Origin of the sequence: Achromobacter sp. RW408 (assembly GCF_003184165.1) — a bacterium.
Lineage (GTDB): Bacteria > Pseudomonadota > Gammaproteobacteria > Burkholderiales > Burkholderiaceae_B > Achromobacter > Achromobacter xylosoxidans.
The window spans coordinates 1,116,115-1,170,799 of the sequence record NZ_QHHO01000049.1; the positions used below are offsets into that span (position 1 = coordinate 1,116,115).

The following is a 54,685-nucleotide window of genomic DNA, read 5'->3' on the forward strand; positions in this document are numbered from 1 at the left end:
CAGGGTCGGCGGGCAGGCGACCGGACAGGGGTGGTGTAATGGCCAGATCGGAACAGAAGGAGTCAGCACGCCATGCCGCAATCGTCCTCCCTCAACCGCCGCATCGTCCTGGCCTCGCGGCCACGCGGCGAACCCGCCGACAGCGATTTCCGCCTGGAAACCGGCGCGGTGCCCGAACCCGGCCCGGGCCAGCTGTTGCTGCGCACGGTCTATCTTTCCCTCGATCCCTATATGCGCGGACGCATGAGCGACGCGCCCTCGTACGCCGAGCCGGTGCAGGTCGGCCAGCCCATGGTGGGCGGCACCGTGGCCCGGGTGGTGGCCTCGCGCCACGCCGACTATCCGGTGGGCGAGTGGGTGCTGTCCCAGTCCGGCTGGCAGGACTACGCCGTGTCCGACGGCAGCGGCCTGCTCAAGCTGGGGCCGGCGCCCGAACACCCGTCGTATTCGCTGGGCGTGCTGGGCATGCCGGGCTTCACCGGCTACATGGGCCTGCTGGACATCGGCCAGCCCAAGGCCGGCGAGACCGTGGTGGTGGCCGCCGCCAGCGGCGCGGTGGGTGCGGTGGTGGGCCAGTTGGCCAAGATCCACGGCTGCAAGGCGGTCGGCATCGCCGGCGGCCCCGACAAGTGCCGCTACGTGGTCGAGGAACTGGGCTTTGACGCCTGCATCGACCACAAGGATCCGGCCATGGCCAATCTGCTGGCCAAGGCCGTGCCGCAAGGCATCGACGTGTATTTCGAGAACGTTGGCGGCGCGGTGTTCGACGCGGTGCTGCCGCTGCTCAATCCGCGCGCGCGGGTGCCGGTCTGCGGCCTGATCTCGGCCTACAACGCCACCAGCCTGCCCGAGGGCCCCGATCGCCTGCCGCTGTTGATGCGCACCATCCTGACCAAGCGCATCAAGATGCAGGGCTTCATCATCTTCAACGAATACGCGCCGCGCTTCGGTGAATTCCGCGGGGCCATGCAGGAGCTGCTGCGCGACGGGCGCATCAAGTATCGCGAAGACGTGGTCGATGGCCTGGAAAACGCGCCGCGGGGCCTGATGGGGCTGCTCAAGGGCGAGAATGCCGGCAAGCGCATCGTGCGCGTCGGCCCGGATGAATAGGAACGCAACATGAGGAGCGCAACATGAATATCCTGATCGTGCTGACTTCCCACGACACGCTGGGCGACACCGGCCGCAAGACCGGCTTCTGGCTGGAGGAATTCGCGGCCCCGTACTACGCTTTCCTGGACGCGGGGGCCACGCTGACGCTGGCCTCGCCGCAGGGCGGCCAGCCGCCGCTCGATCCCAAGAGCGACGACCCGGACGCCCAGACCGACGACACGCGCCGCTTCCGCCAGGACGCCGAGGCGCAGCGCCGCCTGGCGAACACGCGCCGCCTGGCCGAGGTGCAGGCGGCCGACTACGACGCCGTGTTCTATCCCGGCGGCCACGGTCCGCTGTGGGACCTGGCCGAAGACGCCCGGTCCGTGTCGCTGATCGAAACCATGCTCGCGGCCGGCAAGCCGGTGGCGGCGGTGTGCCACGCGCCGGGCGTGCTGCGCCATGCCAAGACCGCCGATGGCAAGCCGTTGGTGCAGGGCCGCCAGGTCACGGGTTTTTCCAACACGGAAGAGGCGGCGGTGCAATTGACCGCCGTGGTGCCTTTCCTGGTCGAGGATGAACTGGCGATGTTGGGCGGTCTGTACAGCAAGGGGGCGGATTGGCAGCCGCACATCGTCTCGGATGGGCTGCTCATCACCGGGCAGAATCCGGCTTCGTCGGTCGGCGTCGCGCAGGCGCTGCTGGAACGCCTGAAGGCCTGAGCCCAAGGCGCGGGGCGACGGCGGGGGTGAATCCGCGGATGAATCCGCGGGTCGATACGTGGGCAGGGCGCGCAGCGCCGGAACGGTACGTGCTTGTGTCAGAATCGATACTTTCTGACACAGACGCGCGGTTCCGCTGCAACCGCGCGCGCCAAGACCGATGCCTCCAGATGTACCCCCCAGCGCGGCGGCCACGCGTGCCGCAGGCTCCTGCGAAGCCGCGCTGTTTGCCGCGATGCAGGCCCGAGACGCCGCCACAGGCCGCCATTGCCACCGCGTCGTCGCCCTGAGCGTGGCGCTGGCCCGCGCCTGCGACCTGAACCAAGATGAACAAGACATGGTGGCCGTGGCCGCGCGGCTGCACGACGTCGGCAAGATCGGCACGCCGGACCGCGTGCTGTTCTCGCCCCGGCGGCTCGAAAAGGAAGATTGGGAAATCATGAAGGCCCATGCGGCCGTGGGGGCCGACATCATCCTGCATAGCGACATGCCGCAACGCGAGCGGATCGCGCAGGCGGTGCGCCACCACCACGAACACTTCGATGGGTCGGGCTATCCCGACGGACTGGCCGGGCACGCCATCCCGCTGTCCGCGCGCATCATTTCGCTGGCCGACTCCTACGATGCGCTCGGCGACGCGCGGCCCTACCATCCCGCGCGCACCCACGCCGAGATCATGCGCATCCTCAACCTGGAGGCCGGAGCCAAGTGCGATCCCGACCTGCTGCGCGTGTTCGAAAACATGATCCAGCACAGCCCGCTGCGCGTGCCGTAGCGCAATGCGGCAACGCCGCGCATTGCGGCGCGGCGTTGTCGGGTTGGCGGACCTGGATGCAAGCAGCGCCCGGGCGGGCCGCGCGGCGCCAGCGCGTCATTTCAGCCGTGTCATTTCAGCCGATAGTGCGCCGCCACGCCGGCCAGTTCCTGCAGCGTGCGCTGCTGCCAGGCGGCGTCGTGGCCCAGTTCCTCGGCCAGGATGCGCGCCACTTCGGGCGCGGCCAGCATGGCCGCCTCGGCGTCCAGGAACAGCGCGCGGTTGCGGCGCGCCAGCACGTCCTCGGCGCTGCGCGCCAGTTCGAAGCGCGCGGCGAAACGCACATGCGCTTCCGACAGGCCGCTGCTCCTGACCAGCATGCGTTCGGCGCCGGGCAGGGCCTTGAGCGTGGCCAGGTCGCTGCCGTAGTAACTGTCCGGCGTGCCGGCGTGTTCCTGCGACGGCGCCAGGCCGTTGGCGCCATGCAGCGCCAGCGACTCGGTGCGGCAGCTGGCCTGCGTCAGCAACTGGTGCTGGATGGCGGTGTCGACCACGTCCTGCGCCATGCGGCGATAGGTGGTCCACTTGCCGCCCGTGACCGTCACCAACCCCGCCTGCGACACCAGGATGGTGTGCTCGCGCGACAGCGACTTGGTGGAGGCGTCGCCGGTGGCCTTGACCAGCGGCCGCAGGCCCGCCCAGACGCTGGTGACGTCGTCGCGGGTCGGCTTGCGGCTGAGATAGCGCGCGGCGGTGTTCAGGATGAAGTCGACGTCCTCGGCGCCGGCTTCCGGGTCCAGCGGCAGGTCGTTGCGCGGCGAATCGGTGGTGCCGACGATGGTGTGGCCGTTCCACGGCACCACGAACAGCACGCGGCCGTCGTCGGTCTTGGGGATCAGGATGGCGCGCTTGCCGGGCAGGAAGTCGTGCGGCAGCGTCAGGTGCACGCCCTGGCTGGGCGCCACCATGGTGGGCGCGTTCTTGTCTTCCATGCGGCGCACGCTGTCGACCCAGACGCCGGTGGCGTTGATCACGCAGCGCGCGCGCAGCGTGAAGCTGGCGCCGCCCAGCGCGTCCTCGGCGGTGACGCCGTCGACCTTGCCGCCGGTGGTGGTCAGGCCGGTGGCGCGCACGTAGTTGACCGCCGTGCCGCCCAGGTCGAACAGGGTGCGCATCAGGCTCAGCGCCAGGCGCGCGTCGTCGAACTGGCCGTCGTAGTACAGCACGCCGCCCTTCAGGCCGCGGCCGTTGACGTTTTCGGCCAGCGTCGGCGCGTTGGCCAGCGTCTCGCGGCGCGACAGCCAGCGGCTGGGCGACAGGTTGAGCTTGCCGGCCAGCATGTCGTACATCTTCAGGCCCACGCCGTAGAACGGCTGGTCCAGCAGGTTGTAGGCCGGCACCACGAAGCCCAGCGGCCACACCAGGTGCGGCGCGTTGCGGTTGAGCAGGCCGCGTTCGTGCAGCGCCTCGCGCACCAGGCTGATGTTGCCTTGCGCCAGGTAGCGCACGCCGCCGTGCACCAGCTTGGTGGCCTTGCTGGAGGTGCCCTTGGCGAAGTCGGCGGCCTCGATCAGCAGCGTGCGGTAGCCGCGGCTGGCGGCGTCGACGGCGGTGCCCAGGCCGGTCGCGCCGCCGCCGATGACGATCACGTCCCAGGCAGGCGTGTTGTCCAGTTGCGCCAGCAGGCGGTTGCGGTCGGGCGGGGTGACGGTGGCGAGCGGTTGGTTCATATGCTTGGGCGGCGGGGCCGCTAGGGTTCGGTGCGTTGTTCGTTTCTGTTGGTGCCGGCCGGGCGCGGCGCCAGCGCCGTGCCGCCGGGCCGGGTCAAGCCGGTCAGGCGGGTACCTTGGCCGCGTTCGGCGCGGCGGCCACCTCGCAGCGCACGCCGGCGTCCAGCAGCACTTGCGCCAGCGGTTCCTGCGGATGCGCGTCGGTGAAAAAGCGGTCGATCTGCGAGATGTGCGCCAGTTCCACCATGGCCTGGCGCTTGAATTTGCTGCTGTCGGCGGCCAGCCACACTTCGCGCGACTGTTCGATGATGGTGCGGGCCACGCGCACTTCGCGGAAGTCGTAGTCGCGCAGGGTGCCGTCGGCCTCGATGCCGGAAATGCCGATCAGGCCGATGTCGACCTTGAACTGGCGGATGAAATCCATGGTGGCCTCGCCGACGATGCCGCGGTCGCGCGAGCGCACCACGCCGCCGGCGACGATGACCTCGCAATCCGGGTTGTCGGAAAGAATGTCGGCCACGTGCAGGTTGTTGGTGATGACGCGCAGGCCGCGATGGCGCAGCAGGGCGCGGGCGATGGCCTCGGTGGTGGTGCCGATGTTCAGGATCAGCGAGCAGCCGTCGGGCACGGCGCGCGCCACGGCCTCGGCGATGCGTTGCTTGCCGGCCGCGTGCAGTCCCTGGCGCTTGCGGTAGGCGATGTTCTCGATGGTCGAGGCCTCGATGCGCACGCCGCCATGGAAGCGCGACAGCAGGCCGGCTTCGGACAGGATGTTGACGTCGCGCCGCACGGTCTGCAGCGTGACGTCGAAACGTTTGGCCAGTTCCTCGATGGTGGCCGAGCCCTGGGCCCGCACCATTTCGATCAAGGCGCTTTGTCGGGGATTGAGTGTCATGTTCGCATAGTGAGTGTCACGTTCGCATCATAAAACAACAAAAGCGAAAAATAATGACGCACTGCAAGATTGTTTTTTGTTCGCTTCTTCGGTAAAACGCACAAAAAACGAAAGCGATCTGAAAGAAGACCCCTGGCCGGCGCGTTCCCGCGCGCCGCGAGGGCCGCTGTACCGAGGTACCGAAGTCCGGTCTGAAAACCGGGGACGTATTAGAGGTGGAGGAGACCAGATGCAGCTGACCCTGGACAGGATAGGTTTGCGAGCCGGCTCGCAGACGCACCTGTATCCGATGAGCCTGGCCCCGGTGCCGGGCGCCATGACCGTATTGCTGGGGGTGACCCTGGCAGGCAAGACATCGCTGATGCGCATCATGGCCGGGCTCGACCGGCCCACCGAAGGCCGGGTGCTGGTGGACGGCGCCGACGTGACCGGCGTGCCGGTGCGCCAGCGCAACGTCGCCATGGTGTACCAGCAATTCATCAACTATCCGTCCATGACGGTGTTCGACAACATTGCCTCGCCGCTCAAGCTGCGCGGCGCCAGCGGCATCGCCGACAAGGTGCGCGCCATGGCCGCGCGCCTGCACATCGACCACCTGCTGGAACGCCTGCCCGCCGAACTGTCCGGCGGCCAGCAGCAGCGGGTGGCCCTGGCGCGCGCGCTGGTCAAGGACGCGCCGCTGATCCTGCTGGACGAGCCGCTGGTCAACCTGGACTACAAGCTGCGCGAGGAGTTGCGCGACGAGCTGTCGGCGCTGTTCGCCGAAGGCCGCTCGACCGTGGTCTACGCCACCACCGAACCCGGCGAAGCGCTGCTGCTGGGCGGCCACACCGCGGTGCTGGATGCAGGCGAACTGCTGCAATACGGCCCGACCGCCGAGGTCTTCCACCGGCCCAATTCGATCCGCGTGGCGCGCGCGTTCAGCGACCCGCCCATGAACCTGTTCAGCGCCCGGCGCGGGGCCAGCGGCTTCACGTTGCAGGGCGGCGTCACGGTCTCGCGGCAACTGCCCCCGGGCGACGGCGCCGGGCTCACCGCCGGCCTGCGCGCCGGGGCGCTGGACATCGCGCCGCGCCCCGGCCACATCGGCCTGGACGGCGTGGTCAAGCTGGCCGAAATCTCCGGGTCCGACACTTTCGTGCACGCCGAGACGGCGGCCGGCGACGTGGTCGCGCAATTGCCGGGCGTGCACCGCTACACGCTGGAGCAGCGCCTGACGCTGTACTTCGATCCGGCCCAGACCTACGCCTTCGGCGGCGACGGCGCCTTGCTGGCCGCGCCCGCGCGGCCTCACGCCAGCGGGGGGATCGCCTGATGGCGCAGATCGAGCTGGACCTGTCGCATTCCTACGTCGCCCATCCGCAGGCCGACGAGGACTACGCGCTGCTGCCGCTGCAGTTCACCTTCCGCGACGGCGGCGCCTACGCCTTGCTGGGGCCCTCGGGCTGCGGCAAGACCACCTTGCTCAATTGCGTTTCGGGCCTGTTGCGGCCTTCGCATGGGCGCATCCTGTTCGACGGCCGGGACGTCACCAAAAAGACGCCGCAGGCGCGCAACATCGCCCAGGTGTTCCAGTTCCCGGTGGTGTACGACACCATGACCGTGGCCGAGAACCTGGCGTTTCCGCTGCGCAACCGCGGCGTGCCGCCCAAGCAGATCCGCGAGCGCGTCGGCCGCATCGCCGAGATGCTGGAGATGTCGCAGGTGCTGGACCGCCGCGCCAGCGGCCTGACGGCCGACGCCAAGCAGAAGATCTCGCTGGGGCGCGGCCTGGTGCGCAACGACGTGTCGGCGGTGCTGTTCGACGAACCGCTGACCGTGATCGACCCGCAACTGAAGTGGGAGCTGCGCCGCAAGCTCAAGGAAATCCACCACGAGTTCAAGCTGACGCTGATCTACGTCACGCACGACCAGACCGAGGCGCTGACCTTCGCCGACCAGGTGATGGTGATGGCGCGCGGCCGCGCGGTGCAGGTGGGCAGCGCCGACGACCTGTTCGAGCGGCCGGCGCACACCTTCGTCGGCCATTTCATCGGCTCGCCCGGCATGAACTTCCTGCCGGCGCAATGGCGCGACGGCGGCCTGATGGTGGGGCAGCGCCGCGTCGACGGCGTGCCGGATGCGATGGCGGCCAGGCTGGCCGACGCCGGCCCGGTCAAGCTGGGCGTGCGCCCGGAATACCTGCGCCTGGCCGATGCCGGGGCGCCCGGCGCCATCCCGGCCACGGTCCAACGGGTGCAGGACGTGGGCACCTATACCTTGCTGCTGGCCGACTTCGAAGGCACGCCGCTGCGCGCCCGGCTGGGCACCGACGCCGCCGCGATCGCGCCCGGCGCCACGGTGTGGCTGTCGGTACTCAATACGCACACCTGCTTCTACCGCGACGAGGAGCTGATCCGATGAAACCGATCGATCACCGGGCCTGGTTCCTGGTGCTGCCCGTGGTGCTGTGCGTGGCGTTCTCGGCCATCCTGCCGCTGATGACCATCGTCAACTACTCGGTGCAGGACATCATCTCGCCCGAGCGCCGCGTGTTCGTCGGCACTGAATGGTTCGCCGCGGTGCTGCAGGACGAGGAACTGCACGGCGCGCTACTGCGCCAGATCGGCTTCTCGCTGGCGGTGCTGGCCATCGAGATCCCGCTGGGCATCCTGCTGGCGCTGTCGATGCCGGCCAGCGGATGGCGCGCCTCGGCGGTGCTGGTCATCATCGCGCTGTCGCTGCTGATCCCGTGGAACGTGGTGGGCACCATCTGGCAGGTGTTCGGGCGCACTGACATCGGCCTGCTGGGGGCGACGCTGTCGTGGCTGGGGGTGGACTACAACTACACCGGCAACGACCTGGACGCCTGGGTCACGGTGCTGGTGATGGACGTCTGGCACTGGACGCCGCTGGTGGCGCTGCTGTGCTATGCCGGCCTGCGCGCGATTCCCGACGCTTATTACCAGGCCGCGCGCATCGATGGCGCCTCGCGCCTGGCGGTGTTCCGCTACATCCAGCTGCCCAAGATGCGCGGCGTGCTGATGATCGCGGTGCTGCTGCGCTTCATGGACAGCTTCATGATTTACACCGAACCGTTCGTGCTGACCGGCGGCGGGCCCGGCAACGCCACCACCTTCCTGTCGCAGTACCTGACGCAGAAGGCCGTGGGCCAGTTCGACCTGGGCCCGGCGGCGGCGTTCTCGATCATCTACTTCCTGATCATCCTGCTGCTCTGCTTCATTCTGTACAACTGGATGCAGCGCGCCGGCACCACCGGCGGTTTCGACGAGGAGCGCGCCAATGCGTGAGCAATCGACCTGGTGGCGCGGCGCCTTCCTGGCGCTGTACCTGGTGTTCGCCATCCTGCCGCTGTACTGGATGCTGAACATGTCGTTCAAGACCAATACCGAGATCGTCAGCACCCTGACGCTGTGGCCGCGCGATTTCACGCTGGAGCACTACCGCACCATCTTCACCGATCCGGCCTGGTATTCGGGCTACATCAACTCGCTGATCTACGTGGTCATCAACACGGTCATCTCGCTGGCCGTGGCGCTGCCGGCGGCCTACGCGTTCTCGCGCTACCGCTTCATCGGCGACAAGCACGTGTTCTTCTGGCTGCTGACCAACCGCATGACGCCGCCGGCGGTGTTCCTGCTGCCGTTCTTCCAGTTGTACAGCTCGTTCGGGCTGATGGACACGCACCTGGCGGTGGCGCTGGCGCACCTGGTGTTCAACGTGCCGCTGGCGGTGTGGATCCTGGAGGGCTTCATGTCCGGCGTGCCGCGCGAGATCGACGAGACCGCCTACGTGGACGGCTATTCGTTCCCGCGCTTCTTCCTGACGATCTTCCTGCCGCTGATCAAGTCGGGCGTGGGCGTGGCGGCGTTCTTCTGCTTCATGTTCAGTTGGGTCGAGCTGCTGCTGGCGCGCACGCTGACTTCGGTGAACGCCAAGCCCATCGTCGCCACCATGACGCGCACGGTCTCGGCCTCGGGCATGGACTGGGGCGTGCTGGCGGCGGCCGGGGTGCTGACCATCGTGCCCGGCGGCATCGTCATCTGGTTCGTGCGGCACTACATCGCGAAGGGCTTCGCGATGGGCCGGGTCTGAGGGGGGAGGGGCTACATGTTCAGCTGGATGGTATGGACCACCCCCGTCGCCGTGTTCTTCTCCTGCATCGTGCTGATGCTGGTCGGCATGACGATCTGGGAACTGAAATCGCCCACGGTCGAGCGCAAGGGCTTCCTGCCGTTGCGCACGACCCGCGGCGACCGCCTCTTCATCGGCCTGATGGCCGCGGCCTGGCTCAACCTGGCGTTCCTGGGGCTCGGGCAGAAGGCGGTGGAATGGTTTTCGCTGGATGAGCCGCCATCGGTGTGGATCAGCTTCGTGCTGTCCATGCTGCTGCTGGCTTTCATCATGAGAAAAGGCTGAAGGGGCGTCAGACCCCGCGCGATATCAGCGGTTTGGAAGGACGATCGGCCAATGTCTTCCCCGGCCAGAAGTCCGCAGCACCACAGGGGAAGACCTATCGAGGAGACAGGTCATGAAATTGCGCATGCACGCCATGGCGGCCGCCATCGCCCTGATCGGGACGTCAGGAGCCTGGGCTGGCGAGCCGGAAGCGAAGAAGTGGGTCGATTCGGAATTCCAGCCGTCGACCCTGTCCAAGGACCAGCAGATGGCCGAGATGAAGTGGTTCATCGAGGCCGCCGCCAAGCTCAAGGCCAAGGGCGTCAATGAAATCAACGTGGTGTCGGAAACCATCACCACCCACGAGTACGAGTCCAAGGTGCTGGCCAAGGCCTTCACCGAGATCACCGGCATCAAGGTCAACCACGACCTGATCCAGGAAGGCGACGTGGTCGAGAAGCTGCAGACCTCGATGCAGTCGGGCAAGTCGATCTACGACGGCTGGATATCCGACTCCGACCTGATCGGCACCCACTACCGCTACGGCGCCATCCTGCCGCTGTCCGACTACATGGCCGGCGCCGGCAAGGAATGGACCAACCCGGGACTGGACCTGAAGGACTTCATCGGCACCAAGTTCACCACCGCGCCGGACGGCAAGCTCTACCAGTTGCCCGACCAGCAGTTCGCCAACGTCTACTGGTTCCGCGCCGACTGGTTCGCGCGCCAGGACCTGAAGGACAAGTTCAAGGCCAAGTACGGCTACGAGCTGGGCGTGCCGACCAACTGGTCCGCCTACGAGGACATCGCCGACTTCTTCTCCAACGACGTCAAGGAGATCGACGGCAAGAAGGTCTATGGCCACATGGACTACGGCAAGAAGGATCCGTCGCTGGGCTGGCGCTTCACCGACGCGTGGCTGTCGATGGCCGGCGCCGCCGACAAGGGCCTGCCCAACGGCATGCCGGTGGACGAGTGGGGCATCCGCGTGGCCGACGACAAGTGCACGCCGGTGGGCGCCTCGGTGGCGCGCGGCGGCGCCACCAACAGCCCGGCCGCGGTCTATGCGTTGACCAAGTACGTCGACTGGATGAAGAAGTACGCGCCGCAGCAGGCCATGGGCATGACCTTTTCGGAATCCGGCCCGGTGCCGGCGCAGGGCCAGATCGCGCAGCAGATCTTCTGGTACACGGCCTTCACCGCCGATATGACCAAGAAGGGCCTGCCGGTGGTCAACGAGGACGGCACGCCCAAGTGGCGCATGGCGCCGTCGCCGTACGGCCCGTACTGGAAGGATGGCATGCAGAACGGCTACCAGGACGTGGGCTCGTGGACCTTCTTCAAGTCCACCAACCCCGACAAGATGGCCGCCGCCTGGCTCTACGCCCAGTTCGTCACGGCCAAGTCGGTGTCGCTGAAGAAGTCGATCACCGGCCTGACCTTCATCCGCGACAGCGATATTCACAGCGACTACTTCAGCAAGAACGCGGCCAACTACGGCGGCCTGATCGAGTTCTACCGCAGCCCCGCGCGCGTGGCCTGGACGCCGACCGGCAACAACGTGCCTGATTACCCCAAGCTGGCGCAGTTGTGGTGGAAGAACGTCGCCACCGCCGTCACCGGCGAAAAGACGCCGCAGGCCGCGATGGACAACCTGGCCAACGAAATGGACCAGGTGATGGCGCGGCTGGAGCGGGCCGGCATGGCGCAATGCGCGCCCAAGCTGAACGCCAAGGGCGATCCGAACAAATGGCTGTCGGATCAGCACGCGCCGTGGAAGAAGCTGGCCAATGAAAAGCCCAAGGGCGAAACGGTGGCGTACGAGAAGCTGCTGGAAGCCTGGAAGGAAGGGAAGGTGCGGTAAGCACCGCGCGATATCTTCGCCATCTCGAAGCGCCACGGTTTCCGTGGCGCTTTTTCATTGCAAAAACGTAATCCCCTTATCCGCTTTCTGTCCGCATCGCCTTCCTAGAATGAATCCCGTGCAGTACCCCCCACGATTCATAGGAGTGAAGCATGCAGATTCTTCGTAAAACCGCACTGGTCCTGGTCCTGGCGGCCGGCGTTTCGGGCACGGCGCTGGCGCAGCAGGCGCCGTCCACGGCCCTGACCAGCCCCTATGGCGCGCCGCTCACGCGCGCCGAAGTGCTGGCCGACCTGGCGCTGTGGAAGCGCGCCGGCGTGGACCGGTTCTGGCGCGGCGAGGCCACGCCGGACATCTACAGCCCGGAGTACAAGGCGGCGTTCTCGGAATACGTGCGCCTGCGCTCGGGGCCTGACTACCAGGCCGAAGTGCAGCGCCAGACCGCGGCGCGCCGATAGCCGCGCCCGCGACGCAGGGGCCTGGCGCAATGGCTCACGTCCTGCTGACGTGTATCCCCGAGTCCGGCGACAGGCTGCAATTCGCGGACCTGGAGCTGGACCTGTTGCGTTTTCGCGCCTACCGCGATGGCCAGCCGCTGCTGTTGACGCCGAAGGAGTTCGGGCTGCTGGCCCTGTTGATGGGCAGCCCGGGCGCGGTGTTCACCAGTTGGCAGCTGGCGGAATCGGTCTGGAAGGCCAAGCCGCCGGCCGCCGGCGCGCGGCACGTCAAGTGCCAGGCGGTCGCGATCGCCATGCGACGCCTGCGCCGGAAAGTGGACGGCGGCAGCCGTCCTAGGTTGCTGCATGTGATCCGCGGCGGCAGTTTCATGCTGGCCGCGGGGCCGCTGTGAGGCCGTCGCGCCAATAGCGGTGCAGGCCCTTGATATCGCCCGAGCACAGCAATGGCATGGCGCCGGCCAGCCTGTCTTCGGGCCAGTCCCACCACTGCATTTCCAGCAGCAGGGCGATGTCGTCGTCGGCAAAGCGTTTCTTGAGCGGCTTGGCGGGGTTGCCGCCCACGATCGCGTAGGGCTCCACGTCCTTGGTGACGAGGGCGCGGCTGCCGATCACGGCGCCGTGCCCGATGGTGATGCCGGGCATGATCATGGCTTCGGAACCGATCCAGACGTCGTTGCCGATGACGGTGTCGCCGGCTTTCTGGAATGCGTCGCGCGATTGCGCGAACGCCGGCACTTCGCTCATGTAGAAGAACGGGAACGATGACGCCCAGTCGTACCGGTGGCCCTGGTTGCCCGCCATGATGAAGGCGGCGCCCGAGCCGATGGAGCAGAAGCTGCCGATGATCAGCTGGTCGACGTCGTCGCGGTCCGGCATGAGATAGCGCGCGCAGTCGTCGAACGAGTGGCCGTGGTAGTAGCCGGAATAGTAGCTGTAGCGGCCGACCTTGATGTTCCTGTTGGTGACGTCGTCGGAGAGCAGCTTGCCCTTGAAGGGGCTTTCGAAGTGATTGGTCATGAGGGCCTCGGTGGCCGGCCCCGGCCCGCGCGGTGTCGCGGTGGCTGGCGGAGCGGCTCGCAGCCGCCGATGATCGCACAATCGCGGGCCGGCGCGCGCATCGCCGCGCGGTCCCTCAGGCGGGCAGCGCACAGCGCTCCAGGCAATCCGCCTGCCAGGCGTGTTCGATGTCGAACGACGCCGGATCCGATACCGCGCCATGGCCTCCCTGGCCGTAGACGGCGGCATAGGCCGCGTATTCGGCCGCGCGCAGCGCCTTGCCGGCCAGCGCACTGGCCACGGCGTAGGTGGCGGACACGGCGGCATGGCCACAGCCGTCGATGGAGGTCGAACCCGGATGATGGTTGGCCAGCCGCGACGCCGTGGCGGCGGCCTGCGCCAGTTGTTGGGGGCCGCAAGCGCCCTCGAGATAGCGGCCCAGGATGGCCAGGCATTCCATCGCCTGGGGGTCTTCGAGCAGATGCTCGACGCGCCGGGCACAGGCGTGGCCGAAGGCCAGGCGCAGGGTTTCGTTGCGGGGCGCGTCCAGGTCGAGTTGCCGCGCCAGGCGTTCCAGTGCGATGTTCATGATCGGGTTCCTTGCTTTTGAGCGGATCGGCGTGGTGGCGGGAAGCGGCGTCCCCTCGCGCATGATCGCCTGGCCATTTTCCGTCAGCGCCGGCAACGCTGTGAAGTGCAATTAATTGCTGGGTTGATGCAAAAAAACCATGAAAGCACCGGCTTCGGCCGTGCCCGCCGGGGCTTGCGGTATGCTGGGCGCTTTCCAGCATCGGCCGCCCGCGTTGCGGCCCGTCAACGCGCATGTCCAGACGCACGAACACGGTGGCCGCAACGGTCGAAGGCCGCATCGACGCGATGCGGGTCGCGGTGCCTTTCGTCCGCGGCCAGGTGTGGTTACGGGTGAACGGCGTGGCGGTCAACGGCACCTTCGACGATCCGGCCGATATCCGCACGCTGCGGGGGTTGCAGCAACAGGCCACGCCGGTGCGCGTCGGCGTGCTCGAAGGCGGAGCGCCGGGATTGCGCCATTTTTCCTGGTTGAACGCGGGGCAGGGCCGGGGCATACCGCCGCGCTATTACGTCGACCAGCGCCGCCGGGGATGGCGCGGCATCGGCATCAGCCTGGCCGTGGCCGCAGTGGCCGGGGTCGGCGCCAGCCTGCTGGACTTGTCGTCGTTCGCGCAGGTGCTGCTGCTCGTGCTGGCGCTGACGGTGGCGCTGGTTGCCGTGCTGCTGGCGGGTTTCTCGCTGTACGGCCTGTGGGACAACCGCCGGCACCGGGCGGCGATCCTGCGCAGCGAAGCGCTCTACCGCGACCTGCGGGACACCCCCGTGCCGGACGCCGCGCCGCCGGCGCAAGCGTGCGCCGCGCAGCCGTTGGACGAGGGCGAGACGCTGCTCACCGACGCGGCGCCCGAGATCCTGTTGATACGCGGCGCGCTGGCATCCTTGACGCACGAGGCCAGGCCATCGGCCCGCACGACGCCAAGCTATGGCGTCTACCGTTTCCACGTCGGCACGCGCCGCTTCATCATGTACGTGGCCGAGAATTTCGGCGACGTGCTGCCGTTCCTGGCCGAGGGCGACCAGGTGGAGGTGGCCGCCTATGCCGGCCAGATCGCCGGCGCCGGGCCCGACCAGCTGGTTTACGGCCTGCGCAATCTGGAGGACGGCCGCGTCTATGTCTGCCATCACTATTTCCGCGCCGCTTTCACCGACATCGCGCCCGTGGGCGTGGGCCTGAGGCAGCGCGTGCCGATGCTGTCTTTGCTGGCCATCCTGCTCCTGGTGTGCTGGCTGGTGGTGGTGGCGGTGCTGGCTTCCTCCGACTCGCCGTCGGGCCGCGAGGCGGCGCCCGAACTGGCCGCGGTGACGTTCGTTTTCCTGTTGGTGGCCTGGCTGTGCGTCGCGTTGCCGCTGCTGTTCCTGGACACGCGCTGGCGCATGGGCCGGCCGACGCGGCGCCAGCGCATCCTGGAACGCATCTATCGCGCGCTGGGACTGGGCACGCCGTTCGCGCCCACGGCGGTGATCGAGGAGGTCTAGCATGCCGCGAGCGCGCGCGTCTTGTGCGGCCACCGCTGTCGAGGAACCATTGCTGGATCCCGTGCTGCTGCGCCGCCTGCTGCGCGCCCGGGACCGCATTGACGCCGCCTCGCACGAGGCCTGGCCGGTGGAGCGCCTGGCCGAGGTCAGCGGCGTGTCCGTTGCCTATTTCGCCCGCTGCTTCAAGCGCGCCTTCGGCCTGCCGCCGCATCGCTATCTGCTGACGCGGCGCGTCGAGCAGGCCATCGCCCTGTTGCGCGACACCGACCTGCCCATCACCGAGATCGCCTACGCCACCGGTTGGCAGAGCCTGGGCACCTTTGGCCGCATCTTTCGCGACATCACGGGGGCCAGCCCCGGCGCCATGCGCGTGCGCGCCCGGGCTGGCCAGGAGGGGCTGGGCCTCGTGCCAGCCTGCGTGGTCAAGGCCGCGCTGCGCCCCGATCTGAACATCGCAGTTTTGGAGAAGCGCCGCCGCCAGGCGAAGGATAAAGTGCGGTGATCGGCCCGCGTCGGGTCGCCCATCACCCGATCAACGTGTCCAGGGGAGCAACCATGAGTGCAGGAATCAATGTCGTCGGCGTCTACGTGGACGACCAGGACGAGGCGCTGCGGTTCTATGTCGACAAGCTCGGCTTTCGTGTCCATACGGACGTGGGCAACGGCCCGTATCGCTGGCTGACCGTGCAGCATCCGGACCAGCCATCGTTCCAGCTGGGCCTGTTCCGGCCCGGCCCGCCGGTCCATGACGAGGCCACCGCGCAGGCGCTGCGCGCCATGGTTGCCAAGGGCGCGATGCCGCCGCTGGTGCTGGCGGTGGCCGATTGCCGCGCCAGCCATGCCCGGCTGAAGGCGCTGGGCGTGGAGTTCACCCAGGAGCCGGTCGAGCGCTATGGCAGCATCGACGCGGGGTTTCGCGATCCGGCGGGCAATGGCTGGAAGATGATCCAGGGGCCCGCCGCCTGAGGCGCATCGCTGCTGCGCGGGTCGCTGTTCCCCAAGCGGGTGTTTTTGCCTTGGGGCTGTCCGGCGAAAAAAAAACGCGCGTTCCCGGACGGACCCGGAAACGCGCGGCGATAAACCGCCCATCCCTTCGCGGAGGCGGGCGTCATCAACGGGAACATGCGCAAGGCGGGAGCGATCCCGCGGCGATCAGAAGCGGTGGCGTATGCCCATGTTGACCTCGGTCGCCTTGGCGTTGTCCAGGAACGCCCAGTTGGTGGTGTAGGAGGCCGCGGCATACAGGTCCGTGCGCTTGGACAGGTTGTAGTTGTAGCCCAGGCTGTAGGTGTTGCTGGCCGAGTCGCCGCCGGTGAGCTGTTTGCTGTTGGCGTCGGTGCGCTGCCACGAGGCGAACACGCCGCTCGACTTGCCGATGGGCGCGGCCAGCGCCAGCATGTACGAATTCGACCGGAAGCCCTTGGAGAAAGCGTACGACGGCGTGCCGGTGAAGCTGCCGATGCTGCCGCCGCCGGGCAGGCTCTTGCCGGCGAACCAGCCGTCGGTGAGGCGGTTGTAGGCCAGCGCGACCTTGAAGACTTCGAAGTCGTAGGAACCGCCCACGATGTACGAACGCGGCGTGGCGTCGACCTGGTCCTGGCCCAGCTTGTTGGAGGCGTTGAGCTGGTCGTAGGTGGCAAAGCCCATCAGCGGGCCGTTGTCGTAGCGCACGCCGGCGGTGATGGCGCGGGTGTTGTCGGCGGTGGCAAAGCCCGTTTGCGCGGTGCGGCGATCGTCGGCGTTGAAGGCGTAGCCGACGGCGGCGCGCAAGCCGCCCAGCGACGGCGTCTCGTACACCACCAGGTTGTCGTAGCGCGGGAAGTAGGCCGAGCTGAAGCCCAGGCCGGCGCCGGTGTTGAGCTGGTTGAAGCCGCCGCCGAACGACGGGCCCAGCATGCCGGAGAAATAGCGCGTGGCGACGTTGTACTGGCGGCCCAGGCGCACCTCGCCCCAGTCGGCGCTGCCCAGGCCGATGGTGGCTTCGCGGCCGAACAGGCGGCCGCTTTGCAGCGAATTGCCGTTGCGGCTGTCGAAACCCGACTCCAGCTGGAACACGGCGTACAGGCCATCGCCCAGGTCTTCCTTGCCGCGCAGGCCCCAGCGCGAGCCGGCCGTGGTGCCGGTGGTCGTGCCGATGCGGCTGTTGTCGATGCTGCTGCGGCGGCCGGTGGCCGGGTCTGTGTAGCTGCCGTCGACGTTGGCGTAACCGATGCCCGTGTCGATCAGGCCGTAGAGCGTGACCGACGTCTGCGCGGACGCCGCGCCGGACAGCGCCATGGCGGCCGCGGCGGCGAATTGTTTTTTCATGGATGACTCCGTAGGCTGGGAAACTCGAATGGCGCCGTGCGGTCGAAGGGGATGCCTTCCATTGCAGGGCGATTCGAAGTCTGCGCGGCGTCGATCGACAGTTCGCGAACATTAAAATGACAATATCGATCGCGTTGCCGTCGCGATACTGTCATCTTTTCCTGCCGGGGCCCGTCCCGCACCGCCTGCCTTCGATTCCATGTTCAAGCCTTTCCTGCGCGCCTGTTTCGCCTTGTCATTGCTCGCCACCGGGGCCGCGCACGCGGCCGGATTCCAGCGGCTCAACCTGCCCATGGACATGAACGGCCCGGCCTTGCAGGGCGGCATCTGGTATCCGTGCGCCGCGCCCGCGCAGGACGTCGCCATCGGCCGCGTCACCCTGGCGGCGACGCCGGACTGCCCGATGACCGACGGGGCCAAGCCGCTCATCGTGATGTCGCACGGATCGGCCGGCTCGTACCTGGGGCATCACGACACCGCCGCGGCGCTGGCGGACGCGGGCTTCGTGGTGGCGGCGATCAACCACGTCGGCGACAACGCGGTGGACCGCTCGCGACAGGGCTATCTGTCGATCTTCTCGACCCGGCCGCGCGAGATCCGGCGGCTGCTCGACTACCTGACCGGCGCGTGGCCGCAACGGGCGCGGCTGGACGGCGCCATCGGCTTCTTCGGATTCTCGCGCGGCGGCTATACGGGGCTGGTGCTGGCGGGCGCGGCGCCCGATTTCAAGCTGGGCCTGGGCCTCTGCGCCGACGAGCCGGCGTTGCCGATGTGCCGCGACATCCGCGACGGCAAGGTGCCGGCGCAGCCCTATGTGAAGGATGCGCGCATCAAGGCGCTGGTCATCGCCGATCCGCTCAACGCCTTCAGCGCCGAGGCGCTCAAGGCGGTGTCGATCCCGGTGCAGCTGTGGGCCTCGGCGCGGGGCGGTGACGGCGTCACGCCGGCCAGCGTCGATGCGGTACGACTGGGGCTGGCCGCGCCCGAGTTCCACCCGGTCGCCGGCGCCGGGCATTTCGCCTTCCTGGCGCCGTGCGCCACCGCGCAGGCCGAGGCCGCGCCGGCGATCTGCCGCGATGCGGCGGGTTTCGACCGCGCGGCGTGGCATCGCGATTTCAACGCGGCCGTGGTCGCGTTCTTCAGGAACGCGTTGCGCTGACCGGCGCTGGGCAAGCCGGCCTTCAACCACTGCTGTCGTGAAGGCCGCTGCCCGCTAGCGCGCCGAGTTCTGGCGGTTGGCCTGTTCGGCGGCCCGTCTCCTGGCCGCCGCCTTCGGCCCGTCGCGCAGCGCGACGTAATTGCAGTAACGCGCGAAGTCCTTTCTGGCCAGCGCCAGGTACAGCCCTGTGGCCACCATGGCGGCACTGCACACAAAGCGGTGCAGCCAGATGTCGATCGAATAGGGCATCAGCGAGGTCGTCAGGTACATGACCAGCACACCGAAGCCCAGCAACGATATCATCAGCAGCCACCGCGCCCATTCGCTGCCACGGTACAGCCCGGCCAGCAGCAGTCCGGGCACGATCAGCTTGAGCAGGGGCGAGAGCTGGCCGCGCAGCAGCGGCATGAGGTCATAGCTGAGGGTGACCAGCGTGCCCGCCAGGACGATGTACCAGAACCGCTGACTGGTAGGCGCGTGGCGCCGGGTAGCTTGCCTTCCTTCACCATTGTTCTGCTGCATGGGGTCTCCTTTTGGCAAGGGGCCAGTGTAACGTCGTGCCGGCGGCGATGCGGGTAGACTGGCGGCTGGGTTTTCACCGGAGCACCGCCTTGGCCACCTCGCTGCGCAGATACACCGAGCTTCCCTACCTGATCGACTACCTGCAGTCGGGCGAACTGGCGCTGCTCAATCCGAAGGCGTGGGACGACCGCAATGATTCCTTCTACATCGAGGAATACGCGCGCGCCAAGCGCCTGCTGGGCATCTATGCGCTTTGCCTGGCCGAGGCCTCCGAGACCTACCACCACTGGCGCGTGTTCTCGCATGGCAGCGGCGGCGTCTGCATCGAATTCGACAAGGAAAAGCTGATCGAGCAGGTGAGGGCGGTGCCCGACCTGCGGGCCGAAGCGGTGCAGTACCGCACCATCAAATCGCTGCGCGAGCAGCCGCCGGCCGAGGCCGACCTGCCGTTCCTCAAGCGCCATGCCTTTCGCGATGAAAAGGAATTCCGCCTGTTCGTCTGCCGCAAGATGCGCGACACGCCGGTGCTGCGCATCCCGGTTTCGCCCGCGACCATCAAGCGCGTCACGCTCAGTCCGTGGCTGCCGGCCACGGTCTGCGACCAGGTCAAGAAGGCGCTGAAATCGATCAAGGGCTGCGAGAAACTGCGCGTGTTCCGTTCGACGCTGGTCGAGAACGAGGACTGGAAGAAATTCGCCAGCGCCGGCCGCAAGGATCCGGCATGACGGATGCCCGCGACACGGCGGACGCCGCGCTCTGTCATCGGCCCCACGACACGGTCCGCGCAGGCGCCTACACCGGCCGGCTGGCCTGCGCGCGCCAGCATTTGACGGGGTCTTCGCGCACCAGCGACTGGTGCACGCCCACGCCCGCCATGACGCCCGAAGCGCTGGCCAGCGTGGCGTTGCCCATCTGCAGGCTGGCGTCGCCCGCCGCATAGACGCCGGGCACCGTGGTCTGCTTGAAATCATCGACCCGCAAGTAAGGCCCCAGCAATCCCTCATCGAAGGCGCAGCCCAGTTGCATCGCCAGCGGACTGGCCATGTGCACGCGGCTGGCGACGAACAGCGCGTTGACCAGCAGGCGGCGGCCATCGGCCAGTTGCACCGCGTCGATCCGGGGTGCCGGACCCAGCAGCAGCGCCACCGGCGTGCGCTCTATGCGCACGCCGCGGGCGGCGAGCAGCGCGGCCTGCTCGGCGTCCGGCTCGAACTCGCCCTGGGTGAAATAGGTGGTCGGCCCCCAATCGGGCAGCAGCGCCGCCTGGTGCGAGGACATGGGGTGGGCGGCCAACACGCCGAGCGGCTGGTCGGCCACTTCATAGCCATGGCAATAGGGGCAATGCAGCACCGTCCGGCCCCAGCGTTCGCGCAGGCCGGGCAGGTCGGGCAGTTCGTCGCGCACGCCGATGGCCAGGATCAGGCGGGCGCCGCGCAGTTCGCGGCCGTCCTCCATGGTGATGGCGAAGCGGCCCGACTCGCCGCTGGCGTGGGTGGCGGCGCCGTCGATGAAATCCACGCTGCGGTAGGCGGCCAGTTGGGCGCGCCCCACGGCCACGATCTCGGCCGGTGTCTTGCCGTCCTGGCCCAGGAAGCCGTGCGAGTGCGCCGCGTAGCGGTTGCGCGGCAGGCCGGCATCCACCAGCGCGATGCGGCGGCGGGTGCGGGCCAGCTGCATGGCGGCCGACAGGCCGGCGAAGCTGCCGCCGATGATGATGGCGTCGTAGCAAGGGGGCAGTTTTTCGGGCTTCATGGGCTTCTCGATACTTTAAAAGTTGCATGATACGGCGGGAACGCGTGGTCACGCAACTTATAATGTTTCAAACCATGAACCAGGAGTCTTTCCATGCGCAGCGATAACCGCCTGTCCCGCATGCTGCACGTGCTGCTGCACATGGCGGAGCAGGATGCGCCGCTGACCTCCGAGACCATCGGCAAGATGCTGAACACCAATCCCGTGGTGGTGCGGCGCATGATGTCCGGCCTGCGCGAACGCGGCTACGTGCAATCGGAAAAGGGCCACGGCGGCGGCTGGGTGCTGACGCGCCCGTTGTCCGAACTGACCTTGCTGGACGTCTATCAGGCGCTGGGCGAGCCGCCGATCTTCGCGCTCGGACTGGACCAGAGCGAACCCAAGTGCCTGGTGGAGCAGGCCGTCAACGCCGGGCTCGAAGGCGCGATGGCCGAGTCGCGCCGGCTGCTGCTGGAACGCTTCGCCACGATCCGCATGGACCAGCTGGCGCGGGACTTCCAGGAACGGCTCAAGCTGCATCCGCACTGCCCGGAGCGCTAGCGGGCACGGCGCCGGTGTATTCTCGCAATCGTGCCGCGCCCGCATCCCGGGCCGCCGGCCCGCGCAAGAGAACACGGACGGCGTCCACCCGCGCCAGTCCGGCACTGCCCGACCAGGAGACATCGAACATGCTATTGACCGAAGAACAGCTCAGCGTCCAGGACATGGCGCGCCGTTTCGCGCAGGAACGCCTGGCGCCCAATTCCGAGCGCTGGGACCGCGAACACCACTATCCGGCCGACGCCATCCGCGAGATGGCCGACCTGGGATTTTTCGGCATGCTGGTGCCGGAGGAATGGGACGGCAACGCCAGCGGCTACCTGTCATACGCCGTGGCGCTCGAGGAGATCGCGGCCGGCAACGGCGCCTGCTCGACCATCATGAGCGTGCATAATTCGGTTGCCTGCATGCCGATCCTGAAGTACGGCAGCGACGCGCAGAAAGACCAGTTCCTGCGGCCGCTGGCCACGGGCGCCGCCATCGGCGGTTTCGCGCTGACCGAGCCACAGGCCGGCTCCGACGCCAGCAGCCTGCGCACCCGGGCGGTGCGCGACGGCGACCACTACGTGCTCAACGGCGCCAAGCAGTTCATCACCTCGGGCCGCACGGGCCAACTGGTGATCGTGTTCGCGGTCACCGATCCGCAGGCCGGCAAGCGCGGCATCTCGGCCTTCATCGTGCCGACCGACACGCCGGGCTACCAGGTGGTGCGGGTCGAGGACAAGCTCGGCCAGCATCTGTCTGACACCTGCCAGATCGCCTTCGAGGACATGCGCATTCCCGCCGCGTGGCGGCTGGGCGAGGAGGGCGAGGGCTACAAGATCGCGCTGTCGAACCTGGAGGGCGGGCGCATCGGCATCGCCTCGCAGTCGGTCGGCATGGCGCGCGCGGCGTTCGAATGCGCGCGCGACTACGCCCGTGACCGCCAGGCCTTCGGCAAGCCCATCATGGAGCACCAGGCGGTGTCGTTCCGGCTGGCCGACATGGCCACGCAGATCCACGCCGCGCGGCAGATGGTGCTGCACGCGGCGGCGCTGCGCGAGGCCGGCAGGCCGGCGTTGACCGAGGCCTCGATGGCCAAGCTGTTCGCCTCCGAGATGGCCGAGAAGGTCTGCTCGGCCGCCATCCAGACGCTGGGCGGCTATGGCTACCTGGCCGACTTCCCGGTGGAACGCATCTACCGCGATGTGCGCGTGTGCCAGATCTACGAAGGCACCAGCGACATCCAGCGGCTGGTGATCGCGCGCGCCCTGTAGAAGCGCGCGATCAGTCCAGCAAGGCCTGCACCGCGGCCTGCGCCGACGCTTCCAGCGGCTGCTCGCGTTGCAGCCGCGCAATCCTTTCCTCGAACTCGGCCGCCACATCCGGCCGCACCTTCTTCATGGCGCGCACCGTCTGCGCCAGCAGCAGGCGCGCATTGACGCTGCGCGGGAAGTCCAGGCACTGGCGCAGGTTGCCGTCGAGGATTTCGCGTTCGCCATTGAGCTGGCCCGGCTGGTCCGGATTGGCGCCGTTGCAACGCACCGCCAGCAGCTGTTCCAGGCGCAGCAGGTAGTACGGGAAGGCCGCGCCGTCGGGCACCGTGTAGTTGTCCGGCGCCGTCAGCGGCGCCTGCGCGGTGGCGCGGCCCACCAGCGCCACCAGTTCCTCGGTCAGGCGCTGGAGCGCGGCGGTGGGATCGGCCATCGGGAATTCGGCCGACAGGGCGCCGATGCATTCGGCGTCCTCGGTGCGCACCACGCGCACTTCGGCGCGCCACGGTTCGGCGGTGGTGACCAGGTGCGAGATCACCACGTAATCGCTCTGCGCCTCGCATTGCTGCGCGTAGCCGATGGCACCGGTGTCGTCCCAGGCCGCGCCGCTCAGCAGGAAGCCGGGATGCGGTTCGGTCAGCCACGGCACCAGCGTCTGCGTGCGCAGGCCGCAACGCAGCGCCAGCTGTTCGTTGAAGTACAGGGGCAGGGCGCGGCTCAGGCGGCCGGTGGCGTCGGCCAGCTGCCGCTCGGCGCGCTCGGGCGCGGCGCCGATCTCGGCCGAGCCGCCCAGGAACGACACCAGCGGACGGTCGGGCGTCACGCGGGTGAACAGCGCCGCCGCGGGCGAATCGGGCGTCAGCCAGACCGGGCCGCGGCCCAGCAGCATCGCCAGCCGCATCTGCGCCGGCTCGGCCGCGCCGTCGCCCAGCGCGGCGCGCGCCAGTTCGGTGTCCCAATAGGCCAGGTTGTCCTTCCAGTCGGGGCGCTGCTGCGCGTAGAGCTGGTCGAGGATGGCGCGGGCCTGGTCGGGCCGGCCCAGTTCGACGTAGGCGCGGATCAGGTTGTTGCCCACCTGGATGCCGTGCAGCGCGGCATCGAAGCGCGGCCCGGCCAGTTGCACGATCGGCTCGATCGCGCCGGCGTTGCCCAGGTCGCCGCTCATCTGCGCCAGCAGGTCGGCGGGCGCGGGCGTGCCGGCGCGGGCCAACGACTCTTCATACATCGCGATCGCGCCGGACAGGTTGTGCGCGCCCAGTTCGCCGTGCGCCAGCCACAACTGCGCGCGCCAGCTGCCGGGCAGGGCGGCAACCTTGCGCATGGCGGCCACGCCGGCGGCATCGCCGCCGTGTTCGCGGTGGATGGCCTCGTACCAGCCCAGGCCGTTATCCTGGTTGGGATCCAGCTTCAGCGCATGCCACAGCGTGGCCAGGGCGCCGGCCTCGTCGCCGCGCTCGTCCTGGATCTTGGCCAGGTTGGTCAGGACGATGCCGGTCTCGCCGTGCGCGGCCATAAAATCCCGCAGCACGCGTTCGGCGTCGTCGAGCCGGCCGGTCTTCATGTAGACGATGGCCTGCAGCACCACGCCGCGCTCGGCGCCCGGCTGCAGTTCGACCAGTCGGTCGGCGGGCCTGACCATTTCATCGATGAAGCCGTCGCCGAGCGACTGGATGATCAGGCCGGCGAGCGAGTCGGGGTCGTCCCAGTGGCGCTCGACGGCGCCGGCCAGCACGTTGTCGCGCCACTGGTCGCGCGGCACGAAGATTTCGCGGCCATAGGCGTCGTAGGCGCGGATCATGTCGGCCTGGCTGTCCGGCGCGGAGGCCGGCTCGGAGTCGGGTTCGGAAATGGGTTCGGAAATCGGTTCGGGAATCGACGCCGCATCGGCCGCGGGCGCGGCGCCGTCATCGGCGGGGTCGGCTTGCTTGCCGAGCAGTTTCTTCAGGAAGCTCATGGGATTTCGTGTCCAGGATTCAGGCGCCCAGCGCGCGGGCGCGGCGGGCCAGGCGGCGGCGCGCCCAGAGGGTGTAGATGACGAGGTTGCCAACGACCAGCAGCAGCGCCAGCGCGATCTGGATGCCGCGCGTCAGGCCGTCCGGGTAGATCAGCGCCAGCACGTAGTGTTCGATGAAGCCACCGGCATAGCCTTGCTGGCCGGCCTGCTGCCGCAGCGAGACTTCCAGCGGCGTGAGCGGGCAGACCCAGCCCATGCCGATGACCATCGCGCCCCAGGCCAGCGCCGGCAGGTGCAGGTAGGCCACGCGCCAGCGCCACAGCGCCAGCAGGCCGCCGAACACCACGAAGGCGACGAACAGGCCGTGCACGATCAGGACGGCGTCGGCCAGCAGGCGAGGAATCATGCGGCAGGTCCTCCGAGGTTGGCATCCGCGCCGCCGGGCATTGCGCCCGCGGCGGCGGGGATCGGCGACCGGGCGCGCGGCCCGGCGCCGCGGGTCAGGGTTTCAGGTCGCGCAGCAGCTTGGCCAGTTCCGGCGCCGTCATCAGCGACACGCCCTGGGCGCGGGCGTACTGCAACGCGTTGTCGGACACCTCGCCCAAGGCGATATAGATGGCTTCGCGCGCGCCGCGCTTTTCGCGCGCGGCCTGCAGTTCGCGCAACGGCTCGACGCCGACGCGCGCGGCCTTCCAGCGCTTGGCGCCGACCATGGCGACGTGGCCATCCTTGGTCAAGGCGAAATCGGCGCCTGGCCCTTGCAGCCGTTCGACCTCGCAGCCGTCGCGCCGAAAACCGGCCTCGACCGTGGCGGCGAACTGCTGCCACGACATGGCCGCGGCGGCCTGCGCCACGGCCTCGACGCGCGCGCCCGACGGCGCGCGCAACTGCTTGTAGGCCGCCATGATGGCGATCACGGCGAACGGCACCGCGGCAAACACGCCCATCGCCGCATACTCCAACGGCAACGCGGCAAAACCGCCGACCGACAGCAGCAGCGCCACGCCGGCGCTCATCCACCACGGCGAGCGCAGCAGCACCGCGAAGATGGAGTTCTGCGACATCCTGAACTTCATGGCGCGCGCACCACGATACGGACGTCGCCGCAGGTGACGATCTGGCCGGGACGGATCTTGGCCGTCTTGCGGCTTTCGACCACCCCGCCCACGCTTACGTGGCCTTCGGCCACCAGCATCTTGCCGGCGCCGCCGCTGTCGCAGACCCCGGTGGCCTTGAGCAGTTGGTTGACTTCAATAAAGGGGCTGCCTTCGGCAAGCGTGAATTCGATGATGGGCATGGAACGGACGGGCGTTGAATGAGGAGCGGGCGGTTCAGGCCCGGCCGCCGGGGACATCGCCGCCAGCGGGCGGAGCCGGCGGGGCGGGCGGCATCGGCGGCACGTCGGCCGGCGCCACGGGGCGGCCGCTGGGGGTTTCGGCGCGCGCCATCCAGGCGATCAGCGACGAGCGCATGGCTTCCTCGACCGACATCTGGATCGGCTGCACCCATTCCTGCGGCACGAACACGGTGTAGCCCCCGATCATATAGCCCATCGGCAGGTACACGGCCACGCGCTCGCCCTGCGTGAAGCCTTCCGGCAGGCCTTCCAGGTTGCGGCGCGTCACCAGGCCGACCAGCTCCAACTGCTGGCCCGGCACGCGCAGGATCACCACCTGCTGGGCGGTGGCCTTGGAACTGGGCGAGAAGTAGTCGGCGAAGCTCTTGAGCGACGAATAGATGCTCTTGACCACCGGCAGGTTGGTGAAAGGCATTTCCAGCAACGCCATCACGCGCTTGACGCGTTCCTTGGACACCAGGTAGCCGATCGCCAGGATGCCGAGGATGCCCAGCAGCAGGCCCAGGCCGGGGAAGTAGAAGCCGCCGATGAACGGGCGCAGGAAGGTCAGCGCCACCGCCTCGGTCCAGGCCAGGAAGATGTAGAGCAGGTAGATCGTCAACGCCAGGGGCAGGACGGTGATCAATCCGCGGAAGAAGTACTTGTAGAGACGGGTCATAGAGTCATGGGGCAAAGAAATCGGGGCCAGGTCATCGGGACCGGGGCGGGCGCCGGGCGCGGACAGGGAGGGCCGCAGCATAGCAGCAGGTGGCGCGCCTGCCGGTAACAAGACGCGGGAATTGCTACCGGTCGACGGGCAGGAACAGCGTCTCCTTGATCTCCTCCATCACCACATAGCTGCGGGATTCGGCCGACGCGGGCAGGCGCTTGAGGATTTCGCCAAGAAGGCGGCGGTATTCATTCATTTCGGTCAGGCGGGCCTTGACCAGGTAGTCGAAATCGCCCGACACCAGGTGGCATTCCATGACCTCGGGCACGTACAGCAGTTCTTTCTTGACCTTGTCGAACACGTCGCCCGACTTGGCCGAGAGCTTGATCTCCAGGAACACCAGCAGGTTCTTGCCGAGCGCCGCCGGATTGACGCGCGCATGGTAACCGGAGATCACGCCTTCGCGTTCCATGCGCTTGATCCGGTCGGAGCAGGGCGTGGCCGACAGGCTGACACGCTCGGCCAGTTCGGTGACGGAAATACGGCCTTCGCGCTGCAGGATATCCAGGATTTTCAGGTCGATACGATCAAGGTCGCGCATTTCACTTCGGACGGGTAAAAAAACAGGGTTGGCCGGGAAAAAGCACTGCCTAATGAAAATCTTCAGTGATTTTCACTGTCATGAGGCTCATAGACTACCGAAATTCCTGACCAAATCCAAACTTCGGAAAGAATCATGCACGTCATCGTCCTCGGCAGCGGCGTCATCGGCACCACCACCGCCTATTATCTGGCCCGCCAGGGAGCCAAAGTGACGGTGCTGGACCGCCAGCCCGGCGCCGCCCAGGAGACCAGCTACGCCAACGCCGGCCAGGTGTCGCCGGGGTATTCCACGCCCTGGGCCGCGCCCGGCATTCCGCTCAAGGCCATCAAGTGGCTGTTCAAGAAGCACGCGCCGCTGGCGATCCGCCTGGACGGTAGCCTCTACCAGCTGAAGTGGATGGCGGCGATGCTGGCCAACTGTTCGGCCGAGCGCTACGCGGTCAACAAGGAACGCATGCTGCGCCTGGCCGAGTACAGCCGCGATTGCCTGCGCGAGCTGCGCGCCGACACCGGCATCCATTATGAAGAGCGCGCCCGCGGCACGCTGCAGCTGTTCCGCACCGAGGCGCAGATGGAAGCCGCGCGCCGCGACATCGCGGTGCTGGAAGAGGTCGGCGTGCCCTACGAGCTGCTGGACCGCAACCGCCTGGTCACCGCCGAGCCGGCGCTGGCGCGTTCCCTGCACAAACTGGCCGGCGGCCTGCGCCTGCCGAACGACGAAACCGGCGACTGCCGCCTGTTCACCACCCACCTGGCCGAAATGGCCGCGGCGCTGGGCGTGGAGTTCCGCTACAACCAGTCCGTCACCGGCCTGAACACCGCCGGCGGCCAGGTGACCGGCGTGCGCGTCGGCAATGAGGTCCTGACGGCCGACCGCTACGTCGCCGCGTTCGGCAGCTATACGCGCGGCTTCCTGGAGCCGCTCGGCCTGGACCTGCCGGTGTACCCGGTCAAGGGCTATTCGCTCACCATCCCCATGAAGGACGAGGCCGCCGCGCCGGTCTCGACCATCCTGGACGAAACCTACAAGATCGCCGTCACCCGCTTCGACGACCGCATCCGCGTCGGCGGCATGGCCGAGCTGTCGGGCTTCGACCTGCGCCTGAAGGACGCGCGCCGCAAGACGCTGGAGCTGGTGGTCAATGACCTGTTCCCGGGCAGTGGCGACGTGGCCCGCGCCGAGTTCTGGACCGGCCTGCGCCCGATGACGCCGGACAGCACGCCCGTGGTCGGCCCGACCCGCTACGGCAACCTGTTCCTGAACACCGGCCACGGCACGCTGGGTTGGACCATGGCCTGCGGCTCCGGCAAGCTGGTGGCCGACCAGGTCCTGGGCCAGCGTCCGCAGATCCGCACCGACGGCCTGGCGCTGTCGCGCTACGACCGCCACGCCCCGGCCGAACGGCCGCTGGTGCTGGGCGGCAAGGGCGCCTGAGTCCGGCCCGATCCCCGCACGCGTTTCCTTCGGCGCCGGCCAAAAGCCGGCGTCTCGACGGCCCGCCCGGCGCACAATGCCGGCCGGGCCGTTGTTCCGTCGGGGCGCGGGCGGATGCTTTTGCGACAGCTTGCGCCCTGCCGATGTTCCTGGCGGCCGCCGCCGGCCTCTACAATCCCCGCATGACCCATTTCCTGCACACCGCCGATTGGCAGATCGGCCGCCAGTACGGCCAGTTCGAAACCGATGACGCCGCCTTGCTGGCCGAGGCCCGCTTCGATGCCGTGGCGCGCATCGCCGCGTTGGCCGCCGAGCGCCAGGTCGACGCGGTGCTGGTGGCCGGCGACGTGTTCGATACGCAGGGCGTGTCCGACCGTACCATCCGCCGCCTGTTCGCGGCGCTGGCCGCCTATGCCGGCCCCTGGGTCATGATCGCCGGCAACCACGACGCGGCGCTGGCCGACAGCGTCTGGAGCCGCGCCGCGCAACTGGGCTGCATTCCGCCCAATGTGCGGGTGCCGCCGCGCCCCGGCGTGGTCGACCTGGCGGCGCAGAACCTCGCGGTGCTGGCCGCGCCGCTGACCCAGCGCCATACCTACGACGACGTCACCCAGGCCTTCGACGCCATGGAGTCCGAACCGGGTCGCATCCGCGTGGGCCTGGCCCATGGCAGCGTGGCCGGGCGCCTGCCGGACACCATCGACGCCACCAACCCCATCGCTCCCGATCGCGCCAGCCGCGCGCGGCTGGAATACCTGGCCTTGGGCGACTGGCACGGCTGCCTGTCCATCGACGAACGCACCTGGTACGCCGGCACGCCCGAACAGGACCGCTTTCGCGGCAACGAACCCGGCTACGTGCTGGACGTGCGCATCGCCGCGCCCGGCGCCACGCCGCAGGTCGAGCGCGTGGCCACCGGCAAGTACCGCTGGTCGGCCTGGACCGAAACGCTGAGCCTGCCGACCGACGCCCAGGCGCTGGCCGAGCGCTTGGCGGCGCTGCGCGCCGAGGACGTGCTGCGGCTGGAGCTGCAGGGCCACGTCAACGTGCCGACCTGGGAGGCGCTGCAACGCGCCGTGGACCAGGCCGCGGCGCAGGCGAGGGCGGTGCTGCCGGACTTTTCCGGCCTGCTGCTCGAACCCGATGACGCCGACCTGGCGCAACTGGGCGCCAGCGGCTACGTCGGCGAAGTGGCGACGCAATTGCAGGCCATGCAGGCCGATCCCGAGCAGGCGGCGGTGGCCGGCGAGGCCTTGCGGCTGCTGCTGCGCTTCCAACGCGAAGGCACCGCCGCGGGAGGCGCGCAATGAAGCTCACGCGCATCGCCCTGGAAGAATTCCGCAAGTTCCGCCAGCCCCTGGTGCTGGATGGCCTGCAGGATGGCCTGAACCTGTTCGTGGGTCCCAACGAGGCCGGCAAGAGCACCGTGGCCGCGGCCATCCGCGCCGCGTTCCTGGAACGCTACAGCACCCGCACCGTGTCCGACCTGGCGCCGCGCGGCGAGAGCGGCGCCCGTCCCGGCGTCGAGCTGGCGTTCAGCCATGGCGGCCATGATTACCAACTGAAGAAGTATTTCCTGTCGCGCGCCCGCTGCGAGCTGCTGATCGACAACGGCGCGCAACGGCTGGAAGGCGAGGAAGCCGAGAACACGCTGGCCGCATTGCTGGGCTTCGAACTGGCCGCGCGCGGCCAGAGCAAGCCCGACCTGGCCGGCGTGCCGGGCCTGCTGTGGATCCAGCAGGGCGACGGCCAGAACCTGCAAACCGCGGCCGGCCATGCCGGCGGCCATTTGCGCGAGGCCCTGACGCAGTTGTCCGGCGAGCTGGCCTCCGGCGACGGCGACCGGCTCTATGAACGCGTGGCCGCCGAGCGCGCCAGCTTGCTGGATGCGCGCAACGGCCGCCCCAAGGGCGTCTACAAGGACGCCGAGGACGCGCTCGCCGCCGCCCAGGCCGAGCGCGACCAATGCGCCCAGGCCAAGGCCCAGCTCGACGCCGACGTCGACCGGCTGGCGGCGCTGCGCGCCGAGCATGCGCGCGCCGAGGCCGGCCAACCCTGGAAGGATCTCGAGGCGCGCGCGGCCGAGGCGCGCGCCCGGCTCACGGCCGTGGCCAAGGAACGCGAAGCCTTCGAAGGGCTGCAGCGCGAGCAGCGCCAGGCCGCGCAGACCCTCGCGGTGCTGCAGGAGCAGGTGCGCCGCGACCAGCAGGACGAAACCGAGCTGCAGGCCCTGGTGGCGCAGGCGCAGGCCGCCCGCGCCGCCGTCCAGGAGGCGCAGGAGCCGCTGGCCCGCGCCCGGCGGCTCCGGGATACGCACGTTGCCGCCGCCGAGCAGGCGCGCCAGCGGGTCGCGGCGGTGCAGGCGGTGGCCGACCGGCGCGATCTGCAGCAGCAACTCGACCAGCTGGCGCGCGACATCGAACGCCTGGACGGCGCGCTGGAAGAAGCCACCCGCCTGATCGAGCAGGGCTCGACGTTGAAGGCCGAAGCGGTGCGCATCGAAATCGCCGACGCCGATATCCAGGCCCTGCGCAAGAGCGAGCGCGCGCTGGGCGACCTGCAACTGCGCCAGCAGGCCATTGCCACGCGCCTGTCTTATGCGTTCGACGCGGGCCGCGAGGCCCGGCTGGACGGCGCCGCGCTGGCCGGCAACGGCGAGTTGCTGCTGACCGCCGCGGCCGAACTGGAATTGCCCGGCCTGGGGCGTTTGCGCATCGAACCGGGCGGCCAGGACCTGCCGGCGCTCAAGCGCGAACTGGCGCAGATGCAGGCCGCCAGCGCCGCCTTGTTGGCGCGCCTGGGCGTGGCCCACGCGGCCGAGGCCGAGGAACGCCACGCGCGCGGCATCGCCTTGCAGCGCGAGCTGGACGCCATGCGCAAGACGCTGGCGATCCATGCGCCCAAGGGCGTGGACGCGCTGCGCGGCCAGCGCAACGAAGCGCAGGCGCGGCGCGCGCAACTGGCCGAACGGCTGGCACTGCTGCCCCCGGCGGCAGAGGCCGACGACGTCGATCCGCCGGCCGCGCGCCAGGCGTTGCGCGATGCCGAAGCCAGCGCCGCGCAAGCCGAGCAGGCCCTGGCGGCGGTCCAGCGCGCCCTGGATGCCGACGGCGCCCGCGCCCAACTGCTCGAAACCCAGGCTGCCGCGCGCGGCGCCGACCTGCAATCGCCCGAACGCGCGGCGCAGCGCCAGGATCGTGCCGGCCGCCTGGCCGAGGCCCGCAACGGCCACGACCTGCTCGAACAACGCCTGCATCAGGCGCAGGCCGCGCTGGAAGCGCTGCGCCCCGAATTGCTGGAGCAGGACGCGCAACGCTACGAGAAATCCGCCGCCATCGAACGCGACGCCCAGCACAGGCGCCACAGCGAGATCCAGCAACTGCTGGGCAAGCTGGAGCAGGCCGGCGCGCAAGGCCTGGGCGAACGATTGTCCGAAGCCGAGGCCGCCTGCGAACGCCTGCAGCGCCGCCGCGATGAGTTCCAGCGCCGCGCGCAGGCGCTTGAGCTGTTGTCCACCTTGCTGGCCGGCAAACGCGACGCCGCCACCCAGCGCCTGCAGGCGCCGCTGGCCCGCCGTCTGAGCCACTACCTGGCGCTGCTGTTCCCCGAATCGGCGCTGCGTCTGGACGAAGCGCTGTTGCCTGCCGCCCTGCAGCGTGCCGGCGGCGAGGACCCGCTGGACGCGCTCAGCTTCGGCACGCGCGAGCAATTGGGCATCCTGGCGCGCTTTGCCTACGCCGACCTGCTGCGCGAGGCCGGGCGCCCGACGCTGCTGTTGCTGGACGACGCCTTGGTGCACACTGACGACGGCCGCCGCGACCTGATGAAGCGCGCGCTGTTCGATGCCGCCACGCGCCACCAGATCCTGATGTTCACCTGCCATGGCGAGGCCTGGCGCGACCTGGGCGTCGAGCAGCGTCGCATCGGCGCTTGACGCCTGGGCGCCGCGCCGGTAGGCTACGCGGGTTCATCACCGAACCCGACGCGTTTCACATGCCCGACTTCACGCCTTCCGCCGAATCCGCCTTCGCTGCCCGCGCAGCCGGCGCCGGCCTGCGCGCAAGCCGGCGGCATGGCGTGTCCTCTCCCGTGGTTTCTCCTGTCGTCTCGACGGTCGTATCGCCGCCGGCTGCTCCGCCGCCGCCGTGCGATGTCGTCGCCGGCGTCGTGGGCGCCTATCCGCCCGTGGCCGCCGTCGTCGGCTGACCGCCGCACACCTCCCGCTCCCGCTTTATCGCCTGGATCCGCCGCGCTGATGCGCCGACGCGTTTGCGTCCGCCCGCCGCGCGTCCATGCCTGATTCGTTCCGTGCTTCGCAAGACGCGCGCACGCCGCGGGAGCCTGTTCCATATCCGACAGGTAGAAATTCTCATGTCTTCAAATCGCAATGCGTGGGCCGCCTACGGCTCCACCTCCTTGTTCGTGCTGCTGTGGAGCGGCGGCGCAATCTTCGCCAAATGGGGCCTGGCGCATGCCTCGGCCTTCGGCTTCCTGCTGCTGCGCTTCATTCTGGCCCTGGCGGTGTTGCTGCTGATCTGCGCGGGGCGGCGGCGCTGGCTGCCCGCGCCGGGCACGCGCGGTATCGTCGCGCTGACCGGGCTGCTGCTCATCGGCAGCTATTCCATCTGCTATCTGCTGGCGCTGGACCATGGCATCACGCCGGGCGTGCTGGCCACGCTGCTGGGGGCGCAACCCATCCTGACCCTGGCCCTGCTGGAGCGCCGCTTTCCGCCCATGCGGCTGGCGGGCCTGCTGCTGGCCCTGTGCGGGTTGGCGATGGTGATGTTCCAGAGCATCGGCATGGCGCGTTTCTCGGTGGCCGGCATGGCCTTCGCATTCGCGGCGCTGGCCAGTATGACGGCCGGCGCCATCCTGCAAAAGCGCGTGCGCCAGGCGCCGATGGACGTGATGCCGCTGCAGTACGTGGTGAGCCTGGCGCTGTGCCTGCTGTTCGCGCCGTTCCAGCCGCTGCATGCGGATTGGAGCGTGGGCTTCATCCTGCCGCTGTTGTGGATGGGCCTGGTGATCTCGGTCGGCGCGACGCTGTTGTTCTACCGCATGATCCAGTCCGGCAACCTGGTCAACGTCACCAGCCTGTTCTACCTGGTGCCGGCGGGCACCGCGGCGCTGGATTACCTGGTGCTCGGCAACCGGCTGTCGCTGCTGAGCCTGGGCGGCATGGCGGGAATCCTGCTGGGTTTGATGCTGGTGCTGCGGGCGCCGGCCGCGCAGCCTGGGAGCTAATATCCCCCGCGCTACGCGTGCGCGGTTTCTTCCTGGCCGGCCCAGTGGCCGCTGACCAGTTGCGCCGGGCGCTCGCGCGCCTGGACCCGGGCGCAGACCGCCCAGGCGTCCAGGCGCACATTCAGGCCGGCATAGACGCCATGGCCGTCGCCCGCTTGGATGCAGCCATCGGCATGCACGCCTTCGCCGGCGCGGATCGAGCCGTCGGCGCGGATGTCTTCGCCTGCGATCAGGCCCCACCCCGCGGCCAGGTGGCCGCCGCAGGCAATGGTGGCGCCCGCCTGGATGCCGCAGGCGGCATCGATGTCCTTGGCGGCCTGGACGCCGCCGCCGGCCTTGATTCCCTGGCCGCATTTGAGGGCGCCTTGCACCTGCACGTCCTGCCCGGCCCGCAGGTGGCCGGTCACGGCCAGGTCCTGGCCGGCGCAGATGTCCCATTTGGCGCGCACGTTGCCGCGGCAGTCCAGCAGGGTGGCGACCTCGATGCCCCATTCGGCGGAAACGTCGCCGCCCGCGCGCAGGTCGCCGGCGCTGGCGATGTTGGCGCCGGCGGTGATGTTCTCGCCCGCAACGATGGATTCCCCGGCGCGAATGCCGCCGCCGGTGATGATGCTGCGGCCGGCGCGCACCACGCTGTCGACGTTGATGCCCATGCGCACCTCCAGCGTGCCGGCAAAGACGATGGCCTGCGCGTCGAGCGTGTCCAGCTTCAGCACTGCGTCGGTCGGCCCGAACTGGTCCAGCAGCCAGCAGGCGTCGCCCACGCGCCCGTCGGCCACCAGGGCATCGAGGACAGCCTGGTAGTCCCCCTGTCCGTTGTGGTCCCGCAGGAACCATTTGTAGCCTCCCGCGCAGGGATTCTTGGCTTTGACGAATTTCTTGGTGAGTTGCATGGCTCGGTGGCGATCAAGGCGTGGCGCCGCCCGCCGGACGAAGCCGGCGCGCGGACGAAACATGTGGCGAAAACCGCCCGGCCATTCGGCGAGGCGGTGGCGGCGGCCGGCCTGGCGCCTGGCGGTGCGCACGACATGGGGACGTACGGACGTGCTGGCGGCCGGCGGCGGCCGGTACGGACGAGACGGAAGGGAGGGGAGGCGGGCGCTTAGCCGGGCTTGGAGCGCGCGTAGGCGGAACGCGCGGCGACTTCCTGCGAGCTCAACAGGGTCGAGCGCAGGGCGCAAAGGACGCAGGCGGCGTCGGAGAGGCGGGAAAAATCGGTTCGCACGGGCGAAATGGTAGCAGAGCCCGCGCCCGCCATCCGCCGATGTGTCGCGGGCGCCTCGTCCGAATGGTCCGAATCCGCTGATCCGGCCCCCACGCTGCCAGCCTGCGGCGCGGGGGGAGCGGCGGACAGGGAGCCTGCCCGCCGGCTACGCGGCAATGCCTTGCGGCAAGCCTCAGTTGCTCGACTGGATGTTGCGTTCCTTGGCGATGCGCTGGCGCAGCTCCAGTTCACGCTTGATCTGGGCGGCGTATTCGGCCGGCGTGTTGCCGTCGACCAGCGAGCCGCCGTCGGCCAGGCGTTGCGCGATCTTGGGATCCTTCAGCGCCTTGACGGTGGCATCGTGGATGCGGTCGATCACCGCCTGGGGCGTGCCGGCGGGCGCGACCAGGCCGTACCAGGCCATATTGTCCATTTCCGGCAGGCCGCCTTCGGCGAAGGTCGGCACGTCCGGCAGGGCGGGCAGGCGCTTGGGCGCGGCAATGGCCAGGGCGCGCAGCTTGCCGGCCTGGATGTGCGGCATGGACGAGGGCAGGTTGTCGAACTGGGCGTTGACCTGGCCGGCGATCACGTCGTTCAGGGCCGGGCCCGAACCGCGATAGGGTACGTGCACCATGTCGGTCTGGGTCAGCGACTTGAACAGTTCGCCGTCCAGGTGGCCGATGCCGCCGGCGCCCGACGAGGCGTAGCTGTACTTGCCGGGGTTGGCCTTGAGCAGGGCGACGAACTCCGCCACCGACTTGGCCGGCACCGCGGGATTGACGGTCAGCACGTTGGGCACATTCACCATATTGGTGATGGGCGCGAAGTCCTTGAGCGGGTTGTAGGGGGTCTTGGGATTGGTGGCGGGGTTGGTGGCCATGGTGCTGACGGTGGCCACGCCCAGGGTGTAGCCGTCCGGGGTGGAGCGCGCCAGCGCGTCGGCGCCGATCGAGCCGCCGCCGCCGCCGCGGTTTTCCACCACCACGGCCTGGCCGAGTTCTCGGCCCAGGCCTTCGGCCACCACACGGGCGACGATGTCGGTGGTGCCCCCGGCCGCGAACGGCACGATCAGGCGGATGGGTTTGTTCGGGTAGGCGTCAGCGGCTTGCGCGGCGCCGCTGAGACAGAGGCCGGCGAGGGCGGTGGCCAGGGCGGCCTTGGCTTGGGACAGCACGGTCAAGAGTCTTCTCCATATTATTGAATCCGAGCCGGCCGGCTTCGATGGCCGGCGTCGGTGAAGCGCGCCGGGCGCGGATGCGGGCCTGGCCGACGCTTCGTGGGCGCCATTCCACACAGTTACACCACCCCGGTCAATCGGGATTCCCCCTGCATCGCATGGGGGTATTTGATGCCGCGCAGAAAAGGCCCTGATCGGCGAAGTTGTGGCTAAAAAACGTATGCTGACAATAACTTGAACGAAAACGGGGGCATCATGGATGCGTAATGAATGCGCATCGAACATGTCGTCATCCCCTCGGTACGTGCATAAATCTCTGCATAACTTACAAGAATCTGATATTTTTCGGATGAGATTCTTGGCCGGTCTTGCAATAAAGCTATTGCGTTTGTTTCTGTCTGCGCCGTTCAATGGGGCGTTGGTCGAAGTCCCCGCGGGGCAACGTGTAGTGCAGCGACGCACCGGGCCAGGGTTCCGTCCGTTTTTCAATCCCCGGTTCGTTTCGTCTCTCGCTGCCGCGCTGGCGGGAGGGGGCCCGGACATTCTCGGAACGCCATGTCGCTGATACTGATCCTCGCTCTGCCGTTTGCCGGCAGCCTGTGCGCCGCGCTGCTGCCTTCCAACGCCCGCAACGCCGAGGCCTGGTTGGCGGGCATCATCGCGCTGGTGTGCGTGGTTCTGGTCGCCAGCCTGTATCCGCAGGTGGCCGATGGCGGCGTGATCCGCGCCGACATGCCCTGGGCGCCCGCGCTGGGGCTGCAATTCACCCTGCGCATGGACGGCTACGCCTGGTTGTTCGCCCTGATCGTCTCGGGCATGGGCGCGCTGGTGGTGCTGTACGCGCGCTATTACATGTCGCCGGAAGACCCGGTGCCGCGCTTTTTCTCGTTCTTCCAGGCCTTCATGGCCGCCATGCTCGGCGTGGTGCTGTCGGGCAACCTGATCCAGCTGGTCATGTTCTGGGAAATGACCAGCCTGGCCTCGTTCATGCTGATCGCCTATTGGCATCACCGCCTCGATGCCCGCCGCGGCGCGCGCATGGCGCTGACGGTGACCGGCGCCGGCGGGCTGTGCCTGCTGGCCGGGGTGCTGATCCTGGGGCACATCGTCGGCAGCTACGACATGGACCGGGTGCTGGCCGCCGGCGACCTGGTGCGCGCCGACCCCTGGTATCCCGCCGTGCTGGTGCTGGTGGCGCTGGGGGCGCTGACCAAGAGCGCGCAGTTCCCGTTCCACTTCTGGCTGCCCAATGCCATGGCGGCGCCCACGCCGGTGTCGGCCTACCTGCATTCGGCCACCATGGTGAAGGCCGGCGTGTTCCTGCTGGCGCGCTTCTGGCCGGTGCTGGCGGGCACCGACGAATGGTTCTGGATCATTGGCGGCGCCGGCCTGATCACCCTGGTGCTGGGCGGCTATGCCGCCATCTTCCAGCAGGACATGAAAGGCGTGCTGGCGTACTCGACCATCAGCCACCTGGGCCTGATCACTTTGCTGCTGGGGCTGAACAGCTCGCTGGCGCTGGTGGCGGCGGTGTTCCACATGGTCAACCACGCCACCTTCAAGGCCTCGCTGTTCATGGCGGCGGGCATCGTCGACCACGAAACCGGCACGCGCGACCTGAGCCGCCTGTCGGGGCTGTACAAGGCCATGCCGATCACGGCCACGCTGGCCATGGTGGCCGCCGCCTCGATGGCGGGCGTGCCGCTGCTCAACGGCTTCATCTCCAAGGAAATGTTCTTCGCCGAGACCACCTTCGTCAGCGGCGACTGGATAACGCGCACCGGCCTGCCGCTGGCGGCCACGGTGGCGGGGGCTTTCAGCGTGGCCTATTCGCTGCGCTTCATCCTGCAGGTGTTCTTCGGCCCGCCGGCCACCGACCTGCCGCGCGCCCCGCACGAGCCGCCCGGCTGGATGCTGGTGCCCAGCGGCCTGCTGGTGCTGATGTGCCTGGTGGTGGGCATCCTGCCGGGCGTGACCCTGGGCCCGTTCCTGGCCACGGCGGCGCGCAGCATCCTGGGCGCTGACATGCCTGAATACAGCCTGGCCGTTTGGCACGGCGTCAACCTGCCGCTGGTGATGAGCTTCGTGGCCATGACCGCGGGCGTGATCCTGTACCTGGCGCTGCGCGCGCACCAGCGCGCCAATCCGGGCCGGGTGCCGTTCATCTACCGCCTGGATGGCCGCCGCTCGTTCGAGGCGCTGCTGGACGGTTCCAGCGTCGCGGCCGCCTGGTTGCTGCGCTGGCTGGCTTCGTCGCGCCTGCAGGTGCAGATGGTGCTGATCGTGCTGGGCACGCTGTTCGTGGCCTGGCTGCCGCTGCGCGCGGGCGGCTGGCTGGACGGCACCGGCCGCCCGGCCCCGGTGGACCCGGCGTTCGCCCTGTTGTGGCTGGTGGGCTGCGTGTGCGCCGTGGCGGCCGCCTACCAGGCCAAGTACCACCGCCTGGCGTCGCTGGCGCTGGCCGGCGGCGCGGGCCTGGTGACCTGTCTCACGTTCGTCTGGTTCTCGGCGCCCGACCTGGCGCTGACGCAACTGTCGGTCGAAGTGGTGACCGTGGTGCTGTTGCTGCTGGGCCTGCGCTGGCTGCCGCGCCGCATCGCGCAGGACGAGGACGAAGGCCTGGGCGCGACGCTGCGGGCCCGTGGCCGCCGCCTGCGCGACCTGCTGCTGGCCACCGCCGCCGGCACCGGCATGGCGGCGCTGGCCTATGCCGTGCTGGTGCGGCCGCAGGGCGAGACCATCTCCTCGTATTTCGTCGACCGCGCGCTGCCCGATGGCGGCGGCACCAACGTGGTCAACGTGATCCTGGTGGACTTCCGCGGCTTCGATACCTTTGGCGAAATCACCGTGCTGGGCATCGTGGCGCTGACGGTCTATGCGCTGCTGCGCCGCTTCCGCCCGGCGCCCGAGAGCGCCGACCTGCCGCGCCAGCAGATCGACCAGGACGGCCCGGTGCCGGCCGCGCCCGACATCAAGTCGGTGGTGCCGACCGGCCCGATGATGGTGCCCACGGTGCTGGTGCGCCTGCTGCTGCCGACCGCGGCGCTGATCTCGGTGTATTTCCTGCTGCGCGGCCACAACCAGCCGGGCGGCGGCTTCGTCGGCGGCCTGATCTTCGCCACCGCCGTGATCCTGCAATACATGGTGGGCGGGGTCTACTGGGTCGAGTCGCGCAGCCGCCTGAACCCGCAGAACTGGATCGGCATCGGCCTGCTGTTCGCCGGAACGGCGGCGGTGGCCGCCTGGCTGGCCTACAAGCCGTTCCTGGCCGCGCTGGCCTGGGACATCGCCTTGCCGCTGGTGGGCCACGTGCACCTGTCCAGCGTGTTGCTGTTCGACCTGGGCGTCTACATGCTGGTGGTCGGATCCACCGTGCTGGTGCTGGTGGCGCTGGCTCACCAATCGCTGCGCGCGCAACGCAAGGCAGCCGCCGAAAGCCAGGCGGCCGCCGCACAAACGGGGGAAGCCTGATGGAATTGATTTACGCCGTCGCGATCGGCGTCCTGGCGGGCTCGGGGGTCTGGCTGCTGCTGCGGCCGCGCACCTTCCAGTTCATCATGGGCCTGTCGCTGGTCTCCTACGCGGTCAACCTGTTCATCTTCGGCATGGGCCGCCTGACCTCGGGCCGTCCGCCGGTGGTGGACCCGGCCATGGCCCATGATCCTTCCTGGTATGCCGATCCGCTGCCCCAGGCGCTGGTGCTGACGGCCATCGTGATCGGCTTTGCCACCACCGCGCTGTTCCTGGTGGTGCTGCTGGCTTCGCGCGGCTTGACGGGCACCGACCACGTCGATGGACGGGAGTCCCAATCTTGAGTTTCTGGCTGCAACACCTTCCCATCCTGCCCATCATCACGCCGCTGCTGGCCGGCGCCGTGATGCTGTTGCTGGCCGACACCAGCCGCTACGCGCGCGGCGCCATCGCCATGGTGTCGACGCTGGCGCAACTGGCCGCCGCCATTGCGTTGCTGGCGGTCGCCGGCGGCGTCGTGCCGGGCGTCTGGCCGGACGGCGTCGGCGTCTACCTGGTGGGCGACTGGCCCGCGCCGTTCGGCATCGTGCTGGTGGTGGACCGCCTGGCCGCGGTCATGCTGACCCTGACCGCGGTGCTGGGCCTGGCCACGCTGACCTACGCGCTGGCGCGCTGGGACCGCGCCGGGGTGCACTTCCATTCGCTGTTCCAGTTCCTGCTGATGGGCCTGAACGGCGCCTTCCTGACGGGCGACCTGTTCAACCTGTTCGTGTTCTTCGAAGTGCTGCTGGCCGCGTCCTATGGGCTGCTGCTGCACGGCTCGGGCGTGGCGCGCGTCAGCGCCGGCCTGCAGTACATCGCCGTCAACCTGGTGGCCTCGTTCCTGCTGCTGATCAGCATCGCGCTGATCTATGGCGTGAGCGGCACGCTCAACATGGCCGACCTGGCGCTGCGCGCCGGCAACCTGACCGGTTCGGACCGCATGCTGTTCGAGGCTGGCGCCGCCATCCTCGGCGTGGCCTTCCTGGTGAAGGCGGGGGCGTGGCCGTTGAACTTCTGGCTGGTCAAGGGCTACGGCTCGGCCGGCGCGCCGATCGCGGCCATGTTCTCGATCATGACCAAGGTCGGCATCTACGCGCTGCTGCGCATTGGTTCGCTGCTGCTGCCCAGCGGCGCGCCGGCCGCGTTCAGCCTGGACTGGATGTTCGCGGCCGGCCTGGCCACGCTGCTGTTCGGCGGCCTGGGCCTGCTGGCCACGCAGCAGCTCGAGAAGATGGTGGGGTATTGCGTCATCGTCTCGGCCGGCACGCTGCTGACGGCGCTGGGCATGCCGGGGGTGACGCTGACCGGCCCGGCGCTGTTCTACCTGATCAGCTCGGTGCTGACCACGGGCGCTTTCTTCCTGCTGGCCGAGCTGATCGAGCGCACCCGCAGCTTCGGCGCCAACGTGCTGGCGGTGACGCTGGACGCCTTCGACCTGGACGACCCGACCTCGGTGAATCGTTCCGACGACGTGGTCGGCGTCGCCATCCCGGCAGCCATGGCTTTCCTGGGGCTGGCATTCATCTGTTGCGCCTTGCTGGTGACCGGGCTGCCGCCGCTGTCGGGCTTCGTAGCCAAGTTCTCGCTGCTGTCGGCGGCGGTTTCCGCCGCCAATGAATCGGCGCCGCCGATGGACGCGTGGATCCTGGTGGCGGCGGTGCTGGTGTCCGGCCTGGCGGGCCTGATCGGCCTGGGCCGCACCGGCATCCGCGTGTTCTGGGCCAGCGACGACCGCAGCACGCCGCGCCTGCGGGTGATCGAAGCCGGGCCGGTGGCCGTCCTGCTGCTGCTGTGCGTGGGCCTGGCGGCGGGCGCGGGCCCGGTGTCGGCCTACCTGGACGACGCCGCGCGTTCGCTGGACCAGCCCAAGAGCTACATCGATGCCGTCATGTCCGCGCAGACGGTGCGCGCCGCGCAAGGAGGCAGCTGATGCGCCGTCTGTATTTCCTTTTCCTGCCGGTGTTCCTGTTCGTCCTGTGGCTGGTGCTGAACGAAAGCCTCTCGGCCGGCCAGATCGCGCTGGGCGTGGCGCTGGCCCTGTGGTTCACCTGGGCCGCGTCGCGCCTGCGTCCGCTGCACGCCAAGCCGCGGCGACTGTGGAAGGCGATTCCGCTGTTCCTGCACGTGACCGCGGACATCATCAAGTCCAACGTCGCGGTCGCCAAGCTCATCCTGAACCCGCGGCCCAACGATTTTTCGCCCGGGTTCATCAAGATCCCCCTGACCATGCGCGACCCGCACGGCCTGGCCATGCTGGCCTGCATCGTCACCTACACGCCCGGCACCGTCTGGGTCGAACTGACCGACGACCACCGTCTCAAGCTGCACGTGCTCGACCTGCAGAACGAGGAAGACTGGGTGCGCCTGGTGCAGGACCGCTATGAGCGCCCCTTGATGGAGATATTCGAATGAACGCCATACTGTATTGGGCGGCGTCCTTTGCCCTGGTGTGCTTTGCGCTGGGCATGGTGTTCGCCACCATCCGCCTGTTGCGCGGCCCCACCGCGCAGGACCGCGTGCTGGCGCTGGACACGCTCTACATCAACGGCATGCTGACCATGCTGGTGTTCGGCATCCGTTCGGGCACGCCGGTCTACTTCGACATCGCGCTGCTGATCGCGCTGTTCGGCTTCGTGGGGTCCACGGCCATGGCGCGCTTCCTGTTGCGCGGCGAGGTGATCGAGCCATGATCGAAACCCTTCCCCTGTGGGCCAGCATTCCGGCCAGCATCCTGCTGGTGCTGGGCGGCCTGCTGGCGCTGACCGGCTCGGCCGGCCTGCTGCGCTTTCGCACTTTCTACGCCCGCATCCATGCGCCGACGCTGGGCAACACCATGGGCTGCGGCTGCGTGCTGGCCGCGTCGATCCTGGTGTTTTCGGCGCTGTCGTCGCGGCCGGTGTTTCATGAAGTGATCATTACACTGCTGCTGATCGTCTCGTCGCCGGTGACGGCGATGCTGCTGATGCGCGCGGCGGTATACCGTAACCGTTTGACCAAGGCCGACGCCGATCTGGACGCGCGCTAGGCGGGCGGGGGCCGAGCAGGGCACGCAAAGGGACGGAACGGAAAAATCCGGCGTCGGGTTGCGCGGGCGCAATGGATATTGCGTCGCAGCATCGGAAACTTCAGCTTACGATTGCACGTTGCTGGACATGTCCCCGTCGTCCCATCGTGGGATAGTTGTATCAAGCAGACGGCGCCGGCCCACGAAGCCGCGTCGTCCCGGGTTCAATCCTCTTTCTCCAAGGAGCTGGCCATGAATGTACGTCCCATGCACACCAAACGCCTTGCGGCATCCCTTTGCGCGGCAGGCCTGATGCTGGCCGCGGGAGCGGCGCAGGCGGCCGACCCGATCGGCCGCGCCGGCATCCAGGCGCAATACGAACAGGATGTGGCGGCTTGCAAGAACGGCAGCACCGGGCAGGAACGCACCGCCTGCATGCGCGAGGCGGGCGCCGCCCGCCAGGAAGCCAATCGCCAGCACCTGAGCGATGGCAGCACCGACCAGCACCAGCAGAACATGGTGGAACGCTGCAACCGCCTGCCGGCCGATTCGCGCCAGGACTGCATCACGCAGATGACTTCGCCGACCCAGGTGCGCGGCAGCGTGCAGGGCGGTGGCGTGCTGCGTGAAACCGTGATCCAGGTGCCCGCCGGCACCGCCGGCACGGTGCCGCCCGCGCCGCCGGCCACGGCGCCCGGCATGGCGCCCGCCCCGGGCATGGCGCCGCCGCCGGCGCCGATGCGCCAGTAACGGCGCTCGAAGGGCCAGGGGAGGGCGTCATGCCCTTTCCCCGCGCCCCTGGGGCCCGGCCGCCGCCACAATCAGGCAAAATGGCGGCTGTCGCCCTTACTCACGCATATCCATGTCCGACGTCATCGCCCTGATTTTCGACTTCGACGACACGCTGGCCTCGGACAGCACGTCCGGTTTCCTGGAAAGCATCGGGGTGGACACGGCGTCCTTCTGGAAAGACCAGGTCGACCCGCTGCTGTCCAGGCAGGACTGGGATCCCGTTCCCGCCTACCTCTACCAGATGATCCAGCTCTCGCGCGAGGGCAGGCATGGGCTCATCACGCAGCAGCGCCTGCAGGACTGGGGCGCGCGGCTCGAACTGCACGACGGCGTGTCCACGCTGTTCCAGCGCCTGCGCGCCGCGGTGCGGGCCGAGCAGCCGCAGGTGCAGCTGGAGTTCTACCTGATCTCCAGCGGCATCGGCGACGTGGTCCGCTCCACGCCCATCGCCCACGAGTTCACCGAGATCTGGGCCTCCGAATTCACCTATGGCGCCGACGGCGGCATCGAGTTTCCGCGCCGCATCGTCAGCTTCACCGACAAGACGCGCTATCTGTTCCACATCCAGAAGGGCATCATCGGCCGCGATTTCCGCAACAAGCCGTTCGAGGTCAACCGCAAGGTGCCCGAAGACCGCCTGCGGGTGCCGTTCGACCAGATGGTGTTCGTCGGCGACGGCTACACCGACATCCCGTGCTTCTCGCTCATCCGCCGCGCCGGCGGCTTCGCCTTCGGCGTGTGGGATCCGAAGCACCGTGACAAGCGCAGCCGCGCCTGGGGCTTCATCGAGGAAGGCCGGGTATCGAACCTGAACCAGGCGCGCTACGACGAGAACGCCGAGCTTTACCAGTGGCTGGAAGAGGCCGTGACCAGCCTGGCCGGGCGCATCGCGCTCAAGTCGCGGGTGTACCGTGGTTGAGCCGCTCGCCATGGCGGCCACGCCGCCCTGGACCGCGCAGGATGCCGATTTCATGACGCTGGCGCTGGACCAGGCGCGGGCGGCCTATGACATCGGCGAGGTGCCGGTGGGCGCGCTGGTGGTCTCGGCCCAGGGCGACATCCTGGGGCGCGGCTACAACCGCACCATCATCGACCACGACCCCACGGCGCATGCCGAGATCGTCGCGCTGCGCGGCGCCGCGCGCGCGCTGGAAAACTACCGCCTGCCGGGCATCACCGTGTACGTCACGCTGGAACCCTGCGTCATGTGCATCGGCGCCATGCTGCATGCGCGGCTGGCGCGGGTGGTGTTCGGCGCCTACGATCCCAAGACCGGCGCCTGCGGCAGCGTGCTGGACGTGGGCTCGGTGCCCAGACTCAATCATCACACTTCAGTCACCGGCGGCGTGCTGGCGGAACCCTGCGGCGATCTGCTGCGCCGGTTCTTCCGCGAACGCCGCGCCAAGGAATCCATCGCATGAGCAACACCCGAGGCGCCAAGGCGCGCGCCGCCAAGGCGGCCGCCGCCCCGGCGCATGACCACGCCAGCCACGATCACGACCACGAATGCGGCGAGGCCTGCGGCCACGACCACAGCCACGACCACGAACCGGGCCACGTCCACGGCTTCCCGGACGCGCGCGGCATCTACCTGATCTCGCCGTCGTCGGCGGTGCGTGACCCCCAGACCGTCGAGCTGGCGCGCGAGCGCCTGGCCGCGCAGGGCTTCAAGACCGCGCTGGACCGCACCGCGCTGGCCGAGCACCAGCGCTTTGCCGGCACCGACGCGCAGCGCCTGGCCAGCCTGACGCGCGCCGCCAAGCAGAAGCTGCCGATCGTCATGGTCACGCGCGGCGGCTACGGCATGGGCCGGCTGCTGCACGCGATCGACTGGAAGGCCATGGCCGACAGCGGCAAGCGCTTCGTCGGCATGAGCGACTTCACCGCCTTCAACCTGGCGTTGCTGGCGCAGACCGGCGCGGTCAGCTACACCGGCGCCACCGCCATCTACGACTTCGGCGGCAAGAAGGTCGACGACCTGACCGAAGCGCTGTTCGGCGAAGTCATGCGCGGCGAACTGGAAATCCTCAGCTTCGAGACCCAGGACGCCGACCCGGTCGATTGCCGCGGCATCCTGTGGGGCGGCAACCTGGCGATGTTGACCTCGCTGGTGGGCACCCCCTACATGCCGAAGGTGCGCGGCGGCATCCTGTTCCTGGAAGACGTGGCCGAGCATCCCTACCGCATCGAGCGCATGCTGATACAGCTTTGGCAGGCCGGCATCCTGGGCAGGCAGAAGGCCATCGTGCTGGGGCGCTTCTCGGACTACAAGCTGGCGCCGCACGACAAGGGCTACGACCTGCACGAAGTGGTGGCCTGGCTGCGCAAGACGGTCAAGGTGCCGGTGGTGACCGGCCTGCCGTACGGTCACGTGGCCACCAAGGCGACGCTGCCGATCGGCCAGAAAGTCGGCATCGCCACCGAAAAGGGCCTGGCCCACCTGGTGCTGGACGAGCACCATCACTGAGGCCCCGGCCCGCCTGGTTTTTCCGACCGCCCGGCCCGCGCCGGGCGGTTTGCCATCCGGGCTTGGTACACTATCAGGTTTCGCCGCATGCCGGCGTTGTCGCGCCATCCTGGCGCCACATCCATTTCCCGCTGCTAAAACACTGTGATATCCACCGCCAATCTCACCATCCAGTTCGGTCCCAAGCCCCTTTTCGAGAACGTCAGCGTCAAGTTCGGGGAAGGCAACCGCTACGGGCTGATCGGGGCCAACGGGTCCGGCAAGTCGACGTTCATGAAGATCATCGGCGGCGACCTGGAGTCGTCGGCCGGCAACGTCTCGCTGGAGCCGGGCGTGCGCCTGGGCAAGCTGCGCCAGGACCAATTCGCCTTCGAGGACCTGCGCGTGCTGGACGTGGTGATGATGGGCCACACCGAGATGTGGGCCGCGATGTCCGAGCGCGACGCGATCTACGCCAACCCGGAAGCGTCGGAAGACGACTACATGCGCGCGGCCGACCTGGAGGCCAAGTTCGCCGAATATGACGGCTACACCGCCGAAGCCCGCGCCGGCGAGCTGCTGCTGGGCCTGGAAATCGCCGTGGACCAGCACAACCTGCCGATGCGCGAAGTGGCGCCGGGCTGGAAGCTGCGGGTGCTGCTGGCGCAGGCGTTGTTCTCGAACCCGGACGTGCTGCTGCTGGACGAGCCGACCAACAACCTGGACATCAACACCATCCGCTGGCTGGAAAACGTGCTCAACAGCTACCAGAGCACGATGATCATCATCAGCCACGACCGCCACTTCCTGAACCAGGTCTGCACCCACATGGCCGACCTGGACTATGGCGAGATCCGCATCTACCCGGGCAACTACGACGACTACATGCTGGCCTCGACGCAGGCGCGCGAGCGCCTGGTGGCCAACAACGCCAAGGCCAAGGAACGCGTGGCCGAACTGCAGGACTTCGTGCGCCGCTTCGCCGCCAACAAGTCCAAGTCGCGCCAGGCCACCTCGCGCCTCAAGCAGATCGACCGCATCAAGGCCGAGCAGGTCGTGGTCAAGCCGTCGTCGCGCCAGAACCCGTACATCCGCTTCGAGCAGAACAAGGTCATGCACCGCCTGGCGGTGACCGTCGAGAACCTGTCCAAGTCCTACGACGCGCCCGTGATCCGCAACTTCTCGGCCATGGTCGATGCCGGCGAGAAGATCGCCATCATCGGCGCCAACGGCGTCGGCAAGACCACCTTGCTGCGCCTGTTGGCCACGGACCTGGCGCCCGATGCCGGCACGGTCAAGTGGTCGGATAACGCGGACCTCGGCTACATGGCCCAGGACGTGTCGGATCAGTTCCTGCAGACCGATATCAACCTGCTCGACTGGATGGGCGACCATCGCCAGCCGGGCGACGACGACCAGTCGATCCGTTCGGTGCTGGGCCGCCTGCTGTTCTCGGCGGACGACCTGCCCAAGGCGCCCAAGGTGCTGTCCGGCGGCGAAAAGAACCGCATGACCTTCGGCCGCCTGATGCTGGGCCGCCACAACGTCATGCTGCTCGACGAGCCGACCAACCACCTGGACATGGAATCGATCGAATCGCTGCAGTTCGCGCTGGAAAAGTACGAAGGCACGCTGGTGTTCGTGTCGCACGACCGCGAATTCGTGTCCGGCCTGGCCACGCGCGTGATCGAGATCCTGCCCTCGGGCGAGATCGTCGACTACCGCGGCGGCTACGAAGACTACCTGTCCTCGCGCGGCATCGAAGCCTGATACTCGGAGCCCGATGCCACGGGCCTGATATGCGGGCCTATGGCCCGGCCCTACGTCCAGGCCTGCTGGCGGGCCTGACTGCCGGGCCAGGGCGGCAGACTGGCCGGCGTTCAGCCTGCCGCAATCCTGCTGGGCTATCATCCGGGTAAACCCTGGCCCGTTGCGCCAGGTTCCACCCAGTCTGCCATGCCTCCCACTCCTCATACCACGCCCGATGGCGCGCCCATCGGGACGTTCGCATTGACCGCGCGCATCGTCGCGATCGCGTTTTTCACCTTCATCTGTTATCTGGCCATCGGCCTGCCGCTGGCGGTGCTGCCGGGCTACGTGCATGACCAGCTCGGCTACGGCTCGGTGCTGGCCGGGTTGGCCATCAGCGTGCAGTATGTGGCGACGCTGCTGAGCCGGTCGCACGCGGGTCGCATGGCCGATACCGTGGGCCCCAAGCAGACCGTGGTGATCGGCATGGCCGCCTGTGCCGCCAGCGGCGTGTTCCTGCTGCTGGCCTACGCCTTCGAGCGCAGCGCCTGGCTCAGCCTGGGCGCCATCATCGTCAGCCGGCTGGCGCTGGGCTTCGGCGAAAGCTGGGTCGGCACTGGCTCGGCCACCTGGGCCATCGCCCGGGTCGGCCCGCTGCACACGGCGCGGGTGATTTCCTGGAACGGCATCTGCACCTACGGCGGATTGGCCTTGGGCGCGCCGCTGGGGGTCTACCTGGAGACCGAATGGAGCATGGGCGCGCTGGGCGGCGCCGTGCTGCTGCTGGGCTTGGCCGGCCTGGGGCTGGCGCTGGCGCGGGCCGCGGTGGCCATCGTCGGCGGCCACCGCATGGCCTTCAAGAGCGTGGTGCTGCGGGTGTTCCCGCATGGCATGGCGCTGGGACTGGGCTCGGTCGGCTTCGGCACGCTGGCGGCCTTCGTGGCGCTGTACTACGCCAGCTTCTCGTGGGAGGGCGCGGCGCACGCGCTCAGCGCCTTCGGCTGCGCCTTCATCGGCGTGCGCCTGCTGTTCGCGGGCACCATCACGCGCTATGGCGGCTTCAGGGTGGCGCAGGTGTCGTTCCTGGTGGAGGCGGCCGGCCTGGCGCTGCTGTGGCTGGCGCCCAATCCCGGCGCCGCGCTGGTGGGCGCGGCCCTGACCGGCTGTGGCTTCGCGCTGGTGTTCCCGGCCATCGGGGTCGAGGCGGTGGCGCGGGTGCCGGCGGGCAGCCGCGGCGCGGCGCTGGGGGCCTATTCGGCCTTCCTCGACCTGGCGCTGGGCGCGACCGGTCCGGTGGCGGGTTATATCTCCGGCGGTTTCGGCTATCCGGCGATCTTCCTGTCCGCCGCGGTGGCGGTGCTGTTCGGCTTCCTGATCGCGGTCGGCCTGCAACGGCATGCCAGCCGATCGGGGGCGGCCGCCTGAAGTGGCTGTTTTATAACTCCAGGCATTAAGAACATGCGATATTTATCGTTTGGATTCATATAACGAATTGTTAGATTAGGCCCGTTCCCCACGCGCGCCCACGATTCGTTCCATGAACCTGACTTTCGACCACGTCCACAAGCAATTCGGCGACCTGCCGGTCGTCGACGGTTTCACCAGCGAATTCAAGACCGGCGAGCTGGTCGCGCTGGTGGGGCCGTCAGGCTGCGGCAAGTCGACCCTGCTGCACCTGGCGGCCGGCCTGGAAAAACCCACGCAAGGGCAGGTGCTGGCCGACGGCAAGGCCGTGAGCGGTCCGCATCCCAGCCGCACGCTGGTGTTCCAGGAGCACGCGCTGTATCCGTGGCTGACGCTGGAAGACAACGTGGCGCTGGCGCTGGAATTCCAGAAGACCCCCAAGAAGCGCGCCCGCGAGGCGGCGCGCCAGTGGCTGGCGCGCGTCAGCCTGGCCGGCTTCGAACACTATTACCCGCACCAGGTGTCCGGCGGCATGCGCCAGCGCGCCGCGCTGGCCCGCGCCTTCATCGCGCAGCCGCAGACGATGCTGATGGATGAACCTTTCGGCGCGCTCGATGCGCTGACGCGCCTGGCGCTGCAGGACGTGCTGCGCCAGTTGATCGCGCAGGAAAAACCCACGGTGCTGCTGGTGACCCACGACGTCGACGAGGCGCTGTTCTTGGCCGACCGCATCGTGGTGTTCAGTCCGCGCCCGGCGCGGGTGCTGCGCGAATTCAACCTGGCCCATCGCGCCAAGAGCCACGACCTGTCCGACCTGGCCGCCGAGAAGCGCGAGATCCTGCGCCTGCTGGGCATCGCGGTCGACGGCGCGGCGGCGCATTCCGACCTGGCGCTGGCCGCCTGACCCTTTCGATTTTCCGGTTCACGGGCGGCGCCAGTCAGTGGGCGCCGGCCATCCTCGATCCCCTGGAGCTTTCCCATGAAATTCAAGCAATGGCTGTCCCTGCCGCTGGCCGCGGCGCTCCTGGCCGCGGCGCCCGCCATGGCCGCCGAGAAATTCCGCGTCGGCTATCTGCGCGTGATGGACGATGCGCAGGCCATCGTGGCGCAGGAAGGCGGCTACTACAAGAAGGCCGGCCTGGATTCCGAGCTGATCGAGTTCAAGTCGGGCACCGACCTGATCAAGGCCATCGTCGGCGGCCAGCTGGACATCGGCGTGCTGGGCTTCACCAACGCCGTGGCCTGGGCCTCCAAGGGCGCGGACCTGAAGGTGGTGGGTGGCGCGCAGCAGGGCTACCACTCGCTGATCGTGCGCGACGACTCGGGCATCAAGGACATCGCCGGACTGAAGGGCAAGACGCTGGCCTCGCAGGCCGAAGGCAGCACCGCCGACGTGGTGCTCAAGGGCGTGGTGCTCAAGCAGGGCAACCTGGCCGCCGACGACGTCAACGTGATGGGCGTGAGCCCGGCGGTGGCGGTGCAGTCGCTGGTGGGCAAGCGCGTGGACGCGGCCTTCCTGTTCGAACCCTATGACCGCATCGCGCAACTGGTGGCGCCGGTCAAGCAGATCTACGAAGTGGGCCAGGCCTGGCCGTTCCCGTGCATGGTGGTGATCACCTCGGGCGAGACGCTGGCCAAGCGCAAGGACGACGTCTGGAAGGCGCTGGACGCGCAGAACCAGGCCATCGCGCTGCTGCAGAAGGAACCGGCCCAGGCCTCCAAGCTGATCGCCTCGTACTTCATCGCCGAGCCCACGCTCAAGACGCTGAACCGCGGCGAGCTGCCGCGCGAGACCGTGATCGCCGAAGCCATCAGCACGCAGGTGTTCACGCCCAAGCTGACCGAGAAGGACACCAAGCGCATGCAGGAGATCGCCGACATCCTGCAGGCCCAGGGGTCGCTCAAGACGCGCGACGGCAAGCCGTACGACGTCTCCAGCATCGTCGACCTGTCCTGGCAAGAGGCGCGCAAGCTTTGAGCGCATCGACCCGTGTGACCGGCGCCCGCAAGCATCTGGCGGGCGTGCTCGGTGTGCTGTTCATCCTGGCGCTATGGCAGGCGGCGGCGTTGGCCTTGCCCGACTTCCTGATGCCGGGCGTGCCCGCCGTGCTCGAACGCCTGTTCGAGGACCTGGGCAAGCAGTCGTTCCACCAGAGCCTGATGGGCACGCTGGGCCGCCTGGGCGCGGGCTACGGCCTGGCGCTGGCGGCGGGCATCGGCTTCGGGCTGGTGGCGGCCGTGCTGTTCTTCTTCCGTGAAGTGCTGCGCAGCGCCATCGTCATCCTGCAATCGATCCCGTCGATCGCCTGGGTGCCGCTGTTCCTGATCGTGATGGGTTTCGGCAGCACGCCGATCATCGTGGTGGTGGCGCTGTCGGCGTTCTTTCCGGCGGCGCTGAGCGTGATGAACGCCACCGAATCGGTGCAGCGCGTGCATGTTTCGGCCGCCCGCGTGATGGGCGCCACGCCCTGGGGCCTGGTCAAGCGCGTGTACCTGCCGGCCGTCATGCCCGAGCTGATCACCGGCGCCCAGCTGGCGTTCGGCAATGCCTGGCGCGCGCTGATCTCGGCCGAAATGCTGATCGGCTTCGGCAAGGGCCTGGGCCGTTCGCTGGCCTATTCGGGCGAGATCGCCGACATGACCGGCGTCATGACCAACATCCTGGTCATCGCGGTGCTGGCCGCGCTGATCGACCAGTTCGTGCTCGAGAACCTCAAGCACCGGCTGCTGCGCTACCAGTACGTGTGAGGCCCATGATGCGGCGCGGTCTGCGTTTCCTGGCCTGCCTGGCGGCCTTGCTGTCCGCCACCGGCGGCGTGGCGGCGGCCGACGGCCTGGCGGCCGCGCGCCAGCGCGGCGAGCTGGTGGTGGGCGTGCCGTACCTGGCGCCCGCGCCGGTGGCCGGCGCCAAGATCCGCACCCCGGAAGGCCTGGATATCGCCATGGCCGAGAAGCTGGCGCAGGATCTGGGCCTGCCGTTCAGCCTGCGGCAGGTGGCGGCGGCCGACGCGGCGCGGCTGCTTGCCGCGGGCGAGGTCGACGTGGTGCTGGCCGATCGGGTGCAGCCGGCCCAGGCGCTGCCCGGCGATCTGGCGGCGGTGGCCACCGGCTACGCCGCGCGTCCCAAGGCCGTGATCCGCAGCGATACCCGCATGCGCCAGGGCAGCGATGCCCGCGGCCGCAGCGTCTGCATGGCCGAGGCCGCCGTTGGCGCGCAGGCGCTGGCGCGGGGCTGGGGCGCGGTGGTGCGCACTTATCGGGTGCCGTCCGACGCGCTGGTCGCGGTGCGCGAGGGCAGCTGCGACGTCGGCCTGATCGACGACGCGGTCTGGGAACCGCTGATGCGTTTTCCCGAATGGAAGAAATTCTCGGCCACGCTGCGCCCCGACGGCGCCCGCTCTGAGCGGGTCTGGCTGCTGCCGGCGGCCGATACGGCCACGCAGTCCTGGCTCGATGCGCGCATGCGCGAATGGGCGCGGGCCGACGCCTGGAAGGCCTTGACCGCCAAATGGGCCCGAGACGTGGCTTTCGACGTCTATCTGGACCAGGAAGTCGCCGACTGCCACGGCTGAGCCCGACGCGGCCCGGATCCGTCCGCAAAGGCCGGGCAGGCCGGTGGGGCGCGGCCCTTACAATGGCGGGCTATGACCACCACCTTGACCGCCGTCTGCTCGCACGAGGAAGACGTCAAGAAAAGCCGCTTCATCGCCCATGCCGCGCCCGTCGCCACCGTCGACGAGGCCATGGCGTTCTTCGCGGCGCACAGCGAGCCCGAAGCCACCCACAACTGCTGGGCCTACCGCATCGGCCAGGAATACCGCTTCAATGACGACGGCGAGCCCGGCGGCACGGCAGGACGTCCGATCCTGCAGGCGATCGAGGGGCAGGGCATGGACCGCGTGGCGGTGCTGGTGGTGCGTTGGTTCGGGGGCGTCAAGCTGGGCGCGGGCGGACTCGTGCGGGCCTATGGCGGCTGCGCCGCCAACTGCCTGCGCAACGGCCCGCGCACCGAGATCGTGGACCTGGCCACGGTGGCGTGCGCCTGCGGCTTCGCCGAGCTGCCGCTGCTGAAGTCGCGGCTGGCGCAGGCCGGCGCGGTGATCGTGCAGGAGGATTTCAGCGCGGACGGGGTGGCGTTGCGCTTCACGGTGCCGCGCGGCGCCGTGGCCGACCTGGAGATGACGGCGGCCAACATCACGCGCGGCCGCTCGGCGTGGGAACAATTGGCGTGACATGCGACAAGGGCCCCGAGGGGCCCTTGTGCATCACGCGTCCTGGCTGTCCTGGGCCGCGGCGATTTCCTGGTGGACCTTTTCCATGTCGACTTCCTTGATCTTGGCGAGCAGCTCATTGAGCTGGCCGCCGGACAAGGCGCCGGGCTGCGAGAACAGCAGGACTTTCTCGCGGAACACCATCAGCGTGGGAATCGAGCGGATGCCCAGCGCGCCGGCCAGTTCCTGTTCCACGTCGGTGTTGACCTTGGCGAAGGTGACGTCGGGATGCTCGGTGGCGGCCTGCTCGAAAACCGGCGCGAAGCCACGGCACGGGCCGCACCAGGGGGCCCAGAAGTCCACGATCAAGGTGCCGTCCGGCGTGATGGCTTCCTGGAAGCTGTCTTTGGTGAGTTCAACAATACTCATTTTGGATCCTTGCCGCTGGCGCGGCGCAAAGTGTCGGTATCAGCGGCCCGGGGACGCCTGCCCCGGACCGGATGCGGCGACGCGGTTGCCGGTCCTGCCGGTCCATAGTAGAGCGGGGACCGGTCGCGTCGCAATGGTTGGCGCTGTGGCGAGCGCGGTCTGCGGAGCTTGTGGGGCCGGCGGCGGGGCTGCCGGCCTCACGCCGCGGTTGTTGTGGGTACGCCGTCGCGCTGCTTGAGCGCGGCGACGATCTCGAAGGAACGCAGGCGATCGGCGATATCGTAGAAATCGGACACGATCATGACTTCGTCGGCTTCCGTCTCGGCGACCAGGGCTTCCAGCCGGCGCTTGACGGTTTCGGGGCCGCCGACGATGGCGGCGCCCAGTCTTTGATTGACCGCCTCGCGCTCCCATTCGTTCCAGAGCCCGTCCATGCTGTCGACCGGCGGCTGCAACTGCAGGCGGTTGCCGCGCACCAACGACAGGAACTTGAGCTGCTGCGTGGTGGACAGGCGCCGGGCCTCTTCATCGGTGGGGGCGGCCACCACCGGCACCCCGATCATGGCGTAGGGTCGGGCCAGCGTCTCGGACGGCTTGAACAGGTGGCGGTACAGGCGCATCGCCGCCATGCCCTCGGGCGAGAAGTGGCCGGCGAACGAGAACGGCAGGCCCAGTTCGGCCGCCAGCCGGGCGCTGAAATCGCTCGAACCCAGCAGCCAGATGGGGATGTCCAGGCCTTCGCCAGGGATGGCGCGCACCGGCTGGCCCGGCCGCGAAGGCGCGAGAAAGCCGCGCAACTCCTCGACCAGCGCCGGGAATTCCAGGCCGCTGCGCGGGCCGCGGCGCAGCGCGTGCTGCGTGGCGCCATCGCTGCCGGGCGCCCGGCCCAGGCCCAGGTCGATGCGGCCAGGGTAGAGGGTTTCGAGCGTGCCGAACTGCTCGGCGATGATCAGCGGCGCATGGTTGGGCAGCATCACGCCGCCCGAGCCGACGCGCAGCGTCGAG

General features: G+C 68.7%; 57 protein-coding genes (1 of these 57 cut by a window edge). 40 read left to right on the plus strand and 17 right to left on the minus strand.

The window, feature by feature from the left end:
- Positions 1-72: 72 nt before the first annotated feature.
- The 3 genes from DK459_RS24625 (at position 73) to DK459_RS24635 (ending at position 2,589) form a co-directional block, all read left to right on the plus strand.
- Complete coding sequence (locus tag DK459_RS24625; protein ID WP_054443463.1) at positions 73-1,110, plus strand: NADP-dependent oxidoreductase; 1,038 nt, start codon at positions 73-75, stop codon at positions 1,108-1,110.
- Positions 1,111-1,133: 23 nt separating this feature from the next.
- Positions 1,134-1,814 (plus strand): type 1 glutamine amidotransferase domain-containing protein, encoded by a 681-nt coding sequence (locus DK459_RS24630; RefSeq protein WP_006385272.1) that lies wholly within the window; start codon positions 1,134-1,136, stop codon positions 1,812-1,814.
- A gap of 160 nt (positions 1,815-1,974) precedes the next feature.
- Entirely contained in the window at positions 1,975-2,589 is a 615-nt protein-coding gene (locus DK459_RS24635) for an HD-GYP domain-containing protein (RefSeq protein WP_006385273.1), read from the plus strand.
- A 110-nt stretch (positions 2,590-2,699) separates the two neighbouring features.
- On the opposite strand, the gene DK459_RS24640 is transcribed toward DK459_RS24635, so the two are convergent.
- Complete coding sequence (locus DK459_RS24640) at positions 2,700-4,298, minus strand: glycerol-3-phosphate dehydrogenase/oxidase (RefSeq protein WP_006385274.1); 1,599 nt, start codon at positions 4,296-4,298, stop codon at positions 2,700-2,702.
- Between the two features lie 103 nt (positions 4,299-4,401).
- Positions 4,402-5,193 carry a DeoR/GlpR family DNA-binding transcription regulator gene (locus DK459_RS24645; RefSeq protein ID WP_006385275.1) on the minus strand — a complete coding sequence of 264 codons (792 nt, stop codon included), beginning with the start codon at positions 5,191-5,193 and terminating at the stop codon, positions 4,402-4,404.
- Positions 5,194-5,422: 229 nt separating this feature from the next.
- Between DK459_RS24645 and DK459_RS24650 the strand changes: the two genes are divergently transcribed.
- The 8 genes from DK459_RS24650 to DK459_RS24685 all read left to right on the plus strand — a co-directional run bounded on the left by DK459_RS24650 (position 5,423) and on the right by DK459_RS24685 (position 12,305).
- Positions 5,423-6,508, plus strand: coding sequence for an ABC transporter ATP-binding protein (locus DK459_RS24650; RefSeq protein ID WP_020927430.1), 1,086 nt, complete (start codon positions 5,423-5,425; stop codon positions 6,506-6,508).
- The gene (locus DK459_RS24655) at positions 6,508-7,596 is read left to right on the plus strand and encodes an ABC transporter ATP-binding protein (protein WP_006385277.1); all 1,089 of its coding nucleotides are present in this window, start codon (positions 6,508-6,510) and stop codon (positions 7,594-7,596) included. Before DK459_RS24650 ends, DK459_RS24655 begins: the two co-directional genes overlap by 1 nt.
- The gene (locus DK459_RS24660; protein WP_006385278.1) at positions 7,593-8,483 is read left to right on the plus strand and encodes a carbohydrate ABC transporter permease; all 891 of its coding nucleotides are present in this window, start codon (positions 7,593-7,595) and stop codon (positions 8,481-8,483) included. The genes DK459_RS24655 and DK459_RS24660 overlap by 4 nt, the downstream gene beginning before the upstream one ends.
- Positions 8,476-9,288, plus strand: coding sequence for a carbohydrate ABC transporter permease (locus DK459_RS24665; RefSeq protein WP_006385279.1), 813 nt, complete (start codon positions 8,476-8,478; stop codon positions 9,286-9,288). The genes DK459_RS24660 and DK459_RS24665 overlap by 8 nt, the downstream gene beginning before the upstream one ends.
- 15 nt (positions 9,289-9,303) lie before the next feature.
- The gene (locus tag DK459_RS24670; RefSeq protein ID WP_054447643.1) at positions 9,304-9,612 is read left to right on the plus strand and encodes a DUF2160 domain-containing protein; all 309 of its coding nucleotides are present in this window, start codon (positions 9,304-9,306) and stop codon (positions 9,610-9,612) included.
- Positions 9,613-9,724: 112 nt separating this feature from the next.
- Positions 9,725-11,455, plus strand: a complete 1,731-nt coding sequence (locus DK459_RS24675) for an ABC transporter substrate-binding protein (RefSeq protein WP_006385281.1) — start codon at positions 9,725-9,727, stop codon at positions 11,453-11,455.
- Positions 11,456-11,607: 152 nt separating this feature from the next.
- Complete coding sequence (locus DK459_RS24680; RefSeq protein ID WP_006385282.1) at positions 11,608-11,913, plus strand: DUF4148 domain-containing protein; 306 nt, start codon at positions 11,608-11,610, stop codon at positions 11,911-11,913.
- Positions 11,914-11,942: 29 nt separating this feature from the next.
- Positions 11,943-12,305, plus strand: coding sequence for a winged helix-turn-helix domain-containing protein (locus DK459_RS24685; protein WP_020927433.1), 363 nt, complete (start codon positions 11,943-11,945; stop codon positions 12,303-12,305).
- On the opposite strand, the gene catB is transcribed toward DK459_RS24685, so the two are convergent.
- Both catB and DK459_RS24695 read right to left on the minus strand, forming a co-directional pair.
- On the minus strand, positions 12,280-12,930 hold the full coding sequence (gene catB, locus DK459_RS24690) for a type B chloramphenicol O-acetyltransferase (protein ID WP_054484444.1): 651 nt from the start codon (positions 12,928-12,930) through the stop codon (positions 12,280-12,282). The genes DK459_RS24685 and catB overlap by 26 nt on opposite strands.
- A gap of 115 nt (positions 12,931-13,045) precedes the next feature.
- Positions 13,046-13,498, minus strand: coding sequence for a hypothetical protein (locus DK459_RS24695; protein ID WP_054472193.1), 453 nt, complete (start codon positions 13,496-13,498; stop codon positions 13,046-13,048).
- A 233-nt stretch (positions 13,499-13,731) separates the two neighbouring features.
- Between DK459_RS24695 and DK459_RS24700 the strand changes: the two genes are divergently transcribed.
- Genes DK459_RS24700 through DK459_RS24710 form a run of 3 tightly spaced genes read left to right on the plus strand, consistent with a single transcriptional unit; the run spans position 13,732 to position 15,942 of the window.
- Positions 13,732-14,976 (plus strand): hypothetical protein, encoded by a 1,245-nt coding sequence (locus DK459_RS24700; protein WP_070541292.1) that lies wholly within the window; start codon positions 13,732-13,734, stop codon positions 14,974-14,976.
- Position 14,977: 1 nt separating this feature from the next.
- On the plus strand, positions 14,978-15,478 hold the full coding sequence (locus DK459_RS24705; protein WP_006385287.1) for a helix-turn-helix transcriptional regulator: 501 nt from the start codon (positions 14,978-14,980) through the stop codon (positions 15,476-15,478).
- Between the two features lie 53 nt (positions 15,479-15,531).
- A complete protein-coding gene (locus tag DK459_RS24710; RefSeq protein WP_035181830.1) occupies positions 15,532-15,942 on the plus strand; it encodes a VOC family protein in 411 nt (136 codons plus the stop codon).
- A 186-nt stretch (positions 15,943-16,128) separates the two neighbouring features.
- On the opposite strand, the gene DK459_RS24715 is transcribed toward DK459_RS24710, so the two are convergent.
- Positions 16,129-17,283, minus strand: coding sequence for a porin (locus DK459_RS24715; RefSeq protein ID WP_053499627.1), 1,155 nt, complete (start codon positions 17,281-17,283; stop codon positions 16,129-16,131).
- Positions 17,284-17,482: 199 nt separating this feature from the next.
- On the opposite strand from DK459_RS24715, the gene DK459_RS24720 reads away from it, so the two are divergent.
- On the plus strand, positions 17,483-18,442 hold the full coding sequence (locus tag DK459_RS24720; RefSeq protein WP_070541294.1) for a dienelactone hydrolase: 960 nt from the start codon (positions 17,483-17,485) through the stop codon (positions 18,440-18,442).
- Between the two features lie 54 nt (positions 18,443-18,496).
- Here the strand turns inward: DK459_RS24720 and DK459_RS24725 are convergent, their stop codons facing one another.
- Positions 18,497-18,964 carry a hypothetical protein gene (locus DK459_RS24725; protein WP_006385291.1) on the minus strand — a complete coding sequence of 156 codons (468 nt, stop codon included), beginning with the start codon at positions 18,962-18,964 and terminating at the stop codon, positions 18,497-18,499.
- Positions 18,965-19,053: 89 nt separating this feature from the next.
- Between DK459_RS24725 and DK459_RS24730 the strand changes: the two genes are divergently transcribed.
- Positions 19,054-19,689: a DUF2971 domain-containing protein gene (locus DK459_RS24730; RefSeq protein ID WP_024068702.1), complete on the plus strand. Its 636-nt coding sequence runs from the start codon at positions 19,054-19,056 to the stop codon at positions 19,687-19,689.
- Between the two features lie 67 nt (positions 19,690-19,756).
- Here the strand turns inward: DK459_RS24730 and DK459_RS24735 are convergent, their stop codons facing one another.
- Positions 19,757-20,716 carry an NAD(P)/FAD-dependent oxidoreductase gene (locus tag DK459_RS24735; RefSeq protein WP_070541298.1) on the minus strand — a complete coding sequence of 320 codons (960 nt, stop codon included), beginning with the start codon at positions 20,714-20,716 and terminating at the stop codon, positions 19,757-19,759.
- A gap of 93 nt (positions 20,717-20,809) precedes the next feature.
- Here DK459_RS24735 and DK459_RS24740 point away from each other — a divergent pair, with 93 nt between their 5' ends.
- Both DK459_RS24740 and DK459_RS24745 read left to right on the plus strand, forming a co-directional pair.
- The gene (locus tag DK459_RS24740; RefSeq protein ID WP_020927444.1) at positions 20,810-21,256 is read left to right on the plus strand and encodes an Rrf2 family transcriptional regulator; all 447 of its coding nucleotides are present in this window, start codon (positions 20,810-20,812) and stop codon (positions 21,254-21,256) included.
- Between the two features lie 128 nt (positions 21,257-21,384).
- Positions 21,385-22,512, plus strand: a complete 1,128-nt coding sequence (locus DK459_RS24745) for an acyl-CoA dehydrogenase family protein (RefSeq protein WP_006385295.1) — start codon at positions 21,385-21,387, stop codon at positions 22,510-22,512.
- 10 nt (positions 22,513-22,522) lie between these two features.
- On the opposite strand, the gene DK459_RS30840 is transcribed toward DK459_RS24745, so the two are convergent.
- From DK459_RS30840 to DK459_RS24775, 6 genes are all read right to left on the minus strand, one after another.
- A complete protein-coding gene (locus DK459_RS30840) occupies positions 22,523-24,463 on the minus strand; it encodes a hypothetical protein (RefSeq protein ID WP_199234309.1) in 1,941 nt (646 codons plus the stop codon).
- Positions 24,464-24,482: 19 nt separating this feature from the next.
- Positions 24,483-24,869: a DUF2784 domain-containing protein gene (locus tag DK459_RS24755; RefSeq protein WP_006384555.1), complete on the minus strand. Its 387-nt coding sequence runs from the start codon at positions 24,867-24,869 to the stop codon at positions 24,483-24,485.
- 94 nt (positions 24,870-24,963) lie between these two features.
- Positions 24,964-25,539: a restriction endonuclease gene (locus DK459_RS24760; RefSeq protein WP_054443458.1), complete on the minus strand. Its 576-nt coding sequence runs from the start codon at positions 25,537-25,539 to the stop codon at positions 24,964-24,966.
- Entirely contained in the window at positions 25,536-25,760 is a 225-nt protein-coding gene (locus DK459_RS24765) for an RNA-binding S4 domain-containing protein (protein WP_024068705.1), read from the minus strand. Before DK459_RS24765 ends, DK459_RS24760 begins: the two co-directional genes overlap by 4 nt.
- Before the next feature lie 34 nt (positions 25,761-25,794).
- Positions 25,795-26,478 (minus strand): DUF502 domain-containing protein, encoded by a 684-nt coding sequence (locus DK459_RS24770; protein ID WP_070541300.1) that lies wholly within the window; start codon positions 26,476-26,478, stop codon positions 25,795-25,797.
- Between the two features lie 124 nt (positions 26,479-26,602).
- A complete protein-coding gene (locus DK459_RS24775) occupies positions 26,603-27,070 on the minus strand; it encodes a winged helix-turn-helix transcriptional regulator (protein ID WP_006385298.1) in 468 nt (155 codons plus the stop codon).
- A gap of 135 nt (positions 27,071-27,205) precedes the next feature.
- Here DK459_RS24775 and DK459_RS24780 point away from each other — a divergent pair, with 135 nt between their 5' ends.
- From DK459_RS24780 to DK459_RS24795, 5 genes are all read left to right on the plus strand, one after another.
- Positions 27,206-28,507, plus strand: a complete 1,302-nt coding sequence (locus DK459_RS24780) for a D-amino acid dehydrogenase (protein ID WP_054497127.1) — start codon at positions 27,206-27,208, stop codon at positions 28,505-28,507.
- A gap of 182 nt (positions 28,508-28,689) precedes the next feature.
- Positions 28,690-29,817, plus strand: coding sequence for a DNA repair exonuclease (locus DK459_RS24785; protein WP_054443560.1), 1,128 nt, complete (start codon positions 28,690-28,692; stop codon positions 29,815-29,817).
- Positions 29,814-32,441 carry an AAA family ATPase gene (locus DK459_RS24790; RefSeq protein ID WP_054443456.1) on the plus strand — a complete coding sequence of 876 codons (2,628 nt, stop codon included), beginning with the start codon at positions 29,814-29,816 and terminating at the stop codon, positions 32,439-32,441. Before DK459_RS24785 ends, DK459_RS24790 begins: the two co-directional genes overlap by 4 nt.
- A 59-nt stretch (positions 32,442-32,500) precedes the next feature.
- Positions 32,501-32,713 (plus strand): hypothetical protein, encoded by a 213-nt coding sequence (locus DK459_RS30535; RefSeq protein WP_020927452.1) that lies wholly within the window; start codon positions 32,501-32,503, stop codon positions 32,711-32,713.
- 165 nt (positions 32,714-32,878) lie between these two features.
- Positions 32,879-33,751: a DMT family transporter gene (locus tag DK459_RS24795; protein ID WP_054443455.1), complete on the plus strand. Its 873-nt coding sequence runs from the start codon at positions 32,879-32,881 to the stop codon at positions 33,749-33,751.
- An 11-nt stretch (positions 33,752-33,762) separates the two neighbouring features.
- Here the strand turns inward: DK459_RS24795 and DK459_RS24800 are convergent, their stop codons facing one another.
- Both DK459_RS24800 and DK459_RS24805 read right to left on the minus strand, forming a co-directional pair.
- A complete protein-coding gene (locus tag DK459_RS24800) occupies positions 33,763-34,644 on the minus strand; it encodes a hypothetical protein (protein WP_026383573.1) in 882 nt (293 codons plus the stop codon).
- 504 nt (positions 34,645-35,148) lie between these two features.
- A complete protein-coding gene (locus DK459_RS24805; protein WP_024068711.1) occupies positions 35,149-36,135 on the minus strand; it encodes a tripartite tricarboxylate transporter substrate binding protein in 987 nt (328 codons plus the stop codon).
- Between the two features lie 552 nt (positions 36,136-36,687).
- Between DK459_RS24805 and DK459_RS24810 the strand changes: the two genes are divergently transcribed.
- The 17 genes from DK459_RS24810 to DK459_RS24890 all read left to right on the plus strand — a co-directional run bounded on the left by DK459_RS24810 (position 36,688) and on the right by DK459_RS24890 (position 53,272).
- Complete coding sequence (locus tag DK459_RS24810) at positions 36,688-39,603, plus strand: monovalent cation/H+ antiporter subunit A (RefSeq protein ID WP_024068713.1); 2,916 nt, start codon at positions 36,688-36,690, stop codon at positions 39,601-39,603.
- A complete protein-coding gene (locus tag DK459_RS24815; protein ID WP_006227452.1) occupies positions 39,603-39,947 on the plus strand; it encodes a Na+/H+ antiporter subunit C in 345 nt (114 codons plus the stop codon). The genes DK459_RS24810 and DK459_RS24815 overlap by 1 nt, the downstream gene beginning before the upstream one ends.
- Entirely contained in the window at positions 39,944-41,575 is a 1,632-nt protein-coding gene (locus DK459_RS24820) for a monovalent cation/H+ antiporter subunit D (protein ID WP_006388134.1), read from the plus strand. The genes DK459_RS24815 and DK459_RS24820 overlap by 4 nt, the downstream gene beginning before the upstream one ends.
- Positions 41,575-42,057: a Na+/H+ antiporter subunit E gene (locus DK459_RS24825; RefSeq protein ID WP_006388135.1), complete on the plus strand. Its 483-nt coding sequence runs from the start codon at positions 41,575-41,577 to the stop codon at positions 42,055-42,057. The genes DK459_RS24820 and DK459_RS24825 overlap by 1 nt, the downstream gene beginning before the upstream one ends.
- Positions 42,054-42,335 (plus strand): K+/H+ antiporter subunit F, encoded by a 282-nt coding sequence (locus DK459_RS24830; RefSeq protein WP_006388136.1) that lies wholly within the window; start codon positions 42,054-42,056, stop codon positions 42,333-42,335. Before DK459_RS24825 ends, DK459_RS24830 begins: the two co-directional genes overlap by 4 nt.
- Positions 42,332-42,670 carry a monovalent cation/H(+) antiporter subunit G gene (gene mnhG / locus DK459_RS24835; RefSeq protein WP_006388137.1) on the plus strand — a complete coding sequence of 113 codons (339 nt, stop codon included), beginning with the start codon at positions 42,332-42,334 and terminating at the stop codon, positions 42,668-42,670. The genes DK459_RS24830 and mnhG overlap by 4 nt, the downstream gene beginning before the upstream one ends.
- 231 nt (positions 42,671-42,901) lie before the next feature.
- A complete protein-coding gene (locus DK459_RS24840; RefSeq protein WP_026383570.1) occupies positions 42,902-43,399 on the plus strand; it encodes a hypothetical protein in 498 nt (165 codons plus the stop codon).
- A gap of 112 nt (positions 43,400-43,511) precedes the next feature.
- Positions 43,512-44,360, plus strand: a complete 849-nt coding sequence (locus DK459_RS24845) for an HAD family hydrolase (protein ID WP_024068715.1) — start codon at positions 43,512-43,514, stop codon at positions 44,358-44,360.
- 10 nt (positions 44,361-44,370) lie between these two features.
- Positions 44,371-44,862 carry a tRNA adenosine(34) deaminase TadA gene (tadA, locus tag DK459_RS24850; RefSeq protein ID WP_054470132.1) on the plus strand — a complete coding sequence of 164 codons (492 nt, stop codon included), beginning with the start codon at positions 44,371-44,373 and terminating at the stop codon, positions 44,860-44,862.
- Positions 44,859-45,908, plus strand: a complete 1,050-nt coding sequence (locus tag DK459_RS24855; RefSeq protein WP_076469297.1) for an LD-carboxypeptidase — start codon at positions 44,859-44,861, stop codon at positions 45,906-45,908. The genes tadA and DK459_RS24855 overlap by 4 nt, the downstream gene beginning before the upstream one ends.
- Before the next feature lie 144 nt (positions 45,909-46,052).
- Positions 46,053-47,657, plus strand: a complete 1,605-nt coding sequence (locus tag DK459_RS24860) for an ABC-F family ATPase (protein WP_006388142.1) — start codon at positions 46,053-46,055, stop codon at positions 47,655-47,657.
- Between the two features lie 186 nt (positions 47,658-47,843).
- On the plus strand, positions 47,844-49,061 hold the full coding sequence (locus DK459_RS24865; RefSeq protein WP_024068718.1) for an MFS transporter: 1,218 nt from the start codon (positions 47,844-47,846) through the stop codon (positions 49,059-49,061).
- A gap of 112 nt (positions 49,062-49,173) precedes the next feature.
- Positions 49,174-49,944 (plus strand): ABC transporter ATP-binding protein, encoded by a 771-nt coding sequence (locus tag DK459_RS24870; protein WP_006388145.1) that lies wholly within the window; start codon positions 49,174-49,176, stop codon positions 49,942-49,944.
- Positions 49,945-50,019: 75 nt separating this feature from the next.
- Entirely contained in the window at positions 50,020-51,018 is a 999-nt protein-coding gene (locus DK459_RS24875) for an ABC transporter substrate-binding protein (protein ID WP_006388146.1), read from the plus strand.
- Positions 51,015-51,788 (plus strand): ABC transporter permease, encoded by a 774-nt coding sequence (locus DK459_RS24880; protein ID WP_026383568.1) that lies wholly within the window; start codon positions 51,015-51,017, stop codon positions 51,786-51,788. Before DK459_RS24875 ends, DK459_RS24880 begins: the two co-directional genes overlap by 4 nt.
- A 5-nt stretch (positions 51,789-51,793) precedes the next feature.
- A complete protein-coding gene (locus tag DK459_RS24885; RefSeq protein ID WP_110135130.1) occupies positions 51,794-52,612 on the plus strand; it encodes a transporter substrate-binding domain-containing protein in 819 nt (272 codons plus the stop codon).
- A gap of 72 nt (positions 52,613-52,684) precedes the next feature.
- Entirely contained in the window at positions 52,685-53,272 is a 588-nt protein-coding gene (locus DK459_RS24890) for a YigZ family protein (protein ID WP_006388149.1), read from the plus strand.
- 33 nt (positions 53,273-53,305) lie between these two features.
- On the opposite strand, the gene DK459_RS24895 is transcribed toward DK459_RS24890, so the two are convergent.
- Both DK459_RS24895 and DK459_RS24900 read right to left on the minus strand, forming a co-directional pair.
- Positions 53,306-53,680: a co-chaperone YbbN gene (locus DK459_RS24895; protein WP_006388150.1), complete on the minus strand. Its 375-nt coding sequence runs from the start codon at positions 53,678-53,680 to the stop codon at positions 53,306-53,308.
- 197 nt (positions 53,681-53,877) lie between these two features.
- Positions 53,878-54,685 carry the 3' portion of an LLM class flavin-dependent oxidoreductase gene (locus DK459_RS24900; RefSeq protein ID WP_006388151.1) on the minus strand. Its footprint extends 215 nt past the window's final position, so only the last 808 of its 1,023 coding nucleotides appear in the window; its start codon lies off the right edge, out of view; its stop codon occupies positions 53,878-53,880.

What these genes read in the sequence shown, in the direction of transcription:
- DK459_RS24825 (WP_006388135.1), top strand. Translation starts at nt 41,575, where the DNA reads ATGCGCCGTCTGTATTTCCTTTTCCTGCCGGTGTTCCTGTTCGTCCTG.
- DK459_RS24725 (WP_006385291.1), bottom strand. Translation starts at nt 18,964, where the DNA reads ATGCAGCAGAACAATGGTGAAGGAAGGCAAGCTACCCGGCGCCACGCG.
- DK459_RS24840 (WP_026383570.1), top strand. Translation starts at nt 42,902, where the DNA reads ATGAATGTACGTCCCATGCACACCAAACGCCTTGCGGCATCCCTTTGC.
- DK459_RS24685 (WP_020927433.1), top strand. Translation starts at nt 11,943, where the DNA reads ATGGCTCACGTCCTGCTGACGTGTATCCCCGAGTCCGGCGACAGGCTG.
- DK459_RS24810 (WP_024068713.1), top strand. Translation starts at nt 36,688, where the DNA reads ATGTCGCTGATACTGATCCTCGCTCTGCCGTTTGCCGGCAGCCTGTGC.
- DK459_RS24650 (WP_020927430.1), top strand. Translation starts at nt 5,423, where the DNA reads ATGCAGCTGACCCTGGACAGGATAGGTTTGCGAGCCGGCTCGCAGACG.
- DK459_RS24630 (WP_006385272.1), top strand. Translation starts at nt 1,134, where the DNA reads ATGAATATCCTGATCGTGCTGACTTCCCACGACACGCTGGGCGACACC.
- DK459_RS24770 (WP_070541300.1), bottom strand. Translation starts at nt 26,478, where the DNA reads ATGACCCGTCTCTACAAGTACTTCTTCCGCGGATTGATCACCGTCCTG.
- DK459_RS24660 (WP_006385278.1), top strand. Translation starts at nt 7,593, where the DNA reads ATGAAACCGATCGATCACCGGGCCTGGTTCCTGGTGCTGCCCGTGGTG.
- mnhG (WP_006388137.1), top strand. Translation starts at nt 42,332, where the DNA reads ATGATCGAAACCCTTCCCCTGTGGGCCAGCATTCCGGCCAGCATCCTG.
- DK459_RS24865 (WP_024068718.1), top strand. Translation starts at nt 47,844, where the DNA reads ATGCCTCCCACTCCTCATACCACGCCCGATGGCGCGCCCATCGGGACG.
- DK459_RS24870 (WP_006388145.1), top strand. Translation starts at nt 49,174, where the DNA reads ATGAACCTGACTTTCGACCACGTCCACAAGCAATTCGGCGACCTGCCG.
- DK459_RS24655 (WP_006385277.1), top strand. Translation starts at nt 6,508, where the DNA reads ATGGCGCAGATCGAGCTGGACCTGTCGCATTCCTACGTCGCCCATCCG.
- DK459_RS24735 (WP_070541298.1), bottom strand. Translation starts at nt 20,716, where the DNA reads ATGAAGCCCGAAAAACTGCCCCCTTGCTACGACGCCATCATCATCGGC.
- DK459_RS24640 (WP_006385274.1), bottom strand. Translation starts at nt 4,298, where the DNA reads ATGAACCAACCGCTCGCCACCGTCACCCCGCCCGACCGCAACCGCCTG.
- DK459_RS24635 (WP_006385273.1), top strand. Translation starts at nt 1,975, where the DNA reads ATGCCTCCAGATGTACCCCCCAGCGCGGCGGCCACGCGTGCCGCAGGC.
- DK459_RS24875 (WP_006388146.1), top strand. Translation starts at nt 50,020, where the DNA reads ATGAAATTCAAGCAATGGCTGTCCCTGCCGCTGGCCGCGGCGCTCCTG.
- DK459_RS24695 (WP_054472193.1), bottom strand. Translation starts at nt 13,498, where the DNA reads ATGAACATCGCACTGGAACGCCTGGCGCGGCAACTCGACCTGGACGCG.
- DK459_RS24625 (WP_054443463.1), top strand. Translation starts at nt 73, where the DNA reads ATGCCGCAATCGTCCTCCCTCAACCGCCGCATCGTCCTGGCCTCGCGG.
- DK459_RS24845 (WP_024068715.1), top strand. Translation starts at nt 43,512, where the DNA reads ATGTCCGACGTCATCGCCCTGATTTTCGACTTCGACGACACGCTGGCC.
- DK459_RS24800 (WP_026383573.1), bottom strand. Translation starts at nt 34,644, where the DNA reads ATGCAACTCACCAAGAAATTCGTCAAAGCCAAGAATCCCTGCGCGGGA.
- DK459_RS24755 (WP_006384555.1), bottom strand. Translation starts at nt 24,869, where the DNA reads ATGATTCCTCGCCTGCTGGCCGACGCCGTCCTGATCGTGCACGGCCTG.
- DK459_RS24760 (WP_054443458.1), bottom strand. Translation starts at nt 25,539, where the DNA reads ATGAAGTTCAGGATGTCGCAGAACTCCATCTTCGCGGTGCTGCTGCGC.
- DK459_RS24715 (WP_053499627.1), bottom strand. Translation starts at nt 17,283, where the DNA reads ATGAAAAAACAATTCGCCGCCGCGGCCGCCATGGCGCTGTCCGGCGCG.
- DK459_RS24885 (WP_110135130.1), top strand. Translation starts at nt 51,794, where the DNA reads ATGATGCGGCGCGGTCTGCGTTTCCTGGCCTGCCTGGCGGCCTTGCTG.
- DK459_RS24670 (WP_054447643.1), top strand. Translation starts at nt 9,304, where the DNA reads ATGTTCAGCTGGATGGTATGGACCACCCCCGTCGCCGTGTTCTTCTCC.
- DK459_RS24855 (WP_076469297.1), top strand. Translation starts at nt 44,859, where the DNA reads ATGAGCAACACCCGAGGCGCCAAGGCGCGCGCCGCCAAGGCGGCCGCC.
- tadA (WP_054470132.1), top strand. Translation starts at nt 44,371, where the DNA reads ATGGCGGCCACGCCGCCCTGGACCGCGCAGGATGCCGATTTCATGACG.
- DK459_RS30840 (WP_199234309.1), bottom strand. Translation starts at nt 24,463, where the DNA reads ATGAGCTTCCTGAAGAAACTGCTCGGCAAGCAAGCCGACCCCGCCGAT.
- DK459_RS24775 (WP_006385298.1), bottom strand. Translation starts at nt 27,070, where the DNA reads ATGCGCGACCTTGATCGTATCGACCTGAAAATCCTGGATATCCTGCAG.
- DK459_RS24780 (WP_054497127.1), top strand. Translation starts at nt 27,206, where the DNA reads ATGCACGTCATCGTCCTCGGCAGCGGCGTCATCGGCACCACCACCGCC.
- catB (WP_054484444.1), bottom strand. Translation starts at nt 12,930, where the DNA reads ATGACCAATCACTTCGAAAGCCCCTTCAAGGGCAAGCTGCTCTCCGAC.
- DK459_RS30535 (WP_020927452.1), top strand. Translation starts at nt 32,501, where the DNA reads ATGCCCGACTTCACGCCTTCCGCCGAATCCGCCTTCGCTGCCCGCGCA.
- DK459_RS24675 (WP_006385281.1), top strand. Translation starts at nt 9,725, where the DNA reads ATGAAATTGCGCATGCACGCCATGGCGGCCGCCATCGCCCTGATCGGG.
- DK459_RS24830 (WP_006388136.1), top strand. Translation starts at nt 42,054, where the DNA reads ATGAACGCCATACTGTATTGGGCGGCGTCCTTTGCCCTGGTGTGCTTT.
- DK459_RS24740 (WP_020927444.1), top strand. Translation starts at nt 20,810, where the DNA reads ATGCGCAGCGATAACCGCCTGTCCCGCATGCTGCACGTGCTGCTGCAC.
- DK459_RS24745 (WP_006385295.1), top strand. Translation starts at nt 21,385, where the DNA reads ATGCTATTGACCGAAGAACAGCTCAGCGTCCAGGACATGGCGCGCCGT.
- DK459_RS24700 (WP_070541292.1), top strand. Translation starts at nt 13,732, where the DNA reads ATGTCCAGACGCACGAACACGGTGGCCGCAACGGTCGAAGGCCGCATC.
- DK459_RS24785 (WP_054443560.1), top strand. Translation starts at nt 28,690, where the DNA reads ATGACCCATTTCCTGCACACCGCCGATTGGCAGATCGGCCGCCAGTAC.
- DK459_RS24720 (WP_070541294.1), top strand. Translation starts at nt 17,483, where the DNA reads ATGTTCAAGCCTTTCCTGCGCGCCTGTTTCGCCTTGTCATTGCTCGCC.
- DK459_RS24765 (WP_024068705.1), bottom strand. Translation starts at nt 25,760, where the DNA reads ATGCCCATCATCGAATTCACGCTTGCCGAAGGCAGCCCCTTTATTGAA.
- DK459_RS24680 (WP_006385282.1), top strand. Translation starts at nt 11,608, where the DNA reads ATGCAGATTCTTCGTAAAACCGCACTGGTCCTGGTCCTGGCGGCCGGC.
- DK459_RS24890 (WP_006388149.1), top strand. Translation starts at nt 52,685, where the DNA reads ATGACCACCACCTTGACCGCCGTCTGCTCGCACGAGGAAGACGTCAAG.
- DK459_RS24895 (WP_006388150.1), bottom strand. Translation starts at nt 53,680, where the DNA reads ATGAGTATTGTTGAACTCACCAAAGACAGCTTCCAGGAAGCCATCACG.
- DK459_RS24795 (WP_054443455.1), top strand. Translation starts at nt 32,879, where the DNA reads ATGTCTTCAAATCGCAATGCGTGGGCCGCCTACGGCTCCACCTCCTTG.
- DK459_RS24710 (WP_035181830.1), top strand. Translation starts at nt 15,532, where the DNA reads ATGAGTGCAGGAATCAATGTCGTCGGCGTCTACGTGGACGACCAGGAC.
- DK459_RS24790 (WP_054443456.1), top strand. Translation starts at nt 29,814, where the DNA reads ATGAAGCTCACGCGCATCGCCCTGGAAGAATTCCGCAAGTTCCGCCAG.
- DK459_RS24665 (WP_006385279.1), top strand. Translation starts at nt 8,476, where the DNA reads ATGCGTGAGCAATCGACCTGGTGGCGCGGCGCCTTCCTGGCGCTGTAC.
- DK459_RS24815 (WP_006227452.1), top strand. Translation starts at nt 39,603, where the DNA reads ATGGAATTGATTTACGCCGTCGCGATCGGCGTCCTGGCGGGCTCGGGG.
- DK459_RS24645 (WP_006385275.1), bottom strand. Translation starts at nt 5,193, where the DNA reads ATGACACTCAATCCCCGACAAAGCGCCTTGATCGAAATGGTGCGGGCC.
- DK459_RS24705 (WP_006385287.1), top strand. Translation starts at nt 14,978, where the DNA reads ATGCCGCGAGCGCGCGCGTCTTGTGCGGCCACCGCTGTCGAGGAACCA.